Source organism: Streptomyces cinnamoneus (assembly GCF_002939475.1).
GTDB lineage: Bacteria > Actinomycetota > Actinomycetes > Streptomycetales > Streptomycetaceae > Streptomyces > Streptomyces cinnamoneus_A.
Genome location: NZ_PKFQ01000001.1, coordinates 6248837 through 6304379, shown reverse-complemented (window position 1 = coordinate 6304379; position 55543 = coordinate 6248837). Strand labels below are relative to the sequence as shown.

Annotated in this window: 50 protein-coding genes (2 of these 50 cut by a window edge); 30 read left to right on the top strand and 20 right to left on the bottom strand. The window is 74.0% G+C overall.

Features of this window, described 5'->3' with window-relative positions; all coding sequences use genetic code 11:
- The 5 genes from CYQ11_RS27675 to CYQ11_RS27655 all read left to right on the top strand — a co-directional run.
- A protein-coding gene (locus CYQ11_RS27675; protein WP_099198383.1) for an alpha/beta fold hydrolase crosses the window boundary here: on the top strand, nt 1-464 show its 3' portion. 367 nt of this gene lie to the left of the window's left edge; only the last 464 of its 831 coding nucleotides appear in the window; the start codon falls outside the window, past its left edge; it ends in the stop codon at nt 462-464.
- Nucleotides 465-633: 169 nt separating this feature from the next.
- The gene (locus CYQ11_RS27670) at nt 634-2211 is read left to right on the top strand and encodes an alkaline phosphatase D family protein (protein ID WP_099198382.1); all 1578 of its coding nucleotides are present in this window, start codon (nt 634-636) and stop codon (nt 2209-2211) included.
- Between the two features lie 60 nt (nt 2212-2271).
- Nucleotides 2272-3642 carry a dihydrolipoyl dehydrogenase family protein gene (locus CYQ11_RS27665; protein WP_099198381.1) on the top strand — a complete coding sequence of 457 codons (1371 nt, stop codon included), beginning with the start codon at nt 2272-2274 and terminating at the stop codon, nt 3640-3642.
- A 153-nt stretch (nt 3643-3795) separates the two neighbouring features.
- Nucleotides 3796-5205, top strand: coding sequence for a GNAT family N-acetyltransferase (locus tag CYQ11_RS27660; protein ID WP_099198380.1), 1410 nt, complete (start codon nt 3796-3798; stop codon nt 5203-5205).
- A gap of 48 nt (nt 5206-5253) precedes the next feature.
- Nucleotides 5254-6939, top strand: coding sequence for a DUF885 domain-containing protein (locus CYQ11_RS27655; protein ID WP_099198379.1), 1686 nt, complete (start codon nt 5254-5256; stop codon nt 6937-6939).
- 15 nt (nt 6940-6954) lie between these two features.
- On the opposite strand, the gene CYQ11_RS27650 is transcribed toward CYQ11_RS27655, so the two are convergent.
- Entirely contained in the window at nt 6955-7461 is a 507-nt protein-coding gene (locus CYQ11_RS27650) for a rhodanese-like domain-containing protein (protein ID WP_099198378.1), read from the bottom strand.
- 94 nt (nt 7462-7555) lie between these two features.
- Between CYQ11_RS27650 and CYQ11_RS27645 the strand changes: the two genes are divergently transcribed.
- Nucleotides 7556-8047: an Lrp/AsnC family transcriptional regulator gene (locus CYQ11_RS27645; RefSeq protein WP_099198377.1), complete on the top strand. Its 492-nt coding sequence runs from the start codon at nt 7556-7558 to the stop codon at nt 8045-8047.
- Here the strand turns inward: CYQ11_RS27645 and CYQ11_RS27640 are convergent.
- From CYQ11_RS27640 to CYQ11_RS27630, 3 genes are all read right to left on the bottom strand, one after another.
- Nucleotides 7992-11126 carry an AAA family ATPase gene (locus tag CYQ11_RS27640; RefSeq protein WP_099198376.1) on the bottom strand — a complete coding sequence of 1045 codons (3135 nt, stop codon included), beginning with the start codon at nt 11124-11126 and terminating at the stop codon, nt 7992-7994. The genes CYQ11_RS27645 and CYQ11_RS27640 overlap by 56 nt on opposite strands.
- The gene (locus CYQ11_RS27635; protein WP_099198375.1) at nt 11123-12289 is read right to left on the bottom strand and encodes an exonuclease SbcCD subunit D; all 1167 of its coding nucleotides are present in this window, start codon (nt 12287-12289) and stop codon (nt 11123-11125) included. Before CYQ11_RS27635 ends, CYQ11_RS27640 begins: the two co-directional genes overlap by 4 nt.
- Nucleotides 12290-12365: 76 nt before the next feature.
- Nucleotides 12366-12995, bottom strand: a complete 630-nt coding sequence (locus CYQ11_RS27630; RefSeq protein WP_099198374.1) for a YigZ family protein — start codon at nt 12993-12995, stop codon at nt 12366-12368.
- Nucleotides 12996-13118: 123 nt separating this feature from the next.
- Between CYQ11_RS27630 and CYQ11_RS27625 the strand changes: the two genes are divergently transcribed.
- Both CYQ11_RS27625 and CYQ11_RS27620 read left to right on the top strand, forming a co-directional pair.
- Nucleotides 13119-13535 (top strand): CoA-binding protein, encoded by a 417-nt coding sequence (locus tag CYQ11_RS27625; protein WP_099198373.1) that lies wholly within the window; start codon nt 13119-13121, stop codon nt 13533-13535.
- Nucleotides 13536-13572: 37 nt separating this feature from the next.
- The gene (locus CYQ11_RS27620; protein WP_099198372.1) at nt 13573-14079 is read left to right on the top strand and encodes a GNAT family N-acetyltransferase; all 507 of its coding nucleotides are present in this window, start codon (nt 13573-13575) and stop codon (nt 14077-14079) included.
- A 16-nt stretch (nt 14080-14095) separates the two neighbouring features.
- On the opposite strand, the gene CYQ11_RS27615 is transcribed toward CYQ11_RS27620, so the two are convergent.
- Nucleotides 14096-14668, bottom strand: a complete 573-nt coding sequence (locus CYQ11_RS27615) for a helix-turn-helix domain-containing protein (RefSeq protein ID WP_099198371.1) — start codon at nt 14666-14668, stop codon at nt 14096-14098.
- A 98-nt stretch (nt 14669-14766) separates the two neighbouring features.
- Here CYQ11_RS27615 and CYQ11_RS27610 point away from each other — a divergent pair, with 98 nt between their 5' ends.
- On the top strand, nt 14767-15633 hold the full coding sequence (locus CYQ11_RS27610; RefSeq protein WP_099198370.1) for a DMT family transporter: 867 nt from the start codon (nt 14767-14769) through the stop codon (nt 15631-15633).
- Between the two features lie 5 nt (nt 15634-15638).
- Here the strand turns inward: CYQ11_RS27610 and CYQ11_RS27605 are convergent, their stop codons facing one another.
- The 3 genes from CYQ11_RS27605 to CYQ11_RS27590 form a co-directional block, all read right to left on the bottom strand.
- Nucleotides 15639-16169, bottom strand: coding sequence for a gamma carbonic anhydrase family protein (locus CYQ11_RS27605; RefSeq protein ID WP_099198369.1), 531 nt, complete (start codon nt 16167-16169; stop codon nt 15639-15641).
- Between the two features lie 147 nt (nt 16170-16316).
- Nucleotides 16317-16982, bottom strand: a complete 666-nt coding sequence (locus CYQ11_RS27600; protein ID WP_099198368.1) for a DedA family protein — start codon at nt 16980-16982, stop codon at nt 16317-16319.
- A 385-nt stretch (nt 16983-17367) separates the two neighbouring features.
- Nucleotides 17368-17820 (bottom strand): DUF4442 domain-containing protein, encoded by a 453-nt coding sequence (locus tag CYQ11_RS27590; protein ID WP_099198366.1) that lies wholly within the window; start codon nt 17818-17820, stop codon nt 17368-17370.
- 84 nt (nt 17821-17904) lie between these two features.
- On the opposite strand from CYQ11_RS27590, the gene CYQ11_RS27585 reads away from it, so the two are divergent.
- Nucleotides 17905-18921, top strand: a complete 1017-nt coding sequence (locus CYQ11_RS27585) for a DUF8017 domain-containing protein (RefSeq protein ID WP_099198365.1) — start codon at nt 17905-17907, stop codon at nt 18919-18921.
- 10 nt (nt 18922-18931) lie between these two features.
- Here the strand turns inward: CYQ11_RS27585 and CYQ11_RS27580 are convergent, their stop codons facing one another.
- Nucleotides 18932-19777: a spermidine synthase gene (locus CYQ11_RS27580; RefSeq protein WP_181143808.1), complete on the bottom strand. Its 846-nt coding sequence runs from the start codon at nt 19775-19777 to the stop codon at nt 18932-18934.
- Nucleotides 19778-19828: 51 nt separating this feature from the next.
- The gene (locus tag CYQ11_RS27575) at nt 19829-20044 is read right to left on the bottom strand and encodes a hypothetical protein (protein ID WP_099198364.1); all 216 of its coding nucleotides are present in this window, start codon (nt 20042-20044) and stop codon (nt 19829-19831) included.
- Nucleotides 20045-20221: 177 nt separating this feature from the next.
- Here CYQ11_RS27575 and CYQ11_RS27570 point away from each other — a divergent pair, with 177 nt between their 5' ends.
- The 3 genes from CYQ11_RS27570 (at nt 20222) to CYQ11_RS27560 (ending at nt 23207) form a co-directional block, all read left to right on the top strand.
- Nucleotides 20222-20968, top strand: a complete 747-nt coding sequence (locus tag CYQ11_RS27570) for a TVP38/TMEM64 family protein (protein ID WP_099198363.1) — start codon at nt 20222-20224, stop codon at nt 20966-20968.
- 196 nt (nt 20969-21164) lie between these two features.
- The gene (locus CYQ11_RS27565) at nt 21165-21782 is read left to right on the top strand and encodes a TetR/AcrR family transcriptional regulator (protein WP_099198362.1); all 618 of its coding nucleotides are present in this window, start codon (nt 21165-21167) and stop codon (nt 21780-21782) included.
- A gap of 75 nt (nt 21783-21857) precedes the next feature.
- The gene (locus CYQ11_RS27560) at nt 21858-23207 is read left to right on the top strand and encodes an FAD-dependent oxidoreductase (protein WP_099198361.1); all 1350 of its coding nucleotides are present in this window, start codon (nt 21858-21860) and stop codon (nt 23205-23207) included.
- Between the two features lie 63 nt (nt 23208-23270).
- On the opposite strand, the gene CYQ11_RS27555 is transcribed toward CYQ11_RS27560, so the two are convergent.
- Entirely contained in the window at nt 23271-23630 is a 360-nt protein-coding gene (locus tag CYQ11_RS27555; protein WP_240003250.1) for an ArsR/SmtB family transcription factor, read from the bottom strand.
- Between the two features lie 186 nt (nt 23631-23816).
- On the opposite strand from CYQ11_RS27555, the gene CYQ11_RS27550 reads away from it, so the two are divergent.
- Nucleotides 23817-24911, top strand: a complete 1095-nt coding sequence (locus CYQ11_RS27550) for an NADH:flavin oxidoreductase/NADH oxidase (RefSeq protein WP_099198359.1) — start codon at nt 23817-23819, stop codon at nt 24909-24911.
- Between the two features lie 39 nt (nt 24912-24950).
- Here the strand turns inward: CYQ11_RS27550 and CYQ11_RS27545 are convergent, their stop codons facing one another.
- Nucleotides 24951-27578: a SpoIIE family protein phosphatase gene (locus CYQ11_RS27545; protein WP_240003249.1), complete on the bottom strand. Its 2628-nt coding sequence runs from the start codon at nt 27576-27578 to the stop codon at nt 24951-24953.
- A 336-nt stretch (nt 27579-27914) separates the two neighbouring features.
- On the opposite strand from CYQ11_RS27545, the gene CYQ11_RS27540 reads away from it, so the two are divergent.
- The 3 genes from CYQ11_RS27540 to CYQ11_RS27530 all read left to right on the top strand — a co-directional run bounded on the left by CYQ11_RS27540 (nt 27915) and on the right by CYQ11_RS27530 (nt 30909).
- A complete protein-coding gene (locus CYQ11_RS27540) occupies nt 27915-28592 on the top strand; it encodes a uracil-DNA glycosylase (protein ID WP_099198357.1) in 678 nt (225 codons plus the stop codon).
- Between the two features lie 174 nt (nt 28593-28766).
- A complete protein-coding gene (locus tag CYQ11_RS27535; RefSeq protein WP_099198356.1) occupies nt 28767-29849 on the top strand; it encodes an N-acetylglucosamine kinase in 1083 nt (360 codons plus the stop codon).
- A 106-nt stretch (nt 29850-29955) separates the two neighbouring features.
- Nucleotides 29956-30909, top strand: a complete 954-nt coding sequence (locus CYQ11_RS27530) for a sirohydrochlorin chelatase (RefSeq protein WP_099198355.1) — start codon at nt 29956-29958, stop codon at nt 30907-30909.
- Nucleotides 30910-31049: 140 nt separating this feature from the next.
- Here the strand turns inward: CYQ11_RS27530 and CYQ11_RS27525 are convergent, their stop codons facing one another.
- Both CYQ11_RS27525 and CYQ11_RS27520 read right to left on the bottom strand, forming a co-directional pair.
- Nucleotides 31050-32138 carry a lactonase family protein gene (locus CYQ11_RS27525; protein WP_099198354.1) on the bottom strand — a complete coding sequence of 363 codons (1089 nt, stop codon included), beginning with the start codon at nt 32136-32138 and terminating at the stop codon, nt 31050-31052.
- Between the two features lie 108 nt (nt 32139-32246).
- The gene (locus CYQ11_RS27520) at nt 32247-33779 is read right to left on the bottom strand and encodes an FUSC family protein (RefSeq protein ID WP_099198353.1); all 1533 of its coding nucleotides are present in this window, start codon (nt 33777-33779) and stop codon (nt 32247-32249) included.
- Between the two features lie 326 nt (nt 33780-34105).
- On the opposite strand from CYQ11_RS27520, the gene CYQ11_RS27515 reads away from it, so the two are divergent.
- Nucleotides 34106-34588 (top strand): Lrp/AsnC family transcriptional regulator, encoded by a 483-nt coding sequence (locus CYQ11_RS27515; RefSeq protein WP_099198352.1) that lies wholly within the window; start codon nt 34106-34108, stop codon nt 34586-34588.
- Nucleotides 34589-34759: 171 nt separating this feature from the next.
- Nucleotides 34760-35686 (top strand): D-alanyl-D-alanine carboxypeptidase family protein, encoded by a 927-nt coding sequence (locus CYQ11_RS27510; RefSeq protein WP_099198351.1) that lies wholly within the window; start codon nt 34760-34762, stop codon nt 35684-35686.
- 66 nt (nt 35687-35752) lie between these two features.
- Here CYQ11_RS27510 and CYQ11_RS27505 read toward each other — a convergent pair whose 3' ends face one another.
- Nucleotides 35753-36175, bottom strand: coding sequence for a YjbQ family protein (locus CYQ11_RS27505; RefSeq protein WP_099198350.1), 423 nt, complete (start codon nt 36173-36175; stop codon nt 35753-35755).
- A gap of 13 nt (nt 36176-36188) precedes the next feature.
- The gene (locus CYQ11_RS27500) at nt 36189-36713 is read right to left on the bottom strand and encodes a nucleoside/nucleotide kinase family protein (RefSeq protein WP_099198349.1); all 525 of its coding nucleotides are present in this window, start codon (nt 36711-36713) and stop codon (nt 36189-36191) included.
- Between the two features lie 180 nt (nt 36714-36893).
- Here CYQ11_RS27500 and CYQ11_RS27495 point away from each other — a divergent pair, with 180 nt between their 5' ends.
- From CYQ11_RS27495 to CYQ11_RS27470, 6 genes are read left to right on the top strand one after another with little or no spacing between them, the layout of a single operon-like run.
- The gene (locus CYQ11_RS27495) at nt 36894-37697 is read left to right on the top strand and encodes a type II CAAX endopeptidase family protein (RefSeq protein WP_181143807.1); all 804 of its coding nucleotides are present in this window, start codon (nt 36894-36896) and stop codon (nt 37695-37697) included.
- Between the two features lie 9 nt (nt 37698-37706).
- Nucleotides 37707-38462, top strand: coding sequence for a (Fe-S)-binding protein (locus CYQ11_RS27490; RefSeq protein ID WP_099198347.1), 756 nt, complete (start codon nt 37707-37709; stop codon nt 38460-38462).
- Entirely contained in the window at nt 38459-39928 is a 1470-nt protein-coding gene (locus CYQ11_RS27485) for a lactate utilization protein B (protein WP_099198346.1), read from the top strand. Before CYQ11_RS27490 ends, CYQ11_RS27485 begins: the two co-directional genes overlap by 4 nt.
- A complete protein-coding gene (locus tag CYQ11_RS27480) occupies nt 39925-40599 on the top strand; it encodes a LutC/YkgG family protein (RefSeq protein WP_099198405.1) in 675 nt (224 codons plus the stop codon). The genes CYQ11_RS27485 and CYQ11_RS27480 overlap by 4 nt, the downstream gene beginning before the upstream one ends.
- A 22-nt stretch (nt 40600-40621) precedes the next feature.
- Entirely contained in the window at nt 40622-41842 is a 1221-nt protein-coding gene (locus CYQ11_RS27475; protein ID WP_099198345.1) for a CaiB/BaiF CoA transferase family protein, read from the top strand.
- A gap of 57 nt (nt 41843-41899) precedes the next feature.
- The gene (locus CYQ11_RS27470; protein ID WP_099198344.1) at nt 41900-43111 is read left to right on the top strand and encodes an SGNH/GDSL hydrolase family protein; all 1212 of its coding nucleotides are present in this window, start codon (nt 41900-41902) and stop codon (nt 43109-43111) included.
- A 98-nt stretch (nt 43112-43209) separates the two neighbouring features.
- On the opposite strand, the gene CYQ11_RS27465 is transcribed toward CYQ11_RS27470, so the two are convergent.
- On the bottom strand, nt 43210-45006 hold the full coding sequence (locus CYQ11_RS27465) for an ABC transporter ATP-binding protein (RefSeq protein WP_099198343.1): 1797 nt from the start codon (nt 45004-45006) through the stop codon (nt 43210-43212).
- Nucleotides 45007-45134: 128 nt separating this feature from the next.
- Between CYQ11_RS27465 and CYQ11_RS27460 the strand changes: the two genes are divergently transcribed.
- Complete coding sequence (locus tag CYQ11_RS27460) at nt 45135-45575, top strand: MarR family winged helix-turn-helix transcriptional regulator (protein ID WP_099198342.1); 441 nt, start codon at nt 45135-45137, stop codon at nt 45573-45575.
- A gap of 104 nt (nt 45576-45679) precedes the next feature.
- Here the strand turns inward: CYQ11_RS27460 and CYQ11_RS27455 are convergent, their stop codons facing one another.
- Entirely contained in the window at nt 45680-47293 is a 1614-nt protein-coding gene (locus CYQ11_RS27455; RefSeq protein WP_099198341.1) for a peptide-N4-asparagine amidase, read from the bottom strand.
- 168 nt (nt 47294-47461) lie between these two features.
- Between CYQ11_RS27455 and CYQ11_RS27450 the strand changes: the two genes are divergently transcribed.
- Nucleotides 47462-49270 (top strand): ABC transporter ATP-binding protein, encoded by a 1809-nt coding sequence (locus CYQ11_RS27450; RefSeq protein ID WP_099198340.1) that lies wholly within the window; start codon nt 47462-47464, stop codon nt 49268-49270.
- Nucleotides 49267-51048, top strand: coding sequence for an ABC transporter ATP-binding protein (locus CYQ11_RS27445; RefSeq protein WP_099198339.1), 1782 nt, complete (start codon nt 49267-49269; stop codon nt 51046-51048). The genes CYQ11_RS27450 and CYQ11_RS27445 overlap by 4 nt, the downstream gene beginning before the upstream one ends.
- A gap of 187 nt (nt 51049-51235) precedes the next feature.
- Here CYQ11_RS27445 and CYQ11_RS27440 read toward each other — a convergent pair whose 3' ends face one another.
- The gene (locus CYQ11_RS27440) at nt 51236-52111 is read right to left on the bottom strand and encodes an NAD(P)-dependent oxidoreductase (protein WP_099198338.1); all 876 of its coding nucleotides are present in this window, start codon (nt 52109-52111) and stop codon (nt 51236-51238) included.
- An 87-nt stretch (nt 52112-52198) separates the two neighbouring features.
- On the opposite strand from CYQ11_RS27440, the gene CYQ11_RS27435 reads away from it, so the two are divergent.
- Nucleotides 52199-52858, top strand: a complete 660-nt coding sequence (locus CYQ11_RS27435; protein ID WP_275666335.1) for a TetR/AcrR family transcriptional regulator — start codon at nt 52199-52201, stop codon at nt 52856-52858.
- A 127-nt stretch (nt 52859-52985) separates the two neighbouring features.
- Here the strand turns inward: CYQ11_RS27435 and CYQ11_RS27430 are convergent, their stop codons facing one another.
- Nucleotides 52986-53777, bottom strand: a complete 792-nt coding sequence (locus CYQ11_RS27430; protein WP_099198403.1) for a metal-dependent hydrolase — start codon at nt 53775-53777, stop codon at nt 52986-52988.
- A 135-nt stretch (nt 53778-53912) separates the two neighbouring features.
- Here CYQ11_RS27430 and CYQ11_RS27425 point away from each other — a divergent pair, with 135 nt between their 5' ends.
- Nucleotides 53913-55543, top strand: the 5' portion of a protein-coding gene (locus tag CYQ11_RS27425; RefSeq protein ID WP_099198337.1) for a DEAD/DEAH box helicase. Its footprint extends 883 nt past the window's final position; 1631 of the gene's 2514 nt are visible here — the first part of the coding sequence; it begins with the start codon at nt 53913-53915; the stop codon falls past the right edge of the window.

Below are 55543 nucleotides of genomic sequence, written 5' to 3'. Positions count from 1 at the left end.
CGGCGCTGTCCCCCGGCGGCTTCTGGACCGAGGCCGAGCGCCGCTGGGCCTTCGGGATGCTGACGGGCATGCGGCAGGGCGCGCTGCGGCTGCCCGAACGGGCCGTCGCCGCCCTGGCCCGTACGGCGGCGGGCCGGGCGGCGCTGGTCAGCACCATCTACACGCGCCCCGGCCGCCGTTCGCCCGACGCGGTGGTCGCCGAGACCCGGGCGCTGCGCGAGGCGACCGGCTTCGAGGCCACCCTGGCCGCCGGGCGCGCCGTCCGCTTCACCCACGACGTGCCGGACATGCCGGTGACCATCGCCTGGGGCACCGGCGACCGGCTGCTCCTGCCCCGGCAGGGGGTACGCGCGAAGAAGGTGATCCCCGGGGCCCGGCTCGTGCGGCTGCCGGGCTGCGGCCACGTCCCCATGAGCGACGACCCGGCGCTCGTCGCCCGCGTCATCCTGGACACCTCGCGCTGACGTCCTCGACCGCCGCAGACCCGGACGGTGGGGCGACGGGAGTGACCTCCGTCATCTCACGGGCCGGACGCGCCCCTTGTTCACGGCGTGTTCAGCCGCCGGGCACGTGGCGCCGGTAGTAACCCGGTGACGACGACGGACGTCGGCCGGACACGGGAGGTCATGCGGCATGGCGAAGGCGTACGGATCGGGGCTCGCGGTCGGGCGGCGGACGGTGCTGCGGGGGACGGTGGCCGCCGCCGGCGCGGCCGCGCTGCCGCCCCTGGCCGCGGCGGCTCCCGCCCTGGCCCTGTCGGGGCGGCCCGACGCCGGCTGGGGCGTGCAGACCGGCGACGTGACCGCTTCCTCGGGACTGGTGTGGGTGCGCTCGGACCGGCCGGCCAGGATGGTCGTGGAGACCTCGGCGACGGAGTCGTTCCGCACCGTGCGGCGCTGGGCCGGCCCGCTCCTCGGGCCCGGCACGGACTTCACCGGACGCACGGCCCTGCGCGGGCTGCCGCCCGGCGAGCGGATCCACTACCGGGTGCTGCTGGCCGACCCGGACGACCCCCGCCGCACGGGCCGCCCGGTGTACGGCACGTTCCGCACCGCTCCGGCGCGGCGGGAGGGCGTGCGGTTCGTCTGGTCGGGCGACCTCGCCGGACAGGGCTGGGGCATCAACCCCGACCTGGGCGGCTACCGGATCTTCGCGCGCATGCGGGAGCTGGACCCGGACTTCTTCCTGTGCAGCGGTGACACCATCTACGCCGACAACCCGATCCCGGCGACCGTGGCCCTGCCCGGGGGCGGCACCTGGCGGAACGTCACCACCGAGGAGAAGTCCAAGGTGGCCGAGACGCTCGCGGAGTTCCGCGGGGCGTTCCGCTACAACCTGATGGATGAGCACCTGCGGGAGTTCAACGCCCACGTGCCCGTCGTCGCGCAGTGGGACGACCACGAGGTGCACAACAACTGGTACCCGGGCCAGCTCCTGGACGACGCGCGCTACACCGAGAAGCGGGCCGACGTGCTGGCGGCCCGCTCGCTGCGGGCGTTCTCGGAGTACTTCCCCCTGTCCACCCGGCGACCGGACGCCGACGGGCGGATCTACCGCGTGCTGCGTCACGGCCCGCTGCTCGACGTCTTCGTCCTGGACATGCGCGCCTACCGCGACGCCAACTCCCCGGGCCGGCAGCCCGACGACGCCCGGGGCATCCTGGGCGAGCGGCAGCTGCGGTGGCTCAAGCGGGAGCTGACGCGTTCGCGCGCGGTGTGGAAGGTGATCGCCTCGGACATGCCGCTGGGCCTGGTCGTCACGGACGGGGCGGTGAACTTCGAGGCGGTGGCGCAGGGCGACCCGGGGGCGCCGCTGGGCCGCGAGCTGCAGATCGCGGACCTGCTGCGGCACATCAAGCACCAGCGCGTCACGGGCACGGTGTGGCTGACGGCCGACGTGCACTACACCAGCGCACAGCACTACGACCCCGCGCGGGCGGCGTTCACGGACTTCGCACCGTTCTGGGAGTTCGTGACCGGTCCGCTGAACGCGGGCGGCTTCCCCGCGGTGAAGCTGGACGGCACGTTCGGCCCGGCCCAGCCCTTCGTCAAGGCGCCCGCCGCGGCGAACGTCCCGCCCGGGCAGGACAGCCAGTTCTTCGGCGAGGTCGCCATCGACGGGGAGAGCGGCGAGCTGACCGTGCGCCTGCGCGACGAGCGGGGCGGGGTCCTGTTCACCAAGGTGCTCCAGCCGGGGCGCGTCGGACAGTGACGCTCCGGGGGACCGGTGGGATGGTGGCAGTCCGGTCCCTCGTCAGGAAGGTGCGGTGCTGTGGCCGAGCAGGTGGATGTCGTCGTCATCGGCATGGGTCCGGGCGGCGAACACGTGGCGGGGCGGCTGGCCGAGGCCGGGCTGAACGTGGTGGGTGTGGAGGCCGAGCTGGTCGGCGGCGAGTGCCCGTACTGGGCCTGCGTGCCGAGCAAGATGATGATCCGCGCCGGGAACCTGCTGGCGGAGGCGCGGCGCGTGCCCGGCATGGCCGGCGCGGCGCGGGTCGCCGCCGACTGGGCACCGGTGGCCTCCCGCATCCGCGAGGAGGCCACCGACGACTGGAACGACGCGGCGGCCGCCGACCGCTTCGCCGACAAGGGCGGCCGGCTGGTGCGCGGGCGCGGCCGGCTGGCCGGGCCCGGCCGGGTGGAGGTGGACGGCCCCGACGGCGGCGTCTTCGAGGCCCGGCACGCGATCGTCGTCGCGACGGGCACCAAGCCCCAGATCCCCCCGGTCCCGGGGCTCAAGGAGGTGCCGTACTGGACCAACCGGGACGCGGTCGCCGCGAAGGAGCCGCCGCGGTCCCTGCTGGTCCTCGGCGGTGGCGCCATCGGCGTGGAGCTCTCCCAGGCCTTCGCCCGCTTCGGCACCGACGTGACCGTCGTCGAGGCGATGGACCGGCTGATCCCGGCCGAGGAGCCGGAGGCGGGCGAGCTGGTGGCCGAGGTGCTGGCCCGCGAGGGGCTGACCGTGCGGACGGGGGCGCGGGCGGCCCGCGTGCGGCACGAGGGGGACGCGTTCACGGTGGTGCTGGAGGACGACACGGAGCTGACAGGGGATCAGCTCCTGGTCGCCACGGGCCGCCGGACGGACTTCACCGGCCTCGGCCTGGAGACCGTGGGCCTGGATCCGGCGGACCGGGCCCTGAGGACGGACGGCAGGCTGCGGGTGGCGCCCGGGCTGTGGGCCGTCGGCGACGTGACCGGGCACGGGGCCTTCACGCACGTGGCGATGTACGAGGCGGAGATCGTGGCCCGGACCGTGCTGGGCGAGCCGGTCCCGGACGCCGACTACCGCGCCCTGCCACGGGTGACCTTCACCGATCCCGAGGTGGGCGCGGTGGGGCTGACCGAGGAACAGGCCCGGGGCAAGGGGCTGCGCGTGCGGACGGGGCTGGCGCGGGTGCCGGCGTCGGCCCGCGGCTGGATCCACAAGGCCGGCAACGAGGGCCTGGTGAAACTCGTCGAGGACACCGGGCGGGGCGTGCTGGTCGGGGCCACGGCGGCGGGGCCCATGGGCGGCGAGGTGGTGTACGGGCTGGCGGTCGCCGTGCAGGGGCAGGTGCCCGTCGAGACGCTCCGGCACATGATCTACGCCTATCCCACCTTCCACCGGGGCGTGGAGGACGCGCTGAGGGCGCTCAAGGACTAGGAGAGGCCCGGGCCGGTTCTCGGATGCGTTCCGCCGCCCCGGCGAACGCCAGAGGAATACCCCACGTCGGAACAGAAGCGAACAGAAGCGTCCTTTACTCATCGGACACAGGACGTTCGTGATCACGCAACACCGTTCCGTCATGGTGGCGGCATGACCGACGAGACGTCCGCGCAGAACGCCCCCCGGCACCCTCGCTCCCCCCGGCACCACCACTGGCGCCGCGACCTGGTGGAACTGGCGGCTCTGTTCACCGCGGTCGCCACGGCCGACGCCGTCGCGAACACCGTCGCCCACGGCCCGGACGGCCCGACCCTGCTGGTCGCGTCGGCCGCGGCCCTGCTGGGCACCGCCGGCTTCCACACCTGGTGGTCCGGGCGCCACCGCCCCACCGCCCCCGCCCCCGCCGTGCCCCCGGCCACCGCACCGGGCGCCGGCCCCGCCGCGGGCGGGACGGGCGAGACGGCCCTGTGGCGGATGCGCACGACGGTGCGCGACGAGCCGGGCAGCCTCGCCACGCTGTGCCTGGCCCTGGCCGGCCACGGCGTCGACATCCTCGCCCTCCAGACGCATCCGCTGGCCGACGGCACGGTCGACGAACTACTGCTGCGCGCCCCCGCCACGCTGGCGCCGGGCGTGCTCACGGGCGCCGCCGGCAGCGGGGGCGGCCGGGAGACCTGGCTGGAGCGGGCCGACGCCCACGACCTGGTCGACGCCCCCACCCGGGTGCTGAACCTCGCCACTCGCACCGCGCTGGACGCGGCGGAGCTGCCCCTGGCACTCCGGCAGTTGCTGGGCCGCTGCACCATCCACTCGGTGCCGGCCCGCTCCCCCCGCGGCGGCGGCGCCAACGCGCCCGTACCCGAGGACGGGCTGCTGGAGGAGACGGTGATGCGGCTGCGGGACCCCTCCGGCGGATCGATCACCGTCGAGCGCCCGCACCTGCCCTTCACCCCCACCGAGTTCGCCCGGGCCCGCGCCCTGGTCGAGCTGGACGCGCGGCTGGGCCCCCGGGTGCCGCCGCGCAGCGACGTGCTCACGCTGCCCGAGGGCAACGACATCACCGTGCGCCGTGCCGACCTCGGCGACCTCGGCGCCGCCCGCGAGATGCACGACCGCTGCTCGCCGGCCACGCTCGCCCTGCGCTACCACGGGCCGGTCGGCGACGCCGACCGCTATCTGCGCCACCTGCTGAGCCCGCGCTTCGGCCGCACCCTCGCCGCGTACACCGCCTCCGGCCGGCTCGTCGCCCTCGGACACCTGCTGTGGGACGGCGACGAGACCGAGGCAGCCCTGCTGGTCGAGGACGAGTGGCAGCGGCGCGGCATCGGCGGCGAACTGCTGGGCCGCCTCGTGGCCCTGGCCGGTGACGCGGGCTGCGAGAGCGTCTACGCCGTGACCACCTCGTCCAACACCGGCATGGTCGCCGCCATGCGCGCCCTCGGCCTGCCGCTCGACTACCAGATCGAGGGCGGCACCCTCGTCGTCACCGCCCGGCTCACGGGGGCCCGCCCCGTCCCTCCCGTCACGACCGGAACGACATGGCGCGTTCTGGACAGTTGATCCCGAAAATGCGGTGACGGCCGCGTTCCCGCGTACCAGGATGGGCGCATGCCGAACACGACCAGCGCCCCGCTGCCCCGACAGGTCGCCGACTCCTACGTCGACGCCTACGTCCGACTCGACCCCATCACCGGTACCTTCCTGGGGATCGCGGAGTGCGCGCGGCGCCTGCCGGACTACTCCCCCGCCGGGGAGCGGGCCGTGGCCGACCTGGCCCGGGCGACCCTGGCGGCGCTCACCGAGGCCGAGCGGCGGCCGGGCGCCGACAGTGCCGACGAGCGGCGCTGCGCCCGGCTGTTGCGCGAGCGGCTGACCGCACGGCTCGCGGTGCACGAGGCCGACGAGCACCTGCGCGCGGTAAGCAACATGGAGTCGCCGCTGCACTCGGTGCGCGAGGTCTTCGCCCTCATGCCGACGGAGACCGCCGAGGACTGGTCGGCGATCACCGACCGGCTGCACGCCGTCCCCGCCGCCCTGGAGGGCTATCGGGCCTCGCTGGCCGAGGGCCTGGAGAAGAAGCTGCCCGCCGGCCCGCGCCAGGTGGCCACCGTCCTCGTCCAGTTGGGGGAGTGGATCGGCACGGGCAACGGCTGGTTCGGCGACTTCACCGCGCAGGGCCCGCAGGAGCTGCGCGCCGGGCTCGACGCCGGCGCCGCCGCCGCCCGGGGTGCCCTGGTGGCGCTGCGCGACTGGCTGCGCGACGTCTACGCCCCGGCCGTCGAGGGGGCGCCCGACGTCGTCGGCCGTGAGCGGTACGCGCTCTGGTCCCGCTACTGGAACGGCACGGACCTCGACCTGCGGGAGGCCTACGCCTACGGCTGGTCCGAATACCACCGGCTCATCGGCGAGATGCGCACCGAGGCCGAGAAGATCCTGCCCGGCGCCGCGACGCCGTGGGAGGCGCTGGCCCACCTCGACGTCCACGGAGAGCACATCGAGGGCGTGGAGGAGGTGCGGGTCTGGCTGCAGAAGCTGATGGACGACTCGATCGAGGCGTTGGACGGCACCCACTTCGAACTGGCCGAGCGCGTCAAGCGTGTCGAGTCCCACATCGCCCCGGCGGGCGGCGCGGCGGCCCCGTACTACACCGAGCCGTCGGAGGACTTCTCCCGCCCCGGCCGCACCTGGCTGCCGACCATGGGCCAGACCCGCTTCCCCGTCTACGACCTGGTGTCCACCTGGTACCACGAGGGCGTTCCCGGCCATCACCTCCAGCTGGCCCAGTGGATGCACGTCGCCGACCGGCTCTCCCGCTACCAGGCCGGCGTCGGCATCGTCAGCGCCAACTGCGAGGGCTGGGCGCTCTACGCGGAGCGGCTGATGGACGAGCTGGGCTTCCTCACCGACCCCGAGCGCCGGCTCGGCTATCTCGACGCCCAGATGATGCGCGCCACGCGCGTGATCATCGACATCGGCATGCACCTGGAGCTGGAGATCCCCGCGCACTCGCCCTTCCACCCCGGGGAGCGCTGGACGCCGGAGCTGGCCCAGGAGTTCTTCGGCCTGCACAGCGGCCGTCCGGCCGACTACGTCGAGAGCGAGCTGGTGCGCTACCTGGGCATGCCGGCCCAGGCGATCGGCTACAAGCTCGGCGAACGCGCCTGGCTGGCGGGGCGGGAAGCGGCCCGCGCGGCCCACGGCGACGCGTTCGACGCCAAGGCCTGGCACATGGCCGCCCTGTCCCTGGGGTCCCTGGGCCTGGACGACCTGGTGGCGGAGCTGTCGGCGCTCTAGCCGATGGGCGCCGGCTCAGCATCCGCAGTCGTCGGCGTCCACGGGGGCGGTCAGCGGGTCGGGGGGCGACTGCCGGCGGCCCTCCCAGGTCTCGACGGCGTAGCCCTCGCGGATCCAGTACTCGATGCCGCCGAGCATCTCCTTGACGCGGTAGCCGAGGCGGGCGAGGGCGAGGGCCGCGCGGGTGGCGCCGTCGCAGCCGGGACCCCAGCAGTGGACGACCACGGGGACGGCCGGGTCGAGGACCCGGGCCGCCAGCTCCGGGATCTGGGCGGTGGGCAGGTGGACGGCGCCCGGGATGTGACCCTGGTCCCACGACGCGGTGGAGCGCGAGTCGACGACCACGAAGTCCGCCGTGCCGGCGGCGAGGGCGGCGTGGACGTCGGCGACGTCGGTGTGGAAGGCGAGGCGGGCGGCGAAGTAGGCCGCGGCGGCCTCGGGCGCGGCCGGCGGCACGGCCAGGACGGGGCTGGGAGCGGCCGGGGCCAGGGGGGCGGAGGGGGCGGAAGCCGTTGCTGTCATGCCCGAAAATCTACGGTCCTTGATCACGGCGTTGAATGCCGGATCCACGGCAAAACCCTTGCCGAACAGGGGATTCCACTGCTAGACATCGGCCATGACCGGCTATTCCCCCGACGCCACCGACTGGCGCATCCTCGACGCCCTCCAGCGCAACGGCCGGGCGGGCTACGCCGAGCTCGCCCGTGCCGTGAACATGTCCTCAAGCGCCGTCACCGAGCGGGTGCGGCGGCTGGAGGAGGCCGGGATCATCGGCGGGTACACGGCCGTCGTGGACCCCGAGAAGCTGGGGATGCCGGTGCTCGCGTTCGTGCGCCTTCGCTACCCCAACGGGAACTACAAGCCCTTCCACGACCTGCTGGCCTCGACGCCCGAGATCCTGGAGGCGCACCACGTCACCGGCGACGACTGCTTCGTCATCAAGGTCTCGGCCCGTTCCATGCGCCACCTGGAGGAGGTGGCGGGCCGGATCGGCGCCCTCGGCTCGGTGACCACGAGCGTGGTCTACTCCTCGCCGCTCCCCCGCCGGGCGTTCAGCCGGACGTCACCGCCGTCCGGTGCCGCACAGCCGAGCCGGACCGCTCCTTGACGACCTGGAGCTGCGCGGGGATGCGCCGGCGCAGGTCGGCGACGTGGCTGACGATGCCGACGCTGCGGTCGCGCTCGCGCAGGGAGTCCAGCACGTCCAGGACCTCGTCCAGGGTCTGCTCGTCGAGGCTGCCGAAGCCCTCGTCGATGAAGAGCGTGTCCAGACGGGTGCCGCCCGCCTCCTGGGTGACCACGTCGGCGAGGCCGAGGGCGAGGGCGAGCGAGGCGAAGAAGGTCTCGCCGCCGGAGAGCGTGGCGGTGTCGCGCTCCCGCCCGGTCCAGGAGTCGACGACGTGCAGGCCGAGCCCGGAGCGGCCGCGGCCCGAGGTCCTGGCGTCGGAGTGCACGAGGGTGTAGCGGCCGGCCGACATCCGCTGGAGGCGGGCCGTCGCCGCGGCGGCGACCTGCTCCAGCCGTGCGGCCAGGACGTAGGACTCCAGGCGCATCTTGCGCTCGTTGCGGGCGGAGGTGCCGGCGGCGAGCCAGGAGAGCTCGGCCACCCGGTGGTGCTCGGCGCGCAGCGGGGCGAGCCGGCGGGCGTCGGCCTCCGCCTCGGCGGACAGCCGGTCGAGGTCCTCGCAGCGGGAGCGGGCCGTGGCCTCCTCGGCGGAGGCCCGGCGCAGGGCGCCCGTCGCCGCGTCGGCGGCCGCCTGCGCGGCCTGCGGATCGGCGGGCGGCCGGGCGGCGGCCTCGGTGAGGGCCCGGTCGGCGAGCTCCGCGGCGACCGCCGCCTCCTCGCTGCGCCAGCGGTCGAGCCGCTCCTGCAGTCCCCGCCTCTCGACGGCGCTCAGCAGGGCCTCGGCGGCCAGCGCGGGGGTGTCGAAGCCGGCGCGGTACGCCGCGTCGGCGAGCTGCGCGTCGGCCTCCTTGAGACGGTCCGCCGCCCGCCCGGCCTCCCGTGCGGCCTCGGCCGCCCCGGCGAGGAGCACCAGCCGCTCCTCCAGCCGGGCGGCCCTGCGGGCGACGCTCTCCTCTCCCCCGCGGGCCTGCTCCAGTTCCTCCTCCAGCGCGCGCAGTTCGCGTGCGAGCTGCTCCCGCCGGGAGGAGCGGGCCGCGACGCGCAGCCGCGCCTCCTCCTGCGCGGCGCGGCGCCGCTCGCACTCGGCCTCGGCGGCGGCGAGGGCCTGCCGGGCCTCGTGCAGACCGGCGGAGGCGTCCCGGGCCGCGGCCAGGGAGCGCTCCACCTCGGCCACGTCGCGGGCCAGTTCGTCCACGGCCGCCGGTCCCGCCTCGGCGGTCGCGACGTCGCGGGCCTCTCGGAGGGACCGCAGGCGGCCGGCCGCCTCCTCGCGGACGGCCTCGGCCCGCTGGTGGGCCTGGAGGGCGGCCTCCTCGGCCGCCGGGTCCACGTGGCCGGCGGCCGGGCGGGCGGGGGCGGGGTGCTCGGCCGCACCGCAGACCGCGCACGGCTCCCCGGCGGTCAGCCCCGCCGCGAGCTCCGCGGCCATCCCGCGCAGCCGGCGGTCCTTGAGCCCGAGCCAGTGCTCGCGGGCCGCGGCCGCGTCCTCGCGGGCGGCGAGGAGGCGGGTCTCGGCACCGGTGACCTCGCGGGCGAGCTCGTCACGGCGGCGCGCGGCCTGGAGCCTGCGCCGGGCCGGTTCCAGCTGCCCGCCGAGCCGCTCGGCGAGCCCCACCGCCTCCTGGGCGGCGTCGATGCGCTGCCGGTGGTCGCGGCGCGTGGTCTCCCACGCGTCGAGCCACTCGCCGGTCTCGGCCAGCACCTCCTCGTCGGCGCCGGCCGCCCGCCCCAGCTCCGCGAGGTCGCGGACGAGGCCGGCGGCCCGGGCCTCGGCCCGGCGGGCGGCGGTCAGCGCGCCGAGCTCCTCGCGGAGGGCGTGCTCGGCGGCGGCCAGGTGCCCGGCGTCACCGTCGCGGTGGGCGTCCGGGAGCGCCTGGCGGGTCCGTCGCTCGGCCGCGGCGGCGGCGAGCAGCCCGGCTTCGGCCTTGTCGCGCAGTTCCAGTGCGGGGGCGACGGCCTCGGCGGCCAGGGCCCGCTCCAGGCGCCGCCGTACCTCGTCGTGCTCGGGGCGCCGCTCCCGCAGGGCCGCCGCGCGCTGCTCCGCCTCGGCGTGCCGGCGCTGCGAGCGGGCCAGTTCCCGCACCTCGTCGGCGTGGTCGTGCGCGGCGCGGTGGACCTGTTCCGCGGCGGCGACGGCGGCCTCGGCGACGGTCTGCCGTTCGCGCGCTCCGGTGCGGGCCAGGGCGGCCCACTCCAGCACGGCCTCGGCCAGTCCCGGGTCGCCCGGCGCGAGCGGCGGCTCGGCGGCGCGGGGGCCGGGCACGGTCGCACGGCCGCGGGCGGTCCGCGGGACGCCGCCGGCGGTACGGGCCGCCTCGGTGCCGCGCCCGGTCGCCGCCGGGGTCGCCGTCGCCGGTGCCGGCACCCCGACCTCCGGCAGCGTGGGGTCGGCCGCGGCCTGCCGCATCCGGTGGCCGAGCCGCAGCAGCCGCTCGTCGCCCTCCCGCACCTGTGCCTCCGCCTCGCGGCGCAGCTCCGCGAGCCGTTCCTCCACCGCCAGGAAGCGGCCGGTGCCGAAGAGGCTGCGCAGCAGCTTGCCGCGTGCGGTGTCCTCGGCGCGCAGGAAGCGGGCGAAGTCGCCCTGCGGCAGCAGGACGACCTGGCAGAACTGCTCGCGGCTCATGCCGAGCAGTTGCCTGATCTCCTCGCCGATCTCCTGGTGGGAGCGGCTGAGTCCCTTCCAGTCGCCCCCGGGGGGCCGCTCGCGCAGCGCGCTGTGGGGCTTCTCCTTGGTGAAGCCGGCGCCCCGCTTCTTGGGGCGGAGCTGCTCGGGGCGCCGGGTGATCTCCAGCCGGCGTCCGGCGACGGTGAGTTCGAGCACCACCTCGGTGGGTGTCCCCGCCTCGGCGTGGTCGCTGCGCAGGGTCAGGCCGCTGCCCTGGCGGGTGCCGGGGACCTCGTTGTAGAGGGCGTAGCAGACCGCGTCGAGGACGGAGGTCTTGCCGGCGCCGGTGGGTCCGTGCAGCAGGAAGAGCCCGCCGGCCGACAGCTCGTCGAAGTCGACGTGCTCGGTGCCGCCGAAGGGCCCGAAGGCGGTGACGGTGAGCCGGTGGAGCCTCACCCGGCCACCTCCCGGACGGTCTCGTCGAGCCGTACGGCGTCGAGCGCCGCGGTGAGCACGGTCCGCTCGGCGTCGTCGGGTCCCTGTCCGCCGCGTACGTGGGCCACGAAGTCCTCGGCGATCTGCTGGTCGGTGCGGCCGCGCAGCCGCTGGGCGTAGGAGGCGAGCGGGTCCTCGGGGGCCCGGTCGGGGTCGAAGACGAGGCTGACGGTGTGGGGGAAGCGCCGGACGAGGCGGGCCATGGGCTCCTGGGGGCGCACGGGGTCGGTGAGGGTGGCCTCCACCCAGGCGTCCTCGTGCCGTTCGAGGCGGGGGTCGGCCAGGAGGTCCTCCAGCGGGCCCCTGAGGCGCGCGAGCGGGCGCGGCACGGGGCAGTCGACGCGCTCGGCGGTCAGGGAGCCGTCCGCGCCGAGTTCCACCAGCCACATCGTCTTGCGGTGGTCGGCTTCGGAGAAGGAGTAGGCGAGGGGGGAGCCGGAGTAGCGCACGCGCTCGGTGATGGTCTGACAGCCGTGCAGGTGCCCGAGGGCGACGTAGTCGACGCCGGCGAAGAGTTCGGGCGGTACGGCGGCGACGCCGCCGACGGTGATGTCGCGCTCGCTGTCGCTGGAGGCGCCGCCGGCGACGAAGGCGTGGGCGAGCACGACGGACCGGGTGCCGGGGGCCCGGCCGGCGAGGTCGGCGCGCACCCGGCCCATGGCGGCTTCGAGCACGGCGGTGTGCCCGGCCGCGGTGGCTCCCAGTTCCTCCCGGACGAGGGCGGGTTCGAGGTAGGGCAGCCCGTAGAGGGCGACGTCGCCGTGCTCGTCGGCGAGCAGGACGGGCGTGCCGCACCCGGCGGGGTCGGTGCGCAGATGGATGCCGGCCCGCTCGATGAGGCCGGCGCCCACGCCGAGCCGCCGCGCCGAGTCGTGGTTGCCGGAGATCATGACGGTGGGCACGCCGAGGTCGGCGAGCCGGTGGAGGGCCTCGTCGAACAGCTCGACGGCGGACAGCGGCGGCACGGCGCGGTCGTAGACGTCGCCGGCGACGAGCACGGCGTCGACGCGCGCCTCGCGCACGGTGCGGACCAGGTGGTCGAGGAAGTCGCGCTGCGCCCCGAGCAGGCCGACGCGGTGGAAGGACCGGCCCAGGTGCCAGTCCGAGGTGTGCAGGATCCTCAACGGTCCGCTCCCCGCAGCAGGTCTTCGTCGTCTCGTCGGGTGCGGCCCGCGGCACCGGCGCCGGGTCCCTCGGCCGTCACGTGGCGTCCCCGTACGCCTCGCCGCCCAGTTCGAAGCGGGCCGCTCCCGCCGTGGTGTCCGCGAGCCAGGCGCGGAACGCCGCGACGTCGGCCTCGGGCAGGCCGATCTCGATGCTGACGTCCGCGCCGTAGGTCACCTCGCGCACCGCGCGGCCGGTGGCGCGCAGTTCGTTCTCCAGCTTTCCGGCGCGCTGGTGGTCGATGCCGACCGTCGCCAGCCTGAAGCGCCTGCGGGTCACGGTGCCGAGGGTGTCGAGGGCCTCGCCGACGACGCCGCCGTAGGCGCGGATGAGCCCGCCCGCGCCGAGCTTGACGCCGCCGAAGTAGCGCGTGACGACGGCGACGACGTAACGCGTCTCGCGCCGGACGAGCATCTGCAGCATGGGCACGCCCGCGGTGCCGCCCGGTTCGCCGTCGTCGCTGGCCTTCTGGACGGATCCGTCGGCACCGATGACGTAGGCCCAGCAGTGGTGGCGGGCGGTGGGGTGCTCCTTGCGGACGCACGCGACGAAGGCCTGGGCCTCTTCCTCGGTGGCGGCCGGGGCGAGGGCGCAGATGAAGCGCGATCTGCTGATCTCTATCTCGTGCACGCCCTCGTGCTCGACCGTCCGGTACTCGTCCTGCATCCCGCAAGCCTAATTGAGCACCTCGCGCACCGGCGCCGCCCGGTCCGGGCGGCGGCGGTCCGCCTCCCTCGGAGATGCCGCGGATCTTGGGAATGCTCGCGTGGGCCCGCTCGTTGAGCGGGCATGTACGCAGAACCGGGGATCATCCGGAAGATCATCGAAGGCACGGGCGACACCTGGGCGGTCGTGGGGCTGTCGTCCAACCGGCAGCGCGCCGCGCACGGCGTCGCCGAGTTCCTCCAGCGGCACGGCAAGCGCGTCGTGCCCGTGCATCCGAAAGCCGAGACGGTGCTCGGGGAGCGGGGGTACGCCTCGCTGGCGGAGATCCCCTTCCCCGTCGACGTCGTCGACGTCTTCGTCCGGTCCGAGCTGGCCGGCCCGGTCGCGGACGAGGCCGTGCGGATCGGCGCGAAGGCGGTCTGGTTCCAGCTGGGCGTGATCGACGAGGACGCCTACGACCGGACGCGCGCCGCCGGAGCGCTGATGGTGATGGACCGCTGCCCGGCCATCGAGATCCCCCGGCTGGCGCGCCGGGTCTGACCGCCGCCCCGCGGCGGGCGTGCGTTAGCGTCCGTTCATGATCATCACACGCCCGGCCCGCCCCGGGGACGCATCCGAGATCGTCCGGCTGCGCCGGCTGATGTTCGCCGCGATGAGCGGAGAGGACAGCCCCGGGGACTGGGAGCGCACCGCCGAGGAGATCGCCCGCCGGCAGCTCGCGGACACGAGCCGGCCGGGGCTGTGCGGGTTCGTCGTCGACGGCGATCCGGCGGCGGGCGGCCCGCATCTGGCCGCGTGCTCGCTGGGGCGGATCGAGGAGCGGCTGCCGGCGCCGGGGCACCCCACGGGGCGGTTCGGGTTCGTCTTCACCGTGTGCACGGACCCCCGCTACCGCGGCCGCGGCTTCGCGCGGGCGACGACCGAGGCCCTGCTGGAGCTGTTCGCGGCGCGCGGCGTCACGCGGGTGGACCTGCACGCCACGGAGGAAGCCGAGGCGCTGTACCGGAGCCTGGGCTTCGCCGAGCACTCGACGGCCCTGTCGCTCGACGTGTCCCGGTGGGCGGGGACCGTCAGCCCCGGCTGAGGCCGCGGGCCGCCGTTCAGCGGGCGGGGGGCACGGCGACGACCATGGTCATCTCCACGGGCCGGTCGCCGTCGTTGCGGTAGGTGTGCGGCACGTCCGCGTCGAAGGTCGCGGAGGTGCCGGCGGCGAGCCGGTGCTCCTCCCCGTCGACCACGAGCGTGAGTTCACCGGCGGTCACGCGCAGCATCTCGACCGTGCCCGGCGGGTGGGGGTCCGAGGCGCTGCTGTCGCCGGGCACGAGCCGCCACTCCCACAGCTCCAGCGGACCCCGCGCGTCGGCGCCCACGAGCAGGGAGGTGTGGCTGCCGGCCTCGGTGGACCACATGCGCACCACCTGCTCCGGCGATACGAGCCGCACGCGCGTGCCCTGCTCATAGTCGAGGAGGGTGGTGATGCTGACGCCGAGCGCGTCGGCGAGCTTGACGGTGGTGCCGACGCTGGGGTTCGTGCGGGCCTGCTCGATCTGGATGATCATCCCTCGGCTGACGCCGGAGCGGGCCGCCAGGGCGTCGAGGGTGAAGTTGCGCTCGTTGCGCCAGCGCTTGAGGTTGCGGGCGAGCGACTGCGTGAGCTGGTCGAGGTCCGTCACGATCCGTCCCGTCCAAAATATTGTTTAAAGAAGTTCAGCACCATGTACTACGGTGTCCGGGGTCACTGTTCACCACACTGTACTGCGAGGTCTTCCCCATGACACCGGTCTTCGCCCTGGCCACCAGCCTCATGTGGGGGCTGGCCGACTTCGGCGGCGGGCTGCTCACACGGCGCATGCCCGCCCTGACCGTGGTCCTGGTCTCGCAGTTGCTGGCCGTGGGCGCGCTGGGGGCGGTCGTCGTGGCCACGGGTGGCTGGTCGGAGGCCGGGCCCCAGCTCTGGTACGCGGTCGCCGCGGGCGTGGTCGGCCCGGCGGCGATGCTCGCCTTCTACAAGGCCCTCGCCCTCGGCCCCATGGGCGTCGTCTCCCCGCTCGGCGCGCTCGGCGGCGTCGCCGTGCCGCTGGGCGTGGGTCTGGTCCTCGGCGAGCGCCCCGGCATCCTGCAGTTCGCGGGCATCGCGGTGGCCGTGGCCGGTGTCGTCCTGGCGAGCGGCCCGGGGCTGGGCGGCGCGCCCGTGCAGCGGCAGACCCTGGTGCTCACGCTCGTGGCGGCCTTCGGCTTCGGTTCGGTGATGGCGCTGATCTCCGAGGCCTCGCACAACGTGACCGGCCTGTTCCTGGCCCTGTTCGTGCAGCGGCTGTGCAACGTGGTGGTCGGCGCGGGCAGCCTCTACGTGTCCGCGCGCCGCGGGGCCGCGGTGCTGCCGCCCGAGGGGTGGGGCACGGTCCGCTCGGCGCTGCCCGCGCTGGCCTTCGTCGGCCTCGCGGACGTGGCCGCCAACGGCACGTACAGCGTGGCGGCCCACAACGGCCCGGTGACCGTCGCGGCCGTCCTCGCCTCGCTCTACCCCGTGGTCACGGCGCTGGCCGCGCGCGGCGTGCTGCGCGAGAAGCTGCGCGCGGTCCAGGCGGCCGGGGCGGGCCTGGCCCTGGTGGGCACGGTGCTGCTGGCGACGGGCTGAGCCCGCTAGCCGTCCAGCGCCTCGCGGTGGGCCTTCGCCAGCCCGACGTACATCGCGGCGTTGACCTGGATGTGCTCGCGCTCCTCGGCGGTGAGCTCCCGGCGGACCTTGGCCGGCACCCCGGCGACCAGCGAGCCGGGCGGCACCACCATCCCCTGGGGCACGAGCGCCTGGGCCGCGACCAGCGAACCGGCCCCGATCACGGCGCCGTTGAGGACGGTCGCGCCCATGCCGACCAGGACGTCGTCCTCGACGGTGCAGCCGTGCAGGACCGCGTTGTGCCCGACCGTCACCCGCTCGCCGACCGTGACCGGGTAGCCGGGGTCGACGTGCACGGTGCAGTTGTCCTGAACGTTGCTGTCGGCACCGAGCGTGATCGGCCCGCAGTCGGCGCGCAGCACCGCGTGGTACCAGACGCTCACGCCGGCGGCCAGGGTGACGTCGCCGACCACGACGGACGTCGGCGCGGTGAACGCCTCCAGGTCGATCTCCGGCTCCTTGCCGCCCACGCCCGCGATCAGCGCCCGCTCCGTCATCGCCGTCTCCTCACGCCGCGCACCAGCTCCGTCCAGGGGCACGCTATGCGAAAGCCGTCCGCGGAACGGTCCTGCTGGGGTCAAGATCACATGAGAACGGCCCCCGGTGGGCACCGGGGGCCGTTCTCATGAGGGGCGCCGTGTCGCCTACTCGGCGGCGACGGCCTCGTTCTCGGGCCGGGCGGCCTTCTCCTCGGCGTCCTGGGCGGCCGCGGCCTTCTTGGCCTTGATCCGCATCACGACGAACGAGCCCAGACCGAAGAGCAGGGCGGCGACGAGGCCGAGCCAGGAGAACTTCTTCAGCCACTCCTCGGCGACCTTGCCCACGGAGTAGATGACCGCGACGGTACCGCCGGCCCAGACGATGCCGCCGAGCACGTTGGCGATCAGGAACTTCCAGTACGGCATCCGCAGCACGCCCGCCAGCGGGCCGGCGAAGATGCGCAGCAGGGCGATGAAGCGGCCGACGAAGACCGCCCACATGCCCCACTTCTGGAAGGAGCGCTCGGCGGTGGCCACGTGGTGGGGGCCGAAGTGCTTGGGGAACTTCCGGCCGAGCCAGGCGAGCAGGGGCTTGCCGCCCTTGCGGCCGATCAGGTAGCCGATCGAGTCGCCGACCACGGCGCCGGTGATCGCGCAGGCGCCCAGCACGTAGGGGTTGATGTGGTCCTGGGTGGCGGCGAGCAGCGTGGCGCTGACGAGCACGATCTCGCCGGGAAGCGGGATGCCCAGGCTCTCCAGCCCGATGACCCCGCCCACCAGGAGGTAGACGGCTATCGCCGGTACTGTCTCGAGCCACTCCTGGATGTGCAACGCCGGTTCCTCCCCGGTAGTCGACCTGCTGCCCCGCGACGCACCGCATGACGTGATGACGTGCCCCGGGAAAGCCTACTGGAGGTAAAGACTCCCGAACGGCCCCGTTGGTTGAGCCGGAGCGGCTACGGGTTCGCACAAACAGGCCATGAGCGCGACGACGAGCGCGATCACCAGGAGGGCCGCGAGCTCCTTCCAGAACAGCCGCCGCTCCGCCGCGACGTCCTCCCGCAGCATCCGCGCGCGAAGGCCGCGCGCCGTGCGCCCAGCCGGGACGAGCCCCGGGACGACCGTGTCCGCACGCGTGCGGAAGGGCCCTGGCCGGCTACCCGGCCAGGGCCCTTCCGCAACTCCGGCCGGGGCGGCACTCACCCGGCGGTCGTGGCTACGCGTTCGGCCGCAGCGTCCACCAGATCGTCATCTCGCCCGTCTCCGCGCCGTCCTCGCGCGTGATCGAGACCCGCACGGGGAACTCCGGGCGCTGACCCGCGTCCAGCTCCGCGACGATCTCGTCGGCCGGGCGGCCCAGCTCGGCGGTCGCGGTCACCGGACCCATGGCGAGCTTCTTGTAGGCGATGTCGGCCCGCACGGCGAGCGGGACGGCCCGGGAGAGCAGGTGGCCGAAGGCGGCGAGGACGATGGCGCCGCTCGCGGACTCGGCCAGGGTGAACATCGCGCCGGCGTGCGGACCCCCGACGTGGTTGTGGTAGTCGGGCTGGTCGGGCAGGCGGAGGACGGCGCGCTCGGCGGTGGTCTCGCCGAAGGCGAGGTTGAGGGTGCGGACCATGGGCACGGTGGCCGCGAGGGCCTCGCCGATCGAGGGCTGGGTCTGTGACATGGGCGGAAAGTTACCAGCCGGTAGCAAGCGGCGGGAAGGGGTACGGGGAAACGGCCCTCACCACGCCCTCTATGGTTATCCGCCATGTGGCCAGGACAGCAGCCGCCCGGGGGCGAGCAGAACCCGCAGCAACCCAACCCGTACCAGTCGGCGGGTCAGCAGCAACCCAACCCGTACCAGCAGCCGGGCTACCCTCAGCAGCCCAATCCCTACCAGCAGCCCGGCGGCCCGCAGCCCGGCGCGTTCGGCCAGCCGGGCCAGCCCGGGCAGCCCCAGTGGCAGAGCCCGGCCGGCCCGCCCGGCGCACCGCAGCCCGGCAACGGCAAGAAGCGCGGCACGGTGATCGCGCTCACCGCCGCGCTGGCCGTGGTCGCCGCCGCCGTGGTCACCGGCGTGGTCGTCCTCAAGGACGACGGCGGGGACGACGAGGGCGGCGGGGGGAAGGACCAGCCCAAGGCGGCGACGGCGCCGCCCTCGGCCCCGGCGTCCCCGGCCCAGGGCTCGCAAGGCCCGGAGGACAACCCCCGCGCGGGCGGCGAGGTCAAGCCGGTCGTCGACGGCTGGAAGGTGGTCGTCAGCTCCAAGCGGCACAACGCCTTCGACGTGCCCCCGGACTGGACGGTCAACCCGCCCACCCTCTCCACCGGCTTCGAGGACGACAAGGGCAAGCCCCTGGTCATCATGACCTCCACCGCCATGTACAAGAAGGGGGACTGCACCCCCACCTCCTCGCGGGGCGGCGCGGGCACCAAGGGCGCGCAGGGCGCCAAGAGCCAGGAGAGCGCCGCGGAGATCGAGGCCGAGAACTGGGTCATCTCGGCGTTCGACGTCAAGCAGACCGGACACGTCGAGACCGTGAAGGCCAAGCCGTTCAAGAGCGACCACGGCCTCAGCGGCCAGACGGCCTCGGCGACCGTCACGGGCGTCAACAAGACGGACAAGTGCTCGACGGACGGCAAGGCCTACACGGTGACCTACAAGGACACCAGCGGCGACCTGGCGACCTGGGTGCTCTACGCCGGCACGGGGTTCAGCGGCGAGCTGCCGGACGACACCATCAAGAAGATCATGAGCACGCTGCGCCCGCTGTCGTCCTCCTGACGCGGCCGCCTCAGCCGATGCCGAACGAGCCGCCCGGCGGCTCCGGCGACCGCACCGCGTCCGCGTCGCCCACCGGCCGCGCCCCGGCGGCGAAGCGCACCAGGCCCGGCCCGTGCTCGACGCGGGCCGGGAAGGCGTCGGCGGCGGCGAGCCGGGAGAGGGCGGCCACCGGCAGCTCGGTGTGCGCGGCGACGAGGACGGCGTTGCCGAAGCGCCGGCCGCGCAGCATCGACGGCTCGGCGATCAGGCACAGCTGCTCGAAGACGGCCGCGAAGGTGGCCACCTGGGAGCGCAGGAAGTCGAAGGGCGCGCCGTCCGCGAGGTTGGCCACGTAGTAGCCGGCCGGGCGCAGGACCCGGGCGGCGGTGCGCGCGTACTCGAGCGAGGCGAGGTGGGCGGGGACGCGGGAGCCGCCGAAGACGTCCGCGACGATGACGTCGGCGCAGGCGTCGGGCGCGGCCTCCAGCTCCCGGCGGGCGTCCCCCGCCCGCACCTCGATGCCGGCTCCTTCGGGCACCGGAAGGTGCTCCGCGACGAGGGCGATCAGAGCGCGGTCCGCCTCGACGACGCGCTGCCGCGAGCCGGGCCGGGTGGCCGCGGCGTAGCGGGGCAGGGTGAGCGCCCCGCCGCCCAGGTGGAGGAGGTCCAGCGGCCGGCCGGGCTCGGCGACGGTGTCCAGGACGTGCGCGAGGCGCTGCGCGTACTCGAACTCCAGATGGGTGGGGTCGTCCAGGTCGACGTAGGACTGGGGTGCGCCGTCGACGGTCAGCAGCCAGGCCCGGTCCCGGTCCACGTCGGGCATCAGCTTGGCGGTGCCCCAGTCGACGTCGCGGGTCACGGGTATCGGTTCGTCCACTCCCCCATTGTGCCGACCCGGGCGACCGGCCGGTGCCACGTCGGGCACCCCCTAGTCCTCGTCGCCTCCGGAGCGCTGGTTCCGGCCGGTCGTGAAACCGTCGAGCCACGTCTGGATCATGTGCCGGACGACCGCCTTGAGCTGCTGGGCGGTGAGCACCTTCTCCAGGTGCCCCTGTCGCAGGGCGAGCCTCGCCCGGCGCTCCGCCGCCACGAACAGCGCCATCTGCCCGGCCCGTTCGACCGCCCCCTCCCGCCGCTCCTCCATGGCCGCAACTGTAGGACGGGCCTGGTGGAAGGGCACGTGAATATGTGCGCGAGGCTGTCGTCCTCGCGACGGTCCGGGGCCGGTCGGGCGAACGAAAAGTGACCGTTCGCTTCTGCTTCCGTGCCGGGTGACGCTTCGGCACCCCGGGCGGGTGGAGGAGTCGGTTACGCTCCTTCGATGTTCGATCCCGCCGTGCCGCCACCCGGCCTCGCCGAGCGCCGCACCCGAGCGCTGCTGTCCCCGTGGTTCCGGCTGGGTCTGCTCGTCGTGCTGCTCGCCTGTGCCGTGGCGGCCGTGCTGGTGTGCCGTCCCGAGCGGCTGCTCACCGAGGGCTGGCCGCACCGGCTGTCCGGCGGGACGGCGATGCTGCTCTTCACCGGCGCCTACGGGCTGTGCACCGCGGCGTTCGTGCCGCGCCCCGTGCTCAACCTCGCCGCCGGCGCGCTCTTCGGCGGCCCGCTCGGCACCGTGGTGGCCGTCGTGGGCACGGTGCTGGGCTCGGCCGTCGCGTTCGGGCTGGGGCGGCTGCTGGGGCAGGACGCGCTGCGCCCGCTGCTGCGCGGGCGGTGGCTGAGGGCCGCAGACCGGCAGCTGAGCCGGCACGGCTTCCGGTCGATGCTGGCGCTGCGGCTGTTCCCGGGACTGCCGTTCGCGGCGGTGAACTACTGCGCCGCCGTGTCGCGGATGGGGTGGCTGCCCTTCCTGCTGGCCACGGCGCTCGGCTGCACGCCCACCACCACGGCCTACGTGATCGCGGGCGGGCACGCGGCGTCGCCCACCTCGCTCCCGTTCCTCGCGGCCACGGCCTTCATCGCGGTGACCGGCGCCGCGGCCGTCGTCGTGGCCTGGCGCAAGAAGGGGCGGATGCGGTTCCGCCCACGGCGGCGTGCCGGGCGCCCGGCGGACCGCGAGACGTCACCCTGACGCGAGGCGCCCGGAGGGAGACGGCGAGGGGGGCCGTCGCGAACGGCCCCCGGACATGCGAAAGCCGCCGACTCGGACGATCCCCCGCATCGCCCGAATCAGCGGCCACACCGGTTCCCGCCCCGCTCTCGGGCGGGACAACCCGGTACGCGCTGAGTATATTGGCTCGGAGCCAGTCAACGCAGGAGTTAAACGCATGTCTCCGCGAAGCGCAGCGGTCAACGAGGAGTTGCGCCGCCGCTCCTGCGAGCGCCTCCTGCAGGCCACCGTCGAGCTGGTGGGCGAGCGGGGGTACGAGGCGACGACGCTGGCGGACATCGCCGACCGGGCGGGGGCCGCGCGCGGGCTGGTGTCGTACTACTTCCCGGGCAAGCGGCAGCTGCTGCAGTCCGCCGTGCACCGTCTGATGCACCGTGAGCTGGCGTCCTTCCTGGGGCGCGAGCCCCTGACCGAGGACGGGCACGAGCTGCTGGCCAGGGCCATCGACGCCGTGCTGGGGCTGGCGCGCGAGCGGCCGCTGCTGATGCGCACGCACATGGCCCACATCCTGACCGCCGAGGGCTTCATCCAGTGCCCGGAGCAGCAGCGGCTGGCGTTCCTGCTGCGCGACACCGTGGCCCGCTACGGCTCTCCCGACCCCGACACCGACTACCGCCTGCTGCGCGCCCTGCTGATGGGGGCGGTGGTGGCGATCCTGCTGCCGGGCGCGCCGATGCCCGCCGAACGGCTGCGGGCGGAGCTGTTCCAGCGCTACGGCCTGGCCTGGGAGCTGGGCGTGCCCCCGGCCGCCGAGCCGGCTGCGCCGGGCGTGTGAGGCGTCCGGCCGTGCCCCTGCCGTGCGGGCGTCGCCGGTGCGATCCTGGACGCAGTCGCGGGAAGGAGTCCCTCCGTGCTTCGCGTCGCAGTGGTGGGATCGGGGCCGAGCGGGGTCTACACCGCCCAGGCCCTGGTGCAGCAGGAGACCGTCCCCGGGGTGACGGTGGACGTCCTCGACCGGCTGCCGTGCCCTTACGGGCTGGTGCGCTACGGGGTCGCCCCCGACCACGAGAAGATCAAGTCGTTGCAGAGCACCCTCCGGGTGGCGCTGGAACACCCGGGCGTCTCCTTCTTCGGCAACGTCCCCGTGGGCGACGGGCCGGGCGGGCTGGCCCCGCGGCGGCTGCTGGAGCTGTACCACGCGGTGGTCTACTGCGTGGGCGCCGCGGCCGACCGGCGGCTGGGCGTTCCCGGGGAGGAGCTGCCGGGGAGCTTCTCGGCCACCGAGTTCGTCTCCTGGTACAGCGCCCACCCGGACGCGGCGCCGGGCGGGTTCGTGCTGGGCGCGCGGTCGGCCGTGGTCATCGGGGTCGGCAACGTGGCGGTCGACGTGGCCCGGGTGCTGGCGCGCGGGGCGCACGAGCTGCGGCACACCGACGTGCCCGACGCGGCCCTGGCGGCGCTCGCCGACAGCCGGGTGACGGACGTCCACATGGTCGGCCGACGGGGTCCGGCGCAGGCGAAGTTCACCACGAAGGAGCTGCGCGAGCTGGGGGCGCTGCCGGGTGCCGAGGCGCTCGTACGGGCGGACGAGGTGGCGCTGGACCCGGCGTGGGACGACCCGTCCGGGCTGCCGGGACCCGTCCGGCGCAACGTGGAGGTGCTGCGGGGCTGGACCGGGGAGCCCGCCGGCGGACGGGGGCGGCGGATCCGGTTGCGGTTCTTCCTGCGGCCCGTGGCACTGCTCGGCGAGGACGCGGTGCGGGCGGTGCGCTTCGAGCGGACGGTGCCGGACGGGCACGGCGGCGTGGTGGGCACGGGTCGCTTCGAGGAGATCGAGGCGCAGCTGGTGCTGCGGTCGGTGGGCTACCGGGGCGTGCCCATCCCGGGGCTGCCGTTCGACGCCGGCAGCGGAACGGTTCCGCACGAGCGGGGGCGGGTGCTGCGCGAGGGCCTGCCGTCCGCCGGGGAGTACGTCGCGGGCTGGATCAAGCGGGGGCCGACCGGGGTGATCGGCACCAATCGTCCGTGCGCCAAGGAGACCGTGTCGTCCCTGCTCGCCGACGCGCGGGCGCTCGCGTCGCGCACGTTGCCCGCCGATCCGCGGGAGGGCCTGCGGTCGGGCGGGCTGGAGCCGGTGGAGTGGCCGGGCTGGCTGGGCATCGAGGCGGCGGAGGCCGCGCTGGGGCGCCGGCTGGGGCGGGGCACGGTGAAGATCCCGGACTGGGACGGTCTGCTCACGGCGGCGCGCGGCGGCCCCTGAGCCGTACCCGCTCCGGTCCGTCGCCCCCTGTGCGGGCGCGGGTCCGGCGGCGTGGGGCCCGCGTCAGGCCCGGGCGTCGCCCAGTCGTGCCGTCTGGGCGGCGTGGGCGGACAGGACGCTGTCGAGGAGGCCGGGGAAGAGGGCGTCGAGGTCGTCGCGGCGCAGGGAGTTCATCTTGGCCGTGCCGCGGTAGACCTGCCGGACGACGCCGCTCTCGCGGAGCACCCGGAAGTGGTGCGTGGTCGTGGACTTGCTGACGGGCAGGTCGAAGACCGAGCAGGACAGCTCGGCCTCGCCCGCCGCCGCCAGCTCCTGGGTGATCAGCAGGCGCATGGGGTCGGACAGGGCGTGCAGCACTCCTTCGAGGCGGATCTCCCCGGTCTCCGGGTGTGCGAGGGAGCGGCTCGGGTTCGGTGTCTGCACGGCTGCTCCTGGTCGTCGGTTCGGGGCGGGTGTCCGGTGTCCATCGTACGAGAACCCTCGTAATTCAAGAGTCCCCATAGTTCGAAGGTTCTCGTAGTTTGACAACTCCCGTACTACGATGGCTATCGTACGAGCATCGGCTCGCAGAGAACCGAGCCAACGAACCGAAGCGAAACGGAGCCTGTCGTGAGTGCCCTGTTCGAGTCCTACACCCTTCGCTCGCTGACCTTCCCCAACCGCGTCTGGATGGCACCGATGTGCCAGTACTCGGCCGAGGCCTTCGGGCCGAACGCGGGTGTGGCGGACGACTGGCACTTCTCGCACTACGCCGCCCGGGCCGCCGGCGGCACCGGCCTGATCCTCGTGGAGGCGACCGCCGTCAGCCCCGAGGGCCGCATCAGCCCCGGAGACCTGGGGATCTGGAACGACACCCAGGCCGAGGCCCTGCGGCGCATCACCGCCTTCCTCAAGGAGCACGGCTCCGTCCCCGGCATCCAGATAGCCCACGCCGGTCGCAAGGCGTCGACCGACCTGCCCTGGCGCGGCGGCGGGCCCGTCAGGACCGAGGAGGGCTGGCAGCCGGTCGCCCCCAGCGCGCTGCCGTTCGAGGAGGGGCACCTGGTGCCCACGGAGCTGACGGTGCCGCAGATCAAGGAGATCGTCGAGCAGTTCCGTGCGGCGGCACGGCGCGCCCTGGCCGCCGGCTTCGAGGTCGTCGAGGTGCACGGGGCCCACGGCTATCTGATCCACGAGTTCCTCTCCCCGCTCACCAACCACCGCACCGACGCGTACGGCGGCTCCTTCGACAACCGCGTCCGCCTCGCGCTGGAGATCGTGGACGCGGTCCGCGCCGTATGGCCCGCGGACAAGCCCGTGTTCTTCCGGGTCTCCGCGACCGACTGGCTCACCGAGGACCCCGAGGACCCGCGCGAGGGCTGGACCGGCGACGACACCGTGCGCCTGGCCCGTGAGCTGCGCGCCCACGGCGTCGATCTGCTCGACGTCTCCACCGGCGGCATCGCGCCCGGCGCGCGCATCCCCGCGGCCCCCGGCTACCAGGTCCCGTTCGCGCGGCGGGTCAAGGACGAGACCGGGCTGCCCACCGCCGTGGCGGGCCTCATCACCGAGCCCGGGCAGGCCGACAAGATCGTCGCCAACGGCGAGGCCGACGCGGTGCTGCTCGGCCGCGAGCTGCTGCGCGACCCGTCCTGGGCCCGCCGCGCCGCCAGGGAGCTGGGGGCGAAGTCCTACGTGCCGCCGCAGTACGCCCGGTCCCTGTGAGGCCGTGACCGGCGGCCCGCCCCGGGCCGCCGGCGGCCTTCAGGCGAGGGGGAGTTCGGCCCAGATGACCTTGCCGTCGGGGATGTAGCGGGTGCCCCAGCGCTCGGCGAGCTGGGCGACGAGGAACAGGCCGCGGCCGCCCTCGTCCTCAGCCGCCGCGTAGCGCAGGTGGGGCGAGGTGCTGCTGGTGTCGGAGACCTCGCAGATGAGCATGCGGTCCCGCAGCAGCCGCACCCGGATGGGGCCCGAGGCGTGCCGGATGGCGTTGGTGATCAGCTCGCTCAGGATCAGCTCGGCGGTGAACACCGCCTCCTCCAGGCCCCAGCGCGACAGCTGACGGGTGACGTCGGCACGGGCCCTGGCCACGACAGCGGGATCGGCGGGCAGCTCCCACTCGGCGGTCCTGTCGGCCTCCAGGACCCGGGTGCGGGAGACGAGCAGGGCGATGTCGTCGCTCTGCGTGGAGGGCAGCAGGGCGCCGAGCACCGCCTCGCAGGTCTCCTGCGGCGAGCGGCCGGGGAAGGCCAGTGTGCGGCGCAGGATGTCCAGCCCGGCGTCGATGTCCCGCTTGCGGTCCTCGACGAGGCCGTCGGTGTAGAGCACCAGGCTGCTGCCCTCGGGCAGCCGCAGCTCGGCGGCCTCGAAGGGCAGTCCGCCCAGGCCCAGCGGGGGGCCCGCGGGCAGCTCGGGGAACTCCACGGTGCCCTCCGGGTGCACCAGGGCGGGCAGGGGATGGCCGGCCCGCGCCATGGCGCAGACGCCCGAGGACGGGTCGTAGATCGCGACCAGACAGGTCGCGCCGGCGATGAGGGCCTCGTCGTCCGCCGGGGCCGCCTCCTGGTCGATGCGGCCCACCAGTTCGTCCAGATGGCCGAGGAGTTCGTCCGGCGGCAGGTCGAGGGCGGAGAAGTTCTGCACGGCCGTGCGCAGCCGGCCCATGGTGGCGGCGGCGTGCAGGCCGTGGCCGACCACGTCCCCCACGACCAGGGCGACGCGGGCGCCCGGCAGCGGGATCACGTCGAACCAGTCGCCGCCGACCCCGGCCTGGGCCGGCAGGTAGCGGTAGGCGACCTCCAGGGCGTTCTGCTCGGGCACGCCGCGGGGCAGCAGGCTGTGCTGGAGGGTGACGGCCATGGCGTGCTCGCGGGTGAAGCGCCGCGCGTTGTCGATGCACACCGAGGCGCGGGCCGTGAGCTCCTCGGCCAGGGACAGGTCGTCCTCCTCGAAGGTCTCGCTGTCGCCGGTGCGCCAGAAGTTCACGATCCCCATGAGGACGCCGCGCGCCTTGAGCGGCACGGTGATCAGCGAGTGGAAGCCGTAGTCGAGGATCGCCTGGGTGCGTTCGGTGTCCTGGGTGCGCCAGCCCGTGGAGGCCGCCAGGTCGGGCACGAGCACGGCGTGCCCGCTGATGAAGCCCTTGGCCTGCGGGGTCGGGGAGGCGAAGCGGTGGATCTCGCCCGCCCGGTAGAGGGGGTGGTCGTCCGGGGTGCCGCTGAGCGCCACCCGGCGCAGCTCGGGGGCCTCGCTGCCCACGGCCATCCGCGGCTCCTCGCCGCGCAGGACGGGCTCGGCGAGGTCGACGGAGACGTAGTCGGCGAACCGGGGGGAGGCCACCTCCGCGAGTTCCTCGGCCGTGCGCTGGACGTCCAGGGTGGTGCCGATGGCCACGCTCGCGTCGTACAGCAGCCTCAGGCGGCCCCGCGCCACCTCGGCCTTGCCGGCGAGCGCGCGCAGCTCGGTGGAGTCCCGCAGGGTGGCCACGGCGCCGGGCGGGCCGCCCCGGCGGTCCGTCGGCCGCTGGTTCACCGCGACCAGCCGTTCCCCGACGGGGATGACCTCGTCGGTGACGACGCGACGGGAGGCCAGCAGTTCCGCCATTCGGGGGTCGAGGCCCAGGCCGGCGACGTCGCGGCCCTCCGCGTCCGGGGACAGCCCCAGCAGCCGGCGGGCCTCGTCGTTGACGAGCAGGACCCGGCCGTCCCCACCGACGATGACCACGCCCTCGCGCACCGCGTGCAGCACCGCGTCGTGGTGCTCGTACATCTGGGTCATCTCGGACGGCCCGAGCCCGTGGGTCTGGCGCCTCAGCCGTCTGGTCACCAGCGCCGTGCTGCCCGTCGCCAGGGCGAGCGCGGCGGCGCCGGCGCCGAGGACGAGCGGCAGCTGCTGGTCGACGGCGCTGCTCACGGAGCTGACCTTGAGCCCGGAGGACACCATCCCGACGACGTTGCCGCGCGCGTCCATGACGGGCACGACGACCTGCAGTTCCTGGCCGAGGGGGCCGTTGACGCTCTCGATGGTGACGCGACCGGCCAGCGACGGCCCGATGGTGCCGACGAACTTCTTGCCGATCTCGGTCGGATCCGGGTGGGTGTAGCGGATGCCGTCGCGGTTCATCACGACGAGGAAGTCGACCCCGCCCTCCTTGCTGGCGGCCTGGGTCAGCGGCTGGAGGACGGCGGAGGGATCCGGGCCTTGCATGGTCTGCACCAGGCCGGGGCCATGGGCGAACGCCTCGGCGGCCGCGAGCGAGCGGTCGCGCGCCGCCTGGAAGCGGTCACTGCGCGCCTGGTACAGCAGGGTGACCGACGCGGCCACCACGAGCAGCAGCACGATCAGGGCCTGGAGCAGGAACATCTGGCCCGCGACGCTGCGGGCACTGGCCATCGACCGCAGTCGCCGAGCCCACGACGACCGCGGCCCCTCGCGCCCCTGTCGCCGCTCATGCCGGCCGCCTGGGCGCCGACCGGTGGACGAGCGGCCCGAGGGCCTCCAGGAGCGGCCCCGGATTCGGGCCATACCCCATGTCTACCCCGCCGCTCCGCCCGGCGCGAACGATACGGCTCACGCGGGGGCCTGCGCCGCATGCCGGCCCTTTTCGCGCACGACCGCGGATCTGCGCAATAGTAGGTCCGGTCCGGGCACGGCCGTGAGTCCCATGTCCGGCCTTTGACCTGCGGAAACACTCCGCGACCAGTCGTGTTACAGGGAGGGGCGGCAGCTGTGGCTGCGCGACCGTTGACCGAGATCGTCGAGTCGGGGTGGGCCAAGGCGCTCGATCCGGTGGCCGGGCGGATCGCCGCGATGGGCGACTTCCTGCGCGCCGAGATCGCGGCGGGCCGGACCTATCTGCCCTCGGGGGCGAACGTGCTGCGCGCTTTCCAGCAGCCGTTCGACGAGGTGAGGGTGCTGATCGTGGGGCAGGACCCCTATCCCACGCCGGGCCACGCCGTCGGTCTGAGCTTCTCGGTCGCGCCCGAGGTGCGGCCCCTGCCCGGCAGCCTGGAGAACATCTACCGCGAGATGCAGACCGACCTGGGGCTGCCCCGGCCGTCCAACGGCGACCTCACGCCGTGGACCCGGCAGGGCGTCCTGCTGCTCAACAGGGCCCTGACCACCGCCCCGCGCAAGCCCGCCGCACACCGGGGCAAGGGCTGGGAGGAGGTCACGGAGCAGGCGATCCGGGCCCTCGTCGAGCGCGGCGGCCCGATGGTGGCGGTCCTGTGGGGGCGCGACGCGCGCAATCTGCGGCCGCTGCTGGGCGGAGTGCCGTGCGTGGAGTCCGCGCATCCCTCACCCATGTCCGCCGACCGCGGCTTCTTCGGCTCCCGTCCCTTCAGCCGGGCCAACGACCTGCTCACCCGTCAGGGCGCGGCGCCGGTGAACTGGCAGCTGCCCTGACGCCGGCGGCGAGGGAGCTGTAGGGTGCGCGCCATGTCGCTGCGTGCGTGGTCCCACGGACGGGACGGACGGCCTGTTCCCGGCGCGCCGGGGACGACGTCCCGCCGGCGTCCGCCCGCGCCGTCCGCCGCGCCGCTCCGCGCCGGCGTCACGGCCGAGGTCGGCTGACCGCGCATGGAGCTCGTACGGGGCGGTACGGAGCGGGTCCTGGGGGTCGACTCGGGCGGTTCGGGCATCCGGGTGGCCCTGGCCCCCGTCGACGCCGCCGGCCGCGACGGCGGCGCCCTGACGTGGTCCTCGCCGGTGCCCGTCGGCACCGGGAGGCGGGGCGTCGACGCCGCGGACCTGCTCGGCCGCGTACTGCCGGCCGCCCGGGAACTGCTGGAGAGGGCCGGCTCGGGGCACTGCGTGGCGGTCTGCGTGGGGGCCTCGGGGATGGCCTCGCTGGGCGACGGGCTGCGCGCCGAGCTGCCCGGCGCACTGCGGGCGGCGCTCGGGGCGCGCCGGACGGCGCTGGCCTCGGACGCGGTGACCGCCTACGCGGGCGCGCTCGGCCAGCGGCCGGGCGCGGTCGTGGCCGCCGGGACGGGGCTGGTGGCGCTGGGCACGGACCTGAGCCCGGAGGGCGGCTGGCGGCGCGCGGACGGCTGGGGGCACCTGCTCGGCGACTGCGGCGGCGGCGCCTGGATCGGCCGGGCGGGGCTGGACGCGGCGCTGCGCGCGGCGGACGGGCGCGCGGGCGGTTCGCCGGCGCTGCTGGCCCGTCTGGAGGCCGTGTTCGGCCCGGCCGCGGAGCTGCCCTCGGCGCTCTACCCGCGCGCCGACCGGGCCGCCGTGCTGGCCTCGTTCGCACCCGAGGTGGGCCGGTGCGCCGCCCACGACCCGGTCGCCGCGGACATCCTGCGCGCCGCCGCCCGGCACATCGCCGAGGCGGCCGCCGCGGTCTGCCCGCCGCCCGGTGCGGGGCCGGTGGCGGCTCGGCGCGATCCGGTCCCGGGCGAGCGGGACCAACGGGAGGGCGGGCAGGGCCCGGACGACGGGCCGCACCGGGATGTGGCGCTCACCGGCGGGCTGTTGGGGATGGGCGAGCCCTTGCTCGCACCCCTGCGTCGGGAATTGCATAAGCAACTACCCGGAGGGCGACTCGTGCCGTCCGCCGGGGACCCCCTCTCCGGAGCGTTGCAGGTGGCCACGGCGCTCGCGACGGACCGGCTGACCCTTCCCGTTGATGACGCTCTGCTACGGATCGTTTGCTGATCACATACGCACTCGTCGTATAAGCCAACGAATAAATCCGGACAGACGTTGCTCAGATACCCCCACCCGAACGGCTCAGGTCCATGAACGACTAACATGCGGCGCCATGAGCTCCCCCACAGGGCCCGTGTCCGGCCTGCCTGTACGAATGCCGCGTCCCCGCCAGCCTGGACGGCACCGGCGGCCGGAGCCCGCGGCCGCTCCCGCGGGTGCGCCCCCGCTGGTGCTCGCCGTGCCCGGGACGCCCGACGTCGCCACGCGCCGCCTCGCCGAGGAGACCCTGAGCATCGCCCGCTCCGAGCTTCCCGGGCTCGACGCGCGCATAGGTTACGTGGACGTCCTGCCCGACACGGACGGCGCCGAGGGCTATCCGGCGCTCGACGCCGTGCTCGGTTACGCCGCCGCCCAGCGCGCCGCCCGCGAGGCCGAGGCGCGCGCGGCGGAGGACGCGGACGGCGCCGCCGACGTCTGGGCCCAGGCGCCCGACGCCGTCGTGGTGCCGCTGCTGGCGGGACCGGACAGCTCGGTGCTGCGCCGGATACGCCAGTCCGTCATGAACAGCGGCGCCGCCGCCGAGCTGACCGACGCGCTCGGCCCGCACCCGCTGCTCGCCGAGGCGCTGCACGTGCGCCTCTCCGAGGCCGGCCTGGCCCGCGCCGACCGCGCCCGCCTGTTCACAGTCGCAACGGCCGCCGACGGCATCGTCCTGGCGACCGTGGGCGGCGAGGAGGCCGTGCAGGCCGCCGGCATCTCCGGCATGCTGCTCTCGGCCCGCCTCGCGGTGCCGGTGCTGGCCGCCGCCCTGGACGCCGAGGGCGCCGTGGCCCGCGCCGCCGAGCAGCTGCGCGGCTCCGGCTCCCGCAACCTGGCCCTCGCCCCCTGCTTCGTCGGGCCCGAGGTCGACGAGACCCTCACCGCCATGGCCGCGAAGGAAGCGGGTTGCGCGGCGGCCGAGCCCCTGGGCGCCTACCCCGCGATCGGCAAGCTCGTCCTGGCTCACTACGCGTCCGCGCTGGGCATCAGCGTCCAGCCGGCGCCGCAGGGCGCGTCGGCGCGCTGACGCGCCGCGCACGGCAGCGCACCGCCCTGCCGCACTGCTCCCCGGAGGGGGCCTCCGTCACACGGAGGCCCCCTCGGGCGTTCTCCGGGCTTTGACGCGGCGTCACGGCGCCAAGCACGGTCACCGGCGTCGGTGGGGGCTCAGCCGCTCGCCGGGCCGGTGGTGAAGACCACGCACGACGCCGCGGGGATCTCCACCGACCCCGCACGGGACGGTATGCCCGTGTCCGGGTCGACGCCGAACCAGGTGACGTCACCCGAACGTTCGTCGGCCGCGTAGAGCCGGCGGCCGTCCGGATGCGCCGTCAGGGCGCGGGGCCAGTGGCCGCCGCAGCTCACCGTGGCGTGCAGCTCGGGGCGGTCGCCCGTGGTGTCGAGGGCGAGGGTGGACACGCTGTCGTGCCCGCGGTTGGCCGCCCACAGGAACCGCCCGTCGGCGGAGACCACGGGCGCCGACGGGAAGTTGGCCGTCTCCACGCCCGGGGGCAGCACACGGGTCTCGCCGATGGGTTCCAGGTGTCCCGAGGCCGCGTCCCAGCGGCAGGTGGTGACGGTCGAGTCCAGCTCGTTGAGGACGTAGGCACGGTCGCCGCGCGGGTGGAAGGCGAGGTGCCGGGGGCCGCTCCCCGGGCGCAGGCGCGTCTCGCGGTGCGGGCTCGGGGCGGGGGCGGCCACGGCCGGGCCGGTCGCCGCGTGCAGGGCGTAGGTCCACACGGAGTCCGTCCCGAGGTCCACGGCCAGCACCCAGCGCCCGGAGGGGTCGGGGACGACGGCGTGGGCGTGCGGGCCGGCCTGCCGCTCGGCCACCGGTCCCCCGCCCCGGTGCGGCAGCACCGCCGCGGGCGCGCCGAGCCCGCCGCCGGTGCGGACCGGCAGGACGCTGACGCTCCCGGAGCCGTAGTTGGCGGTGAACAGCCAGGTGCCGGCGAGGGCGAGATGGGTGGGGCCGTCGCCGCGTACGGGGACGGGCGGGCCGAGCAGCCGGGGCCGGGTGGGGTCGGCCAGGGAGAAGGCCGCCGCGGCACCCTCGTCGGTCTCGCTCACCGCGTAGAGCACCTCGCCGCCGGGCGAGAGGGTGAGGAAGGAGGGGTTCACGACGGCGTCGGTGGAGTGGACGGGGGTCAGCGCGCCCGTGTCCCCGTCGACCTCGGCGACGGTCAAGCCGAGGCCGCCCGCCTCGGTGAACGAGCCGATGTAAGCCCATCGGCCCCGCTGTTCGCGCTCGGTCATCACGTCGCCCTCCCGCCGGATCAGTACCGTCGCCGACGCTACACGCCGGCACTGACAGTGACGACGCCGAGGCGGTCCGTGGCGGGTCGCCGTGGGATGGCGGGCGGGTCAGGCCTCGGCGAAGACCCCGCGGCGTCCGCTGCGCAGCGGTGTGGCCAGCGAGGCGAGAGCCGCTTCGAGGTCGTGCAGGTGCGCGAGGGCGCGCTCGGCGCCGGGGTGGTGGTGGGGCGCGGCGTCCGGGGCCGTGGCGGCGCCCGGCGTCTCACCGGTGGCGACGAGCGCGTGCAGGGCCGTCTCGACCCGCTGGCAGGCGGCGGTCAGGCGGGCGTCGTGCGAGGCGTCCGGGTCGGCGGCGACCTCGGCCAGGCCGCGGGCCTGACGGGCGCAGTCGTCGAGGTGGACGAGGACCTCCCGGGCCCGGTCGCCGCGCGTGCGCAGGGGGCTGAGGGGGTGCAGCAGCGGGGCGAGGGAGGTGCGCACCCGGGCGAGGAGCAGTTCCAGCTCCGCGACGTGCGGGGCCGGGTCGGCCGCCTCGTCGCCGGCGAGCCGTCGCGCCGAGACCGCGGTGCACTCGCGCACGGCCAGCAGGGCCCGCTGGACCCAGGCGTCGGTGGCGGCGTGCGTGGTGACGGGCAGCACGAGGGCGACGGCCAGGGCGGCGCCGGCCGCGCCGACGAGGGTCTGCTCCAGGCGCAGGGCCAGCAGGCCGGGGTGGAGGACACCGAGGAGCCCGTAGAGCAGGCCGGCCATGACGGTCACGAAGAACATCATCCAGCTGTAGGAGGGCGCGGCGGTGTAGAAGATGCCGAAGACGCAGACGGCGACGAGCGCGATCGTGGGCAGGGGCGCGCCGTGCAGCGGCACCGCGACGACGAGCCCGACCCCGATGCCGGCGACCGTGCCGACGACGCGGCGGAAGCCCCGCACGAGGGTCTCGCCACGGGACGCGGTGTTCACGAAGATCCACCAGGCGGTGCCGACGGCCCAGTACCAGCGCTCGTCGGAGACCATCTGGCCGACGCCGAGCGCCAGGGCGCAGGCGAAGGTGTTCTGGAACGCCTGGCGGGTGGTGGGCCGCGCCAGCCCGCGCGCCGCCGGCGGGGCGGGCACGGCGGGCGGCGGGGTGCGGCGCTCGACGCACCACAGGCCGAAGCGGACGAGCCCGCAGGCGGCGAGGGCGAGGGCCTCGGCGGCGTAGAGCTGGGGCAGCTGGGCGGGGACGGCGTGCAGGAACTGGGTGGCGAAGAACATCATGAACCCGAAGATCCCGAGCGCCTGCCCGCGGGCGCCCCAGCGCCGCGCGTAGACGCCGCAGAAGACCACGGCGAGGAAGGCCGCGTCCCGGATCAGTGGACGGCCGTGCAGGGCCGTGGCCAGGGCGAGCACGGGGAAGCCGACGGCCGGCAGCAGGGCGGTGGTGACCGCCTGGCGGCGCACGGTGGGGTCGCCGACGGTGAAGAGCGCGAGGAGGGCGGCGAGGCCGCCCAGGATCGTGGCGGGCAGCGGCAGCCCGGCCAGCACGGCCGCGGCGACCGCCAGCCCGGTGCCGAGCACGGCACGGGCGGCCGTGCGCAGCCTGAGCCGGCCCGGATCCGGAGCCACGAACGCCCTCTTCAGCACTGCTTCCCGCCCCTTCGACATTCCTGGCATGAAAAAGGCGCCGCGGGATCCGCAGCGCCATCGACTCCCCCATCAGAGCATTACTTCGGCTGTTGGCTCAAGAGCATGCGAAAACACTGGGCCATTGGCCCAGTTTCGGGGGTGATGGTTGCGCCATGAGAGGGCCAATGGTCCGCAAACGGTGATGTGTGGCGGCTCGGGGCAGGTCGGTGCCTGATCGGCCGGACCCGGAAGGTGGCCCGCTCGCCGCGCGTCCGGAGCACCAAAGGTGACCCTTCCTTCCCAGCGGCTGGGCCATTGGTACAGTGCGAAGCCAAGATCACCGACCGCCGGGGAGCGGGTGGCTCATGGCCGTGGACGCGCTCGACGCCAAGATCCTTCGACTGCTGCTGGAGCAGCCTCGTACGAGCGTGCGGGAGTACGCGCGGCTGCTGGGCATCGCGCGCGGCACCCTGCAGGCCCGGCTCGACCGCCTGGAGCGCGACGGCGTGATCACCGGTACCGGCCCCCGCCTCTCCCCCGCGGCACTGGGCCATCCCGTGCTGGCGTTCGTCCACATAGAGGTCACCCAGGGCCATCTGGACACCGTGGCGAACGAGCTGGGCGAGGTACCGGAGATCATCGAGGCGTTCTCGATAACGGGCAGCGGGGACCTGATGGCGCGCGTCGTGGCGCGGGACCCGGCGCATCTGGAGGACGTGATCCAGCGCCTGGTGCAGTTCCCGGGCGTGGTGCGCACGCGCACGGAGATGGTGCTGCGCGAGCGGGTGCCGTACCGGATGGTGCCGCTGGTGGACTCGGTGGGGCGGACGGCACAGCGCGGCACGTGACCTGCGGGAGCACGGGGGCCGCGTCGCGGCGGCCGCGCACCGACGGGAAGTCGGCGCAAGGAAACTGACGCCTGGTCATAAACAGGTACCGCTTACTTCCGCCCCAGACCCCAGTGGGATTATCGGCTCGCCCATCTCTACCAGATCTACCGGCGAGAAAAAGGTACATACATGGAGCGAAGTGGGAGAAGGACCACCCGCCGCTGGGGCGTGGCGGTGGTCGCCTCGACCGCTGCCGTGGCCGTCGCGCTGCCCGCGACGGCCGCCGAGGCCGCGAGCGGCCCGTCGGGCGTCGCCGCCAAGGGTGCGTTCCTGCTCGACAGCGGAGCCGACCGCACGCTGTGGAGCAAGGACGCCGACACCCGGCGGCAGATGGCCAGCACCACGAAGATCATGACTGCGGTCACGGTCCTGGACACGCGTGGTGTCGACCTCAACAAGAAGGTCACCATCAAGCAGTCCTACCGCGACTACGTCACCCGCAACGGCGCCAGCACCGCCGACCTGCGTACCGGTGACGTCATGACCGTACGTCAGCTGCTGTACGGCCTGATGCTTCCCTCGGGTTGCGACGCCGCCTACGCGCTCGCCGACACCTTCGGCACCGGCAGCACCGAGGCGGCGCGGACGAAGTCGTTCATCGGCAAGATGAACAAGACGGCGGCCGACCTGGGCCTGAAGAACACCAAGTACGACTCCTTCGACGGCATATCGCAGGCGGGGAACAACTACACCACCCCGCGCGACTCGGCGAAGCTGGCCCGGCACGCCCTGGCCAACGGGACCTTCGCGACGGTCGTGAAGGCGACGGCCACCCGGCAGAAGGCGGCGAACGTCAACCGCACCTACTACTGGGACAACACCAACAAGCTGCTGGGCTCGTACAAGGGCGCGATAGGCATCAAGACGGGCACCGGCACGGCTGCCGGCCCCTGCCTGGTGTTCGCCGCCCAGCGAGGCAAGCGCACGGTGGTGGGCGTCATCCTCAACGATCCCGCCAACCGGTACCCGGACGCCGCCAAGATGCTCGACTGGGCCTTCGACACCAAGACCACGGTGAAGCTGCGCCAGCTGCCGCCGTCGGCCCAGAAGGACTGACCCGGGCAGCACGCCCACGGCCCGTCCGGACGCTCCCGGACGGGCCGTTCGCACGCCGCGCGGGCGTCACCCGAGGAAGGTGAGGCGCACCTTTCGGTCGGGGTTGTCGACGTTGGTGTCGACCAGGCACACGGACTGCCAGGTGCCCAGTTCCAGCCGCCCGCCGATGACCGGGAGGGTCGCGTGCGGGGGCACGAGCGCGGGCAGCACGTGGTCGCGGCCGTGGCCCGGGCTGCCGTGGCGGTGCCGCCAGCGGTCGTCGGCGGGCAGCAGGTCGTGCAGTGCGGCCAGCAGGTCGTCGTCGCTGCCCGAACCCGTCTCCAGAATCGCCACGCCGGCCGTGGCGTGCGGGACGAAGACGTTCAACAGGCCGTCGCGGCCCCCCGCCGCCTCGCGCAGGTACGCCTCGCAGTCGCGCGTGAGGTCGTACACCCGCTCCGTGGAGCCGGTGCTGATGTCCAGGACCCGAGTGTGGAAGGTGTCGGTCATGACGTCACCGTAGTCACCAGCCGCTCGCCTCGCGCACCCGGCGGGCGACGTCCCCCACCGTTCGGCCGTCCGTGGCGACGCGCACCGTCCCGGGGGGAGCCTCCCGGTCCAGGCGCAGGGCGGCCTTCGCGCTCCGCTCGAGGTGCGGTGCGAGCTGCGAGCCGGTCTCCCGCAGGCGCAGGCGCTCAGCCACGACCGCGTGCTCCGCGGTGAGCAGCACGCGCGTGACGTCCAGCGGCCTTCCGCCCATGGCCCGCCGGATCAGTCCGCCTTCCAGGATGCTCACCGTGTTGGTGTAGATCAGCCTGCGCTGCCCGAGCGCGGCGTAGTTCGCCCAGACGGCGGCGAGGTTCCGCTCGGTGATGAGGGAACGGTCGAGGTCACCGGCCGGAGCGGGGTGTATCTGGTCCATGAAGTCGCCCTCCACCAGGCAGTGGGCGACCCCCTCCGCCTGCAACAGCGCGGAGACCTCCCAGGCCACCGTCGTCTTTCCGACGCCCGAGCAGCCTCCGACGAGCAGCACTTGGTACACGGTCATGGCCAAGCATCGTGGCAGGGACGACGGCGTCCGGCACCTGGTTTGCCGCCCGCACGCGGAGGAATACCCGGGTGCGCGACGGGCGGCGGTTCGGAGAGGCTGCCGTCCATGAACTCCGGCACCCCGCTCGTGAACTTCCGCTTGCCGACCGCGGTTTCCGGCCCTCGCGGCAGATCGCCCATGCGCTTCTTCGCTCTTCTCCTCGTCCTCTCCGTGCCGTTCTGGGTCCTCGGCGCCGTCGTCGAAAGCCCGGAGGCCATGCCGATGGGCATGCCGCTGAGCGCGTTCATGTTCGTGTGCCCCTTCACGGCGGCCGTGGTCCTGGTCCGGCGGGAGGAAGGACCGGCGGGGCCGAGACGGCTGCTGAGGCGGTTGTTCTGGTTCCGGGGCGCCGGAAACGGGCTCTGGTTCGCCCTCGCGGTCCTGGTGATGCCCGTCCTGATGCTGGCGTCGTACGTGTTCCTGCGTCTGGCGGGCATGCCGTTGGACGGCGCGCGCTCCCCCTTCCTGGCGCTGCCGGTGCTCCTGGTCGTGTTCCTGGTCAGCGCCGCGGGCGAGGAGGCCGGGTGGCTCGGGTACGCCCTCGACCCGCTCCAGGACCGCTGGGGCGCGCTCCGCGCGGCGGCGGCGACGGGGACGGTGTGGGCGGCATGGCACGTCGGGCCCTGGCTCCAGGTGCACGGCGTGGCGTGGACCGCGGGCTGGTTCCTCTTCACCGTCTTCGCGCGCGTGCTCATCGTGTGGCTCTACAACCGCACGCGCGGGGCCGTGCTCAGCGGGATCCTCTTCCACGCGATGATCAATGTCAGCTCGTCGCTGTTCCCGGACGTCGGCGCGTGGCAGGTACCGGCCGTGCTGGCCGTGCTCACCGCGGTCGTCGCCGGGTGCGCCGTCCTCCTCGCGCGCCGCCCCCGCCGCGTCCTTCACAGCCGCCGCCCGCTGAGGCAGGATGAGGCTCGAACGATCAACGGTCGTGGGAGGTGACGAGCGGTCATGCGCGTGGGCCTGTTCGTCACCTGTGTCAACGACACGCTGTATCCGGGCACCGGCCGGGCGGTCGTGGCCCTGCTGGAGCGGCTCGGGGTCCGGGTGGACTTCCCGGCCGCCCAGAGCTGCTGCGGTCAGCCGCTGTTCAACACCGGCTACCGCCACCGCGCCGAACCCCTCGTGCTCCGTCAGGCCGCCGCCTTCCGGGACCACGACTACGTCGTCACGCCGTCCGCCTCCTGCGCCGCCATGATCCGGGACGCCTACCCCCGGATCGCGGCCCGCGCCGCCGCCGAAGGGCGGGCGTCCTCGGCGCTCGCCGAAGCGGCGGACCACGCGGCGCCCAGGACCTACGAGCTGACCGAGTTCCTCGTCGACGTGCTGGGCGTGACGGACGTGGGCGCTCGCTTCCCGCACACGGTCACCTACCACCCCACCTGTCACGGGCTGCGGGCCCTGGGGCTCGGTGACCGCCCCCGGCGGCTGCTGGAGCAGGTCGGGGGACTCGAACTGCGGGAGCTGGAGGGCGCGGAGGAGTGCTGCGGCTTCGGCGGCACGTTCTGCGTCAAGAACCCCGCCGTTTCCGCCGCGATGGGCGCCGACAAGGCGCGTGCCGTCACCGCGACCGGCGCGGAGGTGGTCTGCGCGGTCGACAACTCCTGTCTGATGCACCTGGGCGGCGTCCTGTCCCGCCAGGGTTCGCCCGTGCGGCCCCTGCACCTCGCGGAGATCCTCGCCGCCACGGAGGAGGGCCCCCGGTGAGCCGTACGTACCTGGGCATGCCGGCCTTCCCCGTGGCCGCCGCCGGCTCGACGCGGGACGCCACGCTGCGGGCGAACCTCCGCCGCGCCACCCACACCATCCGCGCCAAGCGGGCCGCGGCCGTCGCCGAGACGGCCGACTGGGACCGGCTGCGCGCCGCCGGCGCCGCCGTCAAGGACCGCACCCTGCGCCACCTCGACCACTATCTGGTGCGCCTGGAGGAGAACGTCACCCGCGCCGGCGGCACCGTCCACTGGGCGGCCGACGCCGAGGAGGCGAACCGGATCGTGACCGGCCTCGTCCAAGCCACCGGGCAGCGCGAAGTCGTCAAGGTCAAGTCCATGGCGACCCAGGAGACCGGCCTCAACGCCGCCCTGGAACGGGCGGGCGTCCGCGCCTACGAGACCGACCTCGCCGAACTCATCGTGCAGCTCGGCGACGACCTGCCCTCGCACATCCTGGTCCCTGCGATCCACCGGAGCCGCACCGAGATCCGCGACGTCTTCCGCGATCGGATGGCCGACTGGGGCCGCCCCGCCCCCGAGGGGCTCACGGACCGGCCGGCCGACCTCGCCGAGGCCGCCCGGCTGCACCTGCGCGAGAAGTTCCTGACCGCCCGCGTCGCCGTCAGCGGGGCCAACTTCATGGTCGCCGAGACCGGCACCATGGTCGTCGTGGAGTCGGAGGGCAACGGCCGGATGTGCCTCACCCTCCCCCGGACGCTGATCTCCGTCGTGGGCATCGAGAAGGTCGTGCCCACCTGGCGGGACCTGGAGATCTACCTCCAGTTGCTGCCCCGCTCCTCCACCGCCGAGCGCATGAACCCCTACACCTCGATGTGGACGGGCACCACCGACCAGGACGGACCGGACGAGTTCCACCTCGTCCTGCTCGACAACGGCCGCACCGACACCCTCGCCGACACCGTCGGTCGCCAGGCCCTGCGCTGCATCCGCTGCTCCGCCTGCCTCAACGTGTGCCCCGTCTACGAACGCGCGGGCGGCCACGCCTACGGCTCGCCCTATCCCGGCCCCATCGGGGCGATCCTCACGCCCCAACTGCGCGGCCTCGCCTCGCCCCTGGAGAAGTCCCTGCCCTACGCCTCCTCCCTCTGCGGCGCCTGCTACGACGTGTGCCCCGTCGCCATCGACATCCCCGAGGTGCTGGTTCACCTGCGCGAGCGCGTCGCCCAGGGCGGCGAGGTCACCGTCCGCGGCGTGCGCACGGTCGTCAAGCCGGCGCGGCGGCACGCCCTGGAGCACGCCGCCGTGCGCGCCGCCGGCTGGACGCTGGGCCACCCTGCCGCGCTGCGCCGGGCGCAGCGCCTGGCCGCCCGTGCGCGCCGGCTGCGGCCCCGGCGGCTGCCGGGTCCGGGCCGCGCCTGGACGGACAGCCGTGACCTGCCCGAGGTGCCCGCCGAGTCCTTCCGCGACTGGTGGGCCCGGACCCGGGGAGCCGGCGCGTGAGCGCCGGAACCGACCCGAGCCGGGAGCGCGTCTTGGGACGGGTACGGCGCGCCCTGGCGGACGTACCGCGTCACGAGCGGCCGCGCGACCACCGGGTGCCGCGCGACTACCTGCGCGTCCACGGCTCGCGCACACCCGCCGAAACCGTCGGCCTGCTCGCCGGGAACCTCACGGACTACCGGGCCGCGGTGCACCGCACCGACACGGCCGCTCTGCCCGCCCTCATCGGGGAGCTGCTGAGCCGGCGCGGCACGCGACGCGTGGTGGTCCCCTCCGGGCTGCCGGAGGAGTGGCTCGCCGCCACGCGGGCGGAGCGCCTCGCGGACTCGCCCTCCCTGACGGCACGCGAACTGGACGCGGTGGACAGTGTCGTGACCGGCTGCGCCCTGGCCATCGCCGAGACGGGCACGGTGGTCCTGGACGCAGGGCCGGGCCAGGGCCGGCGTCTCCTCACGCTCGTCCCCGACCACCACGTGTGCGTGGTGCGGATCGCCGACCAGGTCGTGGACTCGGTGCCGCAGGCGCTGGAACGTCTGACGCCCACCCGTCCCCTCACCTGGATCTCCGGCCCGTCGGCCACCAGCGACATCGAGCTGGACCGCGTCGAGGGGGTGCACGGGCCCCGCACCCTCGAGGTGATCCTGGTGGCCGGCGACCCGGCCGCGCCGTGACGCCTCCCTGGAAGGAGCGGGCATGCAAGCGCCCCTGAGCGGTGTGACGGTCGTGGCCCTCGAGCAGGCCGTCGCGGCGCCCTTCGCCACCCGCCAGCTCGCGGACCTCGGCGCCCGCGTCATCAAGGTCGAGCGGCCCGGCGGCGGCGACTTCGCACGCGACTACGACGGCCGCGTCAAAGGGCTCTCCGCCTACTTCGTGTGGGTCAACCGCGGCAAGGAGAGCGTGGTGCTCGACCTCAAGACACCCGCCGACCGCTCACTCCTCGACCGCCTCATCGACCGTGCGGACGTCTTCGTCCAGAACCTCGGCCCCGGCGCCGCCGAACGGCTCGGCCTCGGCTGTGACGTCCTGCGGGCCCGCGACCCGCGCCTGATCACCTGCGACCTCTCGGGCTACGGCACGGCCGGGCCCTACCGCGACGAGAAGGCCTACGACCTGCTGGTGCAGTGTGAGACCGGGCTGGTGTCCCTCACCGGAAGCGCCGACTCGATGGCGCGGCCGGGGATTTCCGTCGCCGACATCGCGGGCGGCATGTACGCCTTCAGCGGCATCCTCACCGCCTTGTACGAGCGTGAGCGCACGGGCACGGGCACGGCGCTGTCCGTGGCGCTCTTCGACGCCCTGGCGGAGTGGATGGGGCATCCGTACTTCGCCGAGGCGTACGGCGGGCCGCCCCTCGCCCGCAGCGGCGCCCGGCATCCGTCCATCTCCCCCTACGGGCCCTACCGGTGCGGTGACGGCACGCGGGTGTTCCTGAGCGTGCAGAACGACCGGGAGTGGGTGGCCTTGTGCGAACGGGTGCTGCTGCGGCCCGCGCTGGTCCGCGACCCGCGCTTCGCCGACAATCCGCTGCGGCACGCGCACGACGGGGAGCTGACGGCCGTGCTGGAGGAGTGCTTCGCCGCGCACACGGCGGACGGGGTGCTCGCGCTCCTCGGTGAGGCGGGCATAGCCCACGCGCGGCTGCGGACCGTGGCCGAGTTCGCGGCCCATCCGCAGCTGGCCGCGCGTGACCGCTGGCGCGACTTCGCCTCGCCCGCCGGCCCGTTGCGCGGCCTGCTGCCCCCGGTGGTGGTGGCCGGGCGGGAGGCAGCCATGGGCGCGGTCCCGGCGCTTGGTGAGCACACGGAGGCGATACGGGCGGAGTTCACCCGTCCGCGGGCCCCGGAGGGTGACCCTGCCGGTGGTACGCACGCGGTGCGTACGCGGCAGGAGGGGCTGGGTGGGCCACGCGCCTGACGGCAGGCTCTTCCTCGCAGGGAAGTGATGCGACTTCACGCGAGAGAGGCTTGACCGATGACTGTTCAGGGGCGGGATTCCGAGACCGCGGTGCTCACCACCGAGGAGACGGCGACGCGGTGGTCGGCCGGCTGGTCGGCTCCGGTGCAGCAGCCGAGCTCCGGTTTCGAGGAGAACTGGTCGGAGAAGGGCTTCGACCACCAGTCGGTGCGGCAGGTCGTCCGCGTCACCGGCGGCGGCACCGCGGCGCGGATCCGGCTGTCGAACCGCTTCGGCGCAAAGCCGCTGACGGTCACCGCCGCGACGCTGGCGCTGGCGGCCGAAGGCGCCGCCCTCCGGCCCGGCACGCTGCGGGAGGTGACCTTCGGCGGGTCCCGCACGGTGGTGGTCCCGGCCGGTGGTGAGCGTGTCAGCGACGCGGTGGACGTGCGCGTCGAACGGTTCGACGGGGTGGCGGTGACGTTGTTCTTCGCGGGCGCGACCGGCCCGGCGACGTTCCACGCGCAGGCCTACACGGACAGCTACCGCGCGACGGGCGACCGGACGGGCGAGACCGGCGATGAGGGGTTCGAGGAGCGGACCCACTCCTGGTACTACCTCTCCGACGTCGAACTAAGCGGCGAGGGCGCGGTGCGGGAGACGGTGGTGGCCTTCGGTGACTCCATCACGGACGGATTCGGCTCGACCGTGGGAGCCGACCGCCGCTACCCGGACGCGCTCGCCGAGCGGCTGGCCGCCGACGGCGGTGCGTGGGGCGTCGTCAACGCGGGCATCGGCGGCAACCTCGTGCTCCACGACTCGCCGTGGTACGGCGAGCGGGCGGTGGGCCGCTTCGAGCGTGATGTGCTCGACAGGCCCGGGGTCCGCTCGGTGATCGTGTTCGCCGGTCTCAACGACATCGGTTTCAGCGAGGTCGACCTGCCGACCTACAAGCCCGATCCGGACGTGGACGTGGCGCAGTTGATCGCCGGATACCGGGATCTGATCCGGCGTGCCCACGCGCGGGGCGTGCGGGTCGTCGGCGCGACGATGCTGCCGTTCAAGGGCGCGGAGTACCACACACCGCGGGCGGAGGCGAAGCGGGTCGCGCTCAACGAGTGGATCCGTACCTCCGGTGAGTACGACGCCGTGGCCGACTTCGCCGCGGCCCTGGCGGCGCCGGGCGACGAGGAGTCGCTCGACGCGGCGTACGACAGCGGTGACCACAAGCACCCCAACGACGCCGGCTACCGCGTCATGGCGCACGCCGTCGACCTGCGCTCACTCTGACCCCACGCGGTGCACGGTGCCGGGCGGCCGGGAAGGCCACCCGGCCCGCGCGCTCCCGGGCCCGGGCCCCTGGGGGAAGCCGGACCGTGGGGCGAGGCTCAGACCTTCACGGTGAGGTGGGTGTCGCGGCGCACCAGCGCCGCGTAATGCCCGTCGCCCGCGAGAAGTTCCTGGTGGGTGCCGCGCTCGGCTATCCGGCCGCCTCGGAGCACGACGATCTGGTCGGCGTGGCGGACCGTGGAGAGGCGGTGCGCGATGGTGATCGTCGTGCGCCCGGCGGAGAGCGCGTCGATGGCCTGCTGGACGGCGTGCTCGGTGTGGGTGTCCAGAGCGCTCGTCGCCTCGTCCAGGATGAGCACCGGCGGATCGCGCAGGATCGTCCGCGCGATGGCCAGGCGCTGCTTCTCGCCACCGGAGAAGCGGTAGCCGCGCTCGCCGACCAGGGTGTCGTAGCCCTCGGGGAGGGAGGCTATGTGGTCGTGGATCTGGGCGGCTTCGGCGGCCGCTCTCAGCTCCTCGTCACTGGCGTCGGGCTTGGCGAAGCGGAGGTTCTCGGCGACGGAGGCGTGGAAGAGGTAGGTCTCCTGGGAGACCACCCCGACCGCGCGGGCGAGGGTGTCGAAGTCGAGGTCGCGCACGTCGGTCCCGTCGAGCAGGACCCGTCCGGCGGTGACGTCGTACAGCCGGGGGACGAGATAGCTCAGCGTGCTCTTGCCGGAACCGGTCGGGCCCACGACGGCCAGGCTGCCGCCCGCAGGGACCATGAGGTCGATGCCGGTGAGGGCCGGGTTCGCGGGGTCGTAGGAGAAGGAGACGTTCTCAAAGCGGACTTCGCCGCTGATCTTGTCCAGCCGGACGGGGTGCTCGGGCTCGGTGATGTCCACCGGCATGTCGAGGTACTCGAAGATCCGCTGGAAGAGCGCGAGGGAGGTCTGCATCTGCACGCCCGTGGAGAGCAGGCTGACGGTGGGCCGGAAGAGGCCCTGCTGGAGGGAGACGAAGGCGACGAGCGTGCCGAGGGAGATGTCGGGCCCGCCCGTCTTGAGGGCCATGCCGGCGGCCCAGTAGACGAGCGCGGGCATGGCGGCCATGACGATGCCGATGGTCGACATCCGCCACCGCCCCGCCATGTTGGTGCGCACCTCCAGGGCGACGAGGCGTTCGGACTCCTGGGCGAACGCCTTGGTCAGCGAGTCCGACCGGCCCATGGTGCGGCCGAGCAGGATGCCGCTGACGGAGAGCGATTCGGTCACCATGGCGGCCATGGCGGCCATCTGGCTCTGCCGCTTGGCCGTGATCCGCTTGCGCTCGTCGCCCACACGCCGGCTGATCCATACGAACAGCGGCAGCAGGAGCAGGGAGACGACCGTCAGCCGCCAGTCCAGCGCCACCATCGCCACGACGGTGGCGATGACGCTGGTGAGGTTGGAGACCAGGGACGTCGCGGTGGACGTGACGGTGGCCTGCATGCCGCCGATGTCGTTGGCGATGCGGGACTGGACCTCGCCCGTGCGGGTCCGGGTGAAGAAGGCCAGCGGCATCGTCTGGAGACGGCCGTAGACCGCGGTGCGCAGGTCGTGCATCACGCGCTGGCCGACGGTGGTGGAGATCAGGGTCTGCAGCACGCCGAAGACGCTGTTCACGACGGCGGCCGCGATCATGCCGAGGGCCAGCAGGGTCAGCAGACCGGTGCGGCCCTGGGGGATGGCGACGTCGAGCACCTCGCGCAGGAGGAACGGCGAGGCGACGGTGACGAGGGACGAGGCGGCGACGAGCAGCCCGACGAGGCCGAGGCGGCCGCGGTACGGGCGGAAGAGGCGGAGGATGCGCCGCACCTGCGCGGGCTGCTCCGGGTCTGCGGGAGGCGGTGTCCAGTCCAGTTCGTCGTGTGGCATGGGCTCCTTCAGCGAGGTCGGCGCCGGACGGCGCGAGCGGAGGAAACGCCTGGAACGCTGACGCTGAACAGAGCATAGCTCACTGTTACCTATACTCACAATGGAAGCCGTCCTGATAACATGCGATCATGACGGCCCCCGACACGTCCGGCCACCTCACCGAGCAGCTGCTGAGGCTGACCCGAAGGCTCCACCGCGCGCAGAAGCGCTACCTGGACCCGGTCGGCATCACCCCCGCCCAGTCACGGCTGCTGCGCACCGTCGCCCACTACGAGACGCCTCCGCGCATGGCCGACCTGGCCCAGCACCTCGAGGTCGTCCCCCGGGCGGTCACCACGCTGGTCGACGCTCTGGAGGCCAACGGCGCCGTGCGCCGGGTCCCGGACCAGAGCAACCGGCGGGTCATCCGCATAGAGCTCACCGACCAGGGCCGCTCCACGCTGCGCGCCCTGCGTGAGGCGCGCCTGGCCGCCGTCGAGGACATCCTCGCCCCCTTGAGCGCCGAGCAGCGCGACGTACTGGCCGGGCTGCTGACCGAGCTGCTGACGGGCCCCGACCGCCCGGCCTGAGGCCCCTCCCCTCCGGCCGGGCGCGCGGAGGCGTCCGCGCGGGCCACGGGCCCGGCCGGACGCGGAGCCCCGCGCCAAGGCGGGGCGCCGGCCCGGTTCGGCGTTCAGCAGCGCCGGCTGTCCTCCGTCAGCTCGCCCTGGGCGGTGGCCAGCGTCCGGTCGTAGCAGACGCCGGAGCCCTGGAGGCGGTAGCGCTCGCGCGAGACGCCGGTGGCGTGACGCTGGTCGCGCGGGACGTCCTGGTTGTACGAGGCGTCGCCCGTGTAGGTGTCGTCCAGTCGCGTCCACCGCGGCGGGGCCCCCGCGCGCAGCGTGGCGCTGTCGGCGCGGTCCCCCATCGTCATGACCGTGCGCAGGCGACCGCCGCTGATCGACGTCTCACCGTTCATGCTGTAGGCGCGCCGGGCGTGCGTGACGGTCGCCGGCCCCCGGCCCGCGACCGTGACGGTCTCGTCGTCGTCCCACCGGGCCTGGAGCCCGTCGGTCGTCTCACCCTTGGTCCAGCGGTGGAGGGAGGTCGCGGCGACCTCGCGGGTGACGGTCGTGCCGACGCGGCCGTGGGAGGTGTCGAGGTAGCCGGCGACCGTCAGGGCGTGCCCGCCGTCGGCCTTCAACCGGTACTCGGCGCCCTGTTCGAGGGCGGTCGTGTTCCTGGGCGCCCCTTCCCGGTGGGTCGTGAGGGCGCCGGTGACGCGGTCGGCCCCCGCGTCCTGCCAGACCAGGATGTTGGTGGGCGTGCTCCAGCCGCTCCGTCCCTCCGGTACGCCCGCGACCGAGACCGTGATCGTGTGCGGCTTGCCGTCGTTGAGCTGTCCGGCGAAGGGCGTGAGGTCGTATTCGACGGGCCGGACGTCGAAGGCGCGCGGGCCCGGTATCACGTACCAGAGGAAGGGGTTGGACCAGCCGCCCGTCCACACCGTGGGGTAGGGAGCGGCGATCCCGGCGAGCTTGCCGTCGACGGCGACCCGGACCTCGCGGTACGGGCCGTCCTGGGCCTTGCAGGAGTAGGGTGCGGCGTCCGGCACCGTGAGGTACCAGAACTCCTCGCACTCGCCCCCGGATCCGGTGGCGTACACCTCCGCCACGATCCGTTCGCTGTTGCGCGGGGTGGTCAGCGTGCCCTCGTACGCCGCGCCCACGGTGTGCGCGCCGTCCAGGGTCAGCACGCGGTCGGGGGCGGGCGCCGGTTCCACGCTCCCCTCGGCCGCATAGAAGGTCAGCGTCACCTTGACCTTGATGACGCCGGTGTAGGTCTCGTTGACGAGGTTGCCGATGAGCATCTCGACCGGCTGGCGGGACCTGAGCGTCGCGGCGTAACGGGTGACGTCCTTCTCGACGTTCCACGCGACGCCCTCGGGCGAGGGCTCCGGGGTGGAGGTGCGCAGCACCTCGACGCCCCCGATGTGCAGGTAGCCCAGGCGGTCGTACTGCCGGCCGGCGACGGCTCCTTCGAGCCGCAGGACGACCTTGTTCCAGCGGTCGCCGCAGCCCTTGGGCGGCAGGTAGGTGCCCTTGTAGGGCGTGTAGTCGCGGAACTCCGTGTCGGCGACCGTCGCCTTGCAGGAGGTGGTGCCGGGGGTGGGCACGGGTGGGCCGGCGGTGACCGGGTCGTGCCAGTCGGTGCCGAACTCGGGCGGCGGGCCGGCGGCCGCGGCGGGGCTCATGCCCAGCACGAGGCCGAGCGCCGCGGCGCACAGGGTGAGGAACAGTCGTCTCATGGGGCAGGAGTGAAGCGCGGCGGACTGCCGCGCGCCAGAGCACGTTTGGCCTGATACGCCGCACCGGCACGGAAAACCAGTTGAATTGAGCCCTCCTGTGCAGCAGCCTTGCACGGCTCCCCCACTCGCGCCCTCATCCACCCAATCGCACGCCGAAGCCGGGATGTCATGCAAATTCGTGATCTGCCGTACGCCGATCCGGGCCGCCCCGACGTCCGGTCCGGGCCGCGCTTCCTCTACTGGCTGGGGCGCAACCAGCTGGGCGGCCAACTGAGGTCGCTGTTCTGGGGCGTCGTCCATTCCGGTTCGGTGGCGCTGTTCCCGCTGGCCGTGGGCATGGGCGTGGCGGCGGTCGTCGATCGTTCGGGCGCTCGGCTCGCGGCGGCCGGTGGCCTGTTGCTGCTGCTCGGGGCTCTGACGGCGCTGGGCGACACGATGCTGCACCGCACGGCCGTCACCAACTGGATCACGGCGGCCGCCCGGGTGCAGCAGCTTCTGGCGCGCAAGACGGCCGAGTTGGGGTCGGCGCTGACCCGGCGTGTCGCCGCAGGTGAGGTCGTCGCGGTGTCCACGGGCGACGTCGAGAAGATCGGCTGGTTCGTGGAGGCCCTCTCCCGCTTCGTCGCCGCGGCGTTCACCACGCTGGTGGTGTGCGTGGCCCTGCTGGTCTACCAGCCGGCGCTCGGCGCGGTGGTCGCGGCCGGGGTGCCCCTCATGGCCCTGGCGGTCCTGCCGTTGCTGCCGCCCGCGACGAAGCGGGCCGACGAGCAGCGCGAGAAGGCCGGCCGGGCGACCGAGCTGGCGTCGGACACCGTGGCCGGGCTGCGGGTCCTGCGGGGCATCGGCGGCGAGGAGTTGTTCCTGTCGCGCTACCGCAGCGCCTCGCAGGAGGTCCGCAGGGCGGCCGTGCGCAGTGCCCGGATGTGGGCGCTCATCGCGGCGGTCCAGGTGGTGCTGCCGGGTCTGCTGATGATCGCGGTGGTCTGGTACGGGGCCCTGCTGGCCCGTGACGGCCGGATCGGGGTGGGCGAGCTGGTCACCGTCTACGGCGTGGTCACGTTCCTGCTGTTCCCACTGCGGCAGTTCGAGGAGATAGCGATGGCCTATTCCTTCTCCCGTCCGTCCGCCCAGCGTGCCGCCAAGGTGCTCGCGCTGCGCCGCACCGCCGTGCCGGCGGACGACGTCGAGGCCGTGGCGGGGGACCTCAAGGGCGACCTCTACGATCCGGCGACAGGTCTGCTGGCCCGCTCGGGGGAGTTGACGGCCGTGGTCGTGGGCGACCCGGACGCCGCCGGGCGGCTCGCCGACCGGCTCGGCGGGCACGCGGCGGAGGGCGCGGGCGACTCGCCGTCGGTGCTGCTCGGCGGGGTGGCGCTGGACGAGGTGCCGCTGGACGTGGCCAGGACGGCGGTGCTGGTGCAGGACAAGGATCCGGTGCTGCTGTCGGGCACGCTGACGGAGCTGCTGGACGTCCCCTCCTCGGGAGCCGTCACGGCCGACGCCGCCCTGACGGCGGCCCGGTGCGACGACGTCCTCGCCTCCCTGGCCCAGGCGTCACCGGACGGCTCCGGCGACCCCCTGCGCACCCGCATCACCGAGCGGGGCCGCTCCCTGTCGGGCGGCCAGCGGCAGCGGCTCACCCTGGCCCGTTCGCTGGTGACCGACCCGGAGGTGCTGGTGCTCGACGAACCGACGTCGGCCGTGGACTCGCACACCGAGGCCCGTGTCGCCGACGGCGTGCGGGCCCTGCGGGCGGGGCGGACGACCGTGGTCTTCTCCTCCAGCCCGCTGCTGCTCGACCGGGCGGACCGTGTGGTGTTCCTGAGGGAGGGCACGGTGGCCGCGGTGGGCGCGCACGAGGACCTCGTGCGCTCGAACCCCGTTTACCGCGCGGTCGTCACCCGTCAGACGGACGAGGAACCGGACAAGGAACTCGTGGAATCCGGCAAGAGCGAACCCATCGGGGAGTCCGCATGATCGGCGTGGCACCACCGGCGTACGACCCCGCGGCACCGGAGTCGGCGGCGACCCTTCCGGTGGCCGGACCCGCCACGGTGCGCCGTTACGTCAAGGACCTTCTGCGCAGGCACCGCAGGGCCTTCGCCCTGCTGGTGACGGTCAACGCGGTCGCCGTGGTCGCCTCGACGGTCGGCCCGTACCTGCTCGGCGGGCTGGTCGAGGACCTGTCGTCGGGGGCGGAGGAGCTGCACCTGGGCCGTACCGTCGCGCTGTTCGCGGCCGCGCTGGCCGTGCAGGCGCTGTTCGTGCGGATGGTGCGGCTGCGCGGCGCGGTGCTGGGCGAGCGGATGCTGGCGGACCTGCGCGAGGACTTCCTGGTGCGGTCGGTGGCGCTGCCGCCGAGCGTGCTGGAGCGGGCCGGGACCGGTGACCTGCTGTCCCGCATCACCACGGACGTCGACCGGCTGGCGAACGCCATGCGCGAGGCCGTGCCCCAGCTGACCATCGGCTTCGTCTGGGTGGGCCTGCTGCTCGGTGCGCTGACGGTGACCGCGCCCCCGCTGGCGTTGTGCGTGCTGGTCGGGCTGCCCCTGCTGCTCGCGGGCAGCCGCTGGTACTTCCGGCGGGCGCCGGGCGCCTACCGCTCCGAGGCCGCGGGCTACGCGGCGGTCGCCGCCTCGCTCGCGGAGACCGTGGACGCCGGCCGCACGATCGAGGCGCACCGGCTGGGCCGGCGCCGGGTGGAGCTGTCCGACCGGCGAGTGGACGAATGGGTCCGGTGGGAGCGGTACACCCTGTGGCTGCGATCGGTCCTGTTCCCGGTGATCAACGTGACGCACGTGCTGCTGCTGGGCTCGGTGCTGGTCATCGGCGGGGAGTTCGTGCTCCAGGGGTGGCTCTCGGTGGGCCGGCTGACGACGGGCGCGCTCCTGGCGCAGATGCTCGTCGAGCCCATCGGACTGATCCTGCGCTGGTACGACGAACTCCAGGTCGCCCTGGTGTCCCTGGCCCGGCTGGTGGGCGTGCACGAGATCGAGCCGGACGACACGGACGAGCTGGTGAGCCCGAAGGGCCGGCAGGTGCGGGCGGACGAGGTGCGCTTCGGCTACCCGACCGGCGGCGACGTGCTGCACGGCGTGTCCCTGGACGTCCGCCCGGGCAGCCGGGTGGCGCTGGTCGGCCCGTCCGGCGCGGGGAAGTCGACGCTGGGCCGGCTGCTCGCCGGCATCTACGCGCCGCGCTCGGGGACGGTGACGCTGGGCGACGCCGAGCTGTCCCGGATGCCCACGGAGCGGGTGCGCCGCCACGTGGCGCTGGTCAACCAGGAGCACCACGTGTTCGTCGGCTCGCTGCGGGACAACCTGCTGCTGGCCCGCACGGACGCCGGCGACGGCGAACTGTGGGCGGCGCTCGGCGCGGTGGACGCCGACGTCTGGGCCCGCGCGCTGGAGGAGGGACTGGACACGGAGGTGGGTTCCGGCGGCCACACGCTCACGCCGGCCCAGGCACAGCAGATCGCGCTGGCCCGGCTGGTGCTGGCTGATCCGCACACCCTCGTGCTGGACGAGGCAACGTCTCTGCTGGACCCGAGGGCCGCGCGCCATCTGGAGCGATCGCTCGCGAAGGTGCTGGAGGGCCGCACGGTCGTGGCCATCGCCCACCGGCTGCACACCGCGCACGACGCGGACGTGATCGCGGTGGCGGAGGACGGCCGGATCAGCGAGCTGGGCAGCCATGACGAACTGGTCGCGGCGGACGGCGCGTACGCGGCGCTGTGGCGTTCTTGGCATCAGTAGCCGGACACGGGGCCGGCGCGCGTCGCGCGCCGGCGGTCCTCCCTCGCCCGGCGGAAGGACGGCCCTCCACCGGGCGAGGGAGGGGAACGGCTGCCCGGGAGCACTGGCCGTGGGCCGCGAACGGCGCACGACCGGGGCGGCCTCCGGGCCGCGTTCGACGCCTTCCCCGAGGCGGCGGGCGGGTTAGTTACGCCGCCGCCTCCTTCTTGAAGACCTCGATCAGGCTGGTGAAGCTGTCACCGGCGTGGCCGGCCGCCAGGCCCCGGCGGAAGACGTCCCGGACGGCCGCGGGCAGTGAGGTGTCGACGCCCGAGTCCTTGGTGGTGTGGAGGACGTGGTCGACGCTGGCCACGCCCATGGCGAGCTTGTCGACGTCGCCGGCGTGCTCCCCCTTGTCGATCCGCGGGGCGTAGAACTCCAGGAAGCCCGGCAGGGAGGCCACGGTGGACGTGGCGTAGGGCAGGAACTCCTGGGCCGAGATGCCGTTGGCGTCGGCCACGGCCAGGGCGTGGAGGTAACTGAGCATGGCGGTCCAGAAGACGTCCATCTGGATCTGGTAGTACAGGGCGGCCAGACCGGGGTCCTCACCGCGGTAGTCGGTGCCCGTCAGGACCCCGAGAGTCGCGGCGTGCGCCTCGAAGGCGTCCCGGGGACCGCTGTAGAAGGTGGCGGACTCCGGCTTCCCGATGCCCGACGGCGGGCTCTGCACGCCGCCGGTGAGGTGGCGGGCACCGTGCCGGGCCGCCCACCGGGCCGCTTCGCGGGCCTTCTCGGGCGTGTCCGAGCTGAGGTTGACGAGGACCCGGCCGGCAAGGGCCTCTGCGGCGGGTCCGAGGACGGTGTACATCGCGTCGTAGTCCGTCAGGCTCAGGATCACCAGCTCGTTGGCGGCCAGGGCCTCGCCGATCGTGTCCGCCCGCCGCGCACCCTCGGCGACCAGTTCCTCGGCCCTGGCGGCCGTCCGGTTCCACACCGTCACCTGGTGGCCGGCGGCCAGGAACGCCCGCACCATCGCCTGGCCCATCGGACCGAGGCCGACGACGGTGACCGACTGCTTGCTCATGGAAAACCCCCTCTAGAACGAACGCTCTAACTAGAGAGGAAGGTAGCACAAAGCTAGAACGAACGCTCTATTCGATAGACTGTCGCGGTGAAGACCAAGCCGCAGCACGACGCGAACAGGGACCACGACGCGACCAAGGGCGCGGACGGCGACGCGCAGGCCCACCACGGCACCCGCGAGCGGGTCGTCCGCGCGGCCTCACGGCTGATGCAGCGACAGGGCTACGACGGGACCGGCATCAAGCAGATCGCCCAGGAGGCCAAGGCCACCCTCGGCTCCGTCTACCACTTCTTCCCCGGCGGCAAGCAGGAGCTGGCCGTGGCGGCCGTCCGGCACGGCGACGAGGAGTTCGTGGAGATCCTGCGCGAGGTGCTGGCCAGCGAGACGGACCCGGCCGAGGCGATGATCGCCTGCACCCGCGCCCTCGCCGACGGCCTCCGCGACTCGGACTGGGCCGACGGCTGCCCCGTCACGGCCACCGCCCTGGGAACGGCTCACCGCGCCCCCGACATCCAGCAGGCCGCGGCGGAGGCGTTCGAGCGCTGGCGGGGCCTGGTGGCCGAGAAGCTGCACGGCGCCGGAATCGACGAAGCCGACGCCCGCGACCTCGGCCACACCGTGATCAGCACCCTGGAGGGCGCCGAGCTGGCCGCCCAGGTGTCCCGGAGTGACGAGCCGCTGAGGATCGCGGGCACGCACCTGGCCCGGCTGATCGACTCCTACCGGCCCGCAGACGCATGGCGGTAGCCCCCTCGGCGGGGGCATGCCACAGGGCCGCCCGGGCGGCCGAGCAGTCACCACGCCCGCACCGAGGACATCACCCGCCCACCCCCGGGTGATGCTCCTCACATGCGGGTCGCGTCCGGGCGAATCCTCAGATGAACTCCAGCGCCCCCAGGCCGCCGATGCCTCCGAGCAGCATGAAGACCGGCATGAGGACCTTCACCTCCACCCAGCTGCCGGCGCGGAAGCGCATGGCCTTCGGCGGGCCGAGGGGGTACCAGCGCTTGCGGCCGATGGGTATGGGCCACAGGATCGGGCAGCCGGAGACGGTGAGCGCGTCGCCGACGTCGTGCACGAGCGCCCCGAGGACGATGGGAAGCCCGAGCCACAGGTACTCCTGACCCGGCCCGCTGAAGAGCCAGTCGGCACCCTGGCCCGGCCGGTCCAGGATGCCGGCGAGTATCCAGGCGCCCGCGGCGCCGAGCAGCCAGACCAGCACATCGCTGGAGGTGCGGGCCGCACGCCACAGCAGGCCCTCGACGGCCAGGACGACATGCACGAAAAGGATGCCGAGTACGGCCCAGCGGTCACCGGTCATCGCCAGCGCCGAGGCGCCGGCCCCGATCAGCAGCGCCCACAGGGCGGTGTGCGTGAGGGTGCGGTGGCCGCCGTTGCGACGCGGGTCGCTCTTCGCCCTGGTCGCCTTGTAGACGGCGTGGGAGAGCTTGTCGATGACCTCGCACAGGACCCGCGATATCGGCCCGAACGCCCGCGATATGGTCGCCGACTTGTGGTCGAGGTCCGGTGCGAGCGCCGCGCCGGCGGAGATCAGCGCCCCGACGACCAGCACCGCCCAGGGCATCGGATGGCCCGCGGCCGCGGCCGCCGCCCCCACGCCCAGCCAGGCGGCCGCTCCCGACAGTGAGTGCGCCGGTCCCATCATGGTGGTGTCCACCCCTCCCGCTCGGCGGCGCCGCACTGTCCTGACGCCGGGTCGGCCACTCAGCGTAACGCCGGAACGATCATCGTCCGACCGGCCAGTTCCCTGATCCGGGCGTGGGCCAGGCAGTATGGGGGTGTGACCCTTATCGATCAGATGCCGAGCCATGCCGACCCCGATGCCCTTTTCGAAGCTTTCTCGACCTGGGCCGAGGAGCGGGGCATCACGCTGTACCCCGCTCAGGAGGAGGCGCTGATCGAGGTGGTCTCCGGCGCGAACGTGATCCTTTCGACGCCGACCGGCTCGGGCAAGAGCCTCGTCGCGGCGGGCGCGCACTTCACCGCGCTGGCCAACGACAAGGTGACGTTCTACACCGCGCCCATCAAGGCGCTGGTCTCCGAGAAGTTCTTCGACCTGTGCAAGATCTTCGGCACGGAGAACGTCGGCATGCTCACGGGCGACGCCTCGGTCAACGCCGACGCGCCCGTCATCTGCTGCACGGCCGAGGTGCTGGCCTCCATCGCGCTGCGGGACGGCAGGGACGCCGACATCGGCCAGGTCGTCATGGACGAGTTCCACTTCTATGCCGAGCCGGACCGCGGCTGGGCCTGGCAGATCCCGCTGCTGGAGCTGCCGCAGGCGCAGTTCGTCCTGATGTCCGCGACGCTCGGTGACGTCTCCCGCTTCGAGGAGGACCTGACGCGGCGCACCGGCCGGCCCACCACGGTGGTCCGCTCCGCGACCCGGCCCGTGCCGCTGTCGTACGAGTACCGTGCGACGCCGCTGACCGAGACGCTCACCGAGCTGCTCCAGACCCACCAGGCGCCGGTGTACATCGTCCACTTCACCCAGGCCGCCGCCGTCGAGCGGGCCCAGGCGCTGATGAGCATCAACATGTGCTCGCGCGAGGAGAAGGACGAGATCGCCAAGCTGATCGGCAATTTCCGCTTCACCACCAAGTTCGGCCGGAACCTCTCGCGCTACGTCCGCCACGGCATCGGCGTGCACCACGCGGGGATGCTGCCGAAGTACCGGCGGCTGGTGGAACGGCTGGCCCAGGCCGGCCTGCTGAAGGTCATCTGCGGCACGGACACCCTCGGCGTCGGCGTGAACGTGCCGATCCGCACCGTGCTGTTCACCGCGCTGACCAAATACGACGGGCAGCGGGTGCGCACGCTGCGCGCGCGGGAGTTCCACCAGATCGCGGGCCGGGCCGGACGGGCCGGGTTCGACACGGCCGGGTTCGTCGTCGCCCAGGCGCCCGACCACGTCGTCGAGAACGAGAAGGCCCTGGCCAAGGCGGGCGACGACCCGAAGAAGCGCCGCAAGGTGGTCCGCAAGAAGGCTCCCGAGGGTTTCGTCAACTGGACCGAGACCACGTTCGAGAAACTCATCGCCTCCGAGCCCGAGCAGCTCACCTCGCGCTTCCGGGTCACGCACGCCATGTTGCTGGCGGTCATCGCCCGCCCCGGCAACGCCTTCGACGCGATGCGCAGGCTGCTGGAGGACAACCACGAGCCGCGCAAGAACCAGCTGCGCCACATCCGCCGCGCCATCGCCATCTACCGCTCGCTGCTGCACGGCGGCGTGGTCGAGCAGCTCGACGAGCCGGACGCCGAAGGCCGCATCGTACGGCTGACGGTCGACCTCCAGTCGGACTTCGCGCTCAACCAGCCGCTGTCGACCTTCGCGCTCGCCTCCTTCGAGCTCCTCGACCCGGAGTCCCCCTCCTACGCCCTGGACATGGTCTCCGTCGTCGAGTCGACGCT

What these genes read in the sequence shown, in the direction of transcription:
- CYQ11_RS27670 (WP_099198382.1), top strand. Translation starts at nt 634, where the DNA reads ATGGCGAAGGCGTACGGATCGGGGCTCGCGGTCGGGCGGCGGACGGTG.
- CYQ11_RS27660 (WP_099198380.1), top strand. Translation starts at nt 3,796, where the DNA reads ATGACCGACGAGACGTCCGCGCAGAACGCCCCCCGGCACCCTCGCTCC.
- CYQ11_RS27655 (WP_099198379.1), top strand. Translation starts at nt 5,254, where the DNA reads ATGCCGAACACGACCAGCGCCCCGCTGCCCCGACAGGTCGCCGACTCC.
- CYQ11_RS27650 (WP_099198378.1), bottom strand. Translation starts at nt 7,461, where the DNA reads ATGACAGCAACGGCTTCCGCCCCCTCCGCCCCCCTGGCCCCGGCCGCT.
- CYQ11_RS27645 (WP_099198377.1), top strand. Translation starts at nt 7,556, where the DNA reads ATGACCGGCTATTCCCCCGACGCCACCGACTGGCGCATCCTCGACGCC.
- CYQ11_RS27630 (WP_099198374.1), bottom strand. Translation starts at nt 12,995, where the DNA reads ATGCAGGACGAGTACCGGACGGTCGAGCACGAGGGCGTGCACGAGATA.
- CYQ11_RS27625 (WP_099198373.1), top strand. Translation starts at nt 13,119, where the DNA reads ATGTACGCAGAACCGGGGATCATCCGGAAGATCATCGAAGGCACGGGC.
- CYQ11_RS27620 (WP_099198372.1), top strand. Translation starts at nt 13,573, where the DNA reads ATGATCATCACACGCCCGGCCCGCCCCGGGGACGCATCCGAGATCGTC.
- CYQ11_RS27610 (WP_099198370.1), top strand. Translation starts at nt 14,767, where the DNA reads ATGACACCGGTCTTCGCCCTGGCCACCAGCCTCATGTGGGGGCTGGCC.
- CYQ11_RS27605 (WP_099198369.1), bottom strand. Translation starts at nt 16,169, where the DNA reads ATGACGGAGCGGGCGCTGATCGCGGGCGTGGGCGGCAAGGAGCCGGAG.
- CYQ11_RS27590 (WP_099198366.1), bottom strand. Translation starts at nt 17,820, where the DNA reads ATGTCACAGACCCAGCCCTCGATCGGCGAGGCCCTCGCGGCCACCGTG.
- CYQ11_RS27585 (WP_099198365.1), top strand. Translation starts at nt 17,905, where the DNA reads ATGTGGCCAGGACAGCAGCCGCCCGGGGGCGAGCAGAACCCGCAGCAA.
- CYQ11_RS27575 (WP_099198364.1), bottom strand. Translation starts at nt 20,044, where the DNA reads ATGGAGGAGCGGCGGGAGGGGGCGGTCGAACGGGCCGGGCAGATGGCG.
- CYQ11_RS27570 (WP_099198363.1), top strand. Translation starts at nt 20,222, where the DNA reads ATGTTCGATCCCGCCGTGCCGCCACCCGGCCTCGCCGAGCGCCGCACC.
- CYQ11_RS27565 (WP_099198362.1), top strand. Translation starts at nt 21,165, where the DNA reads ATGTCTCCGCGAAGCGCAGCGGTCAACGAGGAGTTGCGCCGCCGCTCC.
- CYQ11_RS27545 (WP_240003249.1), bottom strand. Translation starts at nt 27,578, where the DNA reads ATGGCCAGTGCCCGCAGCGTCGCGGGCCAGATGTTCCTGCTCCAGGCC.
- CYQ11_RS27535 (WP_099198356.1), top strand. Translation starts at nt 28,767, where the DNA reads ATGGAGCTCGTACGGGGCGGTACGGAGCGGGTCCTGGGGGTCGACTCG.
- CYQ11_RS27530 (WP_099198355.1), top strand. Translation starts at nt 29,956, where the DNA reads ATGAGCTCCCCCACAGGGCCCGTGTCCGGCCTGCCTGTACGAATGCCG.
- CYQ11_RS27525 (WP_099198354.1), bottom strand. Translation starts at nt 32,138, where the DNA reads ATGACCGAGCGCGAACAGCGGGGCCGATGGGCTTACATCGGCTCGTTC.
- CYQ11_RS27520 (WP_099198353.1), bottom strand. Translation starts at nt 33,779, where the DNA reads ATGTCGAAGGGGCGGGAAGCAGTGCTGAAGAGGGCGTTCGTGGCTCCG.
- CYQ11_RS27515 (WP_099198352.1), top strand. Translation starts at nt 34,106, where the DNA reads ATGGCCGTGGACGCGCTCGACGCCAAGATCCTTCGACTGCTGCTGGAG.
- CYQ11_RS27510 (WP_099198351.1), top strand. Translation starts at nt 34,760, where the DNA reads ATGGAGCGAAGTGGGAGAAGGACCACCCGCCGCTGGGGCGTGGCGGTG.
- CYQ11_RS27505 (WP_099198350.1), bottom strand. Translation starts at nt 36,175, where the DNA reads ATGACCGACACCTTCCACACTCGGGTCCTGGACATCAGCACCGGCTCC.
- CYQ11_RS27500 (WP_099198349.1), bottom strand. Translation starts at nt 36,713, where the DNA reads ATGACCGTGTACCAAGTGCTGCTCGTCGGAGGCTGCTCGGGCGTCGGA.
- CYQ11_RS27495 (WP_181143807.1), top strand. Translation starts at nt 36,894, where the DNA reads ATGCGCTTCTTCGCTCTTCTCCTCGTCCTCTCCGTGCCGTTCTGGGTC.
- CYQ11_RS27490 (WP_099198347.1), top strand. Translation starts at nt 37,707, where the DNA reads ATGCGCGTGGGCCTGTTCGTCACCTGTGTCAACGACACGCTGTATCCG.
- CYQ11_RS27475 (WP_099198345.1), top strand. Translation starts at nt 40,622, where the DNA reads ATGCAAGCGCCCCTGAGCGGTGTGACGGTCGTGGCCCTCGAGCAGGCC.
- CYQ11_RS27470 (WP_099198344.1), top strand. Translation starts at nt 41,900, where the DNA reads ATGACTGTTCAGGGGCGGGATTCCGAGACCGCGGTGCTCACCACCGAG.
- CYQ11_RS27465 (WP_099198343.1), bottom strand. Translation starts at nt 45,006, where the DNA reads ATGCCACACGACGAACTGGACTGGACACCGCCTCCCGCAGACCCGGAG.
- CYQ11_RS27460 (WP_099198342.1), top strand. Translation starts at nt 45,135, where the DNA reads ATGACGGCCCCCGACACGTCCGGCCACCTCACCGAGCAGCTGCTGAGG.
- CYQ11_RS27455 (WP_099198341.1), bottom strand. Translation starts at nt 47,293, where the DNA reads ATGAGACGACTGTTCCTCACCCTGTGCGCCGCGGCGCTCGGCCTCGTG.
- CYQ11_RS27450 (WP_099198340.1), top strand. Translation starts at nt 47,462, where the DNA reads ATGCAAATTCGTGATCTGCCGTACGCCGATCCGGGCCGCCCCGACGTC.
- CYQ11_RS27445 (WP_099198339.1), top strand. Translation starts at nt 49,267, where the DNA reads ATGATCGGCGTGGCACCACCGGCGTACGACCCCGCGGCACCGGAGTCG.
- CYQ11_RS27440 (WP_099198338.1), bottom strand. Translation starts at nt 52,111, where the DNA reads ATGAGCAAGCAGTCGGTCACCGTCGTCGGCCTCGGTCCGATGGGCCAG.
- CYQ11_RS27430 (WP_099198403.1), bottom strand. Translation starts at nt 53,777, where the DNA reads ATGATGGGACCGGCGCACTCACTGTCGGGAGCGGCCGCCTGGCTGGGC.